46 protein-coding genes, 2 tRNA genes and 3 pseudogenes are annotated in these 54849 nt (G+C 62.5%); 45 read left to right on the top strand and 6 right to left on the bottom strand.

Translation table 11 applies throughout. The features are described 5' to 3' along the window. Window positions 1–265 precede the first annotated feature (265 nt). From accD to XAXN_RS07410, 7 genes are all read left to right on the top strand, one after another. The gene (gene accD / locus XAXN_RS07445; protein ID WP_054319072.1) at window positions 266–1153 is read left to right on the top strand and encodes an acetyl-CoA carboxylase, carboxyltransferase subunit beta; all 888 of its coding nucleotides are present in this window, start codon (window positions 266–268) and stop codon (window positions 1151–1153) included. Further along, window positions 1150–2499: a phosphoglucosamine mutase gene (gene glmM / locus XAXN_RS07440; protein ID WP_054319071.1), complete on the top strand. Its 1350-nt coding sequence runs from the start codon at window positions 1150–1152 to the stop codon at window positions 2497–2499. Before accD ends, glmM begins: the two co-directional genes overlap by 4 nt. A gap of 122 nt (window positions 2500–2621) precedes the next feature. Next, entirely contained in the window at window positions 2622–3560 is a 939-nt protein-coding gene (locus tag XAXN_RS07430) for an isopenicillin N synthase family dioxygenase (RefSeq protein WP_054319070.1), read from the top strand. A 210-nt stretch (window positions 3561–3770) separates the two neighbouring features. Further along, window positions 3771–4454 carry a methylamine utilization protein gene (locus XAXN_RS07425; RefSeq protein WP_054319069.1) on the top strand — a complete coding sequence of 228 codons (684 nt, stop codon included), beginning with the start codon at window positions 3771–3773 and terminating at the stop codon, window positions 4452–4454. Next, window positions 4451–6817, top strand: coding sequence for a putative bifunctional diguanylate cyclase/phosphodiesterase (locus XAXN_RS07420; protein WP_054319068.1), 2367 nt, complete (start codon window positions 4451–4453; stop codon window positions 6815–6817). The genes XAXN_RS07425 and XAXN_RS07420 overlap by 4 nt, the downstream gene beginning before the upstream one ends. Beyond that, entirely contained in the window at window positions 6814–7686 is an 873-nt protein-coding gene (locus tag XAXN_RS07415) for a DUF3034 family protein (protein WP_054319067.1), read from the top strand. The genes XAXN_RS07420 and XAXN_RS07415 overlap by 4 nt, the downstream gene beginning before the upstream one ends. Further along, a complete protein-coding gene (locus XAXN_RS07410) occupies window positions 7686–8114 on the top strand; it encodes a group I truncated hemoglobin (protein WP_054319066.1) in 429 nt (142 codons plus the stop codon). Before XAXN_RS07415 ends, XAXN_RS07410 begins: the two co-directional genes overlap by 1 nt. A 206-nt stretch (window positions 8115–8320) precedes the next feature. On the opposite strand, the gene XAXN_RS07405 is transcribed toward XAXN_RS07410, so the two are convergent. Further along, a complete protein-coding gene (locus XAXN_RS07405) occupies window positions 8321–9121 on the bottom strand; it encodes an SDR family NAD(P)-dependent oxidoreductase (RefSeq protein WP_054319065.1) in 801 nt (266 codons plus the stop codon). 112 nt (window positions 9122–9233) lie between these two features. On the opposite strand from XAXN_RS07405, the gene tpiA reads away from it, so the two are divergent. The 25 genes from tpiA to pnp all read left to right on the top strand — a co-directional run bounded on the left by tpiA (window position 9234) and on the right by pnp (window position 35193). Beyond that, a complete protein-coding gene (tpiA, locus tag XAXN_RS07400; protein WP_054319064.1) occupies window positions 9234–9989 on the top strand; it encodes a triose-phosphate isomerase in 756 nt (251 codons plus the stop codon). Window positions 9990–10022: 33 nt separating this feature from the next. Beyond that, window positions 10023–10496, top strand: coding sequence for a preprotein translocase subunit SecG (secG, locus tag XAXN_RS07395; protein ID WP_054319063.1), 474 nt, complete (start codon window positions 10023–10025; stop codon window positions 10494–10496). Window positions 10497–10545: 49 nt separating this feature from the next. Continuing rightward, a tRNA-Leu gene (locus XAXN_RS07390) sits at window positions 10546–10630 on the top strand. A gap of 102 nt (window positions 10631–10732) precedes the next feature. Then, window positions 10733–11089 carry an NADH-quinone oxidoreductase subunit A gene (locus tag XAXN_RS07385; RefSeq protein WP_003485539.1) on the top strand — a complete coding sequence of 119 codons (357 nt, stop codon included), beginning with the start codon at window positions 10733–10735 and terminating at the stop codon, window positions 11087–11089. Continuing rightward, window positions 11080–11634 (top strand): NuoB/complex I 20 kDa subunit family protein, encoded by a 555-nt coding sequence (locus XAXN_RS07380; RefSeq protein WP_054319062.1) that lies wholly within the window; start codon window positions 11080–11082, stop codon window positions 11632–11634. The genes XAXN_RS07385 and XAXN_RS07380 overlap by 10 nt, the downstream gene beginning before the upstream one ends. 37 nt (window positions 11635–11671) lie before the next feature. After that, window positions 11672–12424, top strand: a complete 753-nt coding sequence (locus XAXN_RS07375) for an NADH-quinone oxidoreductase subunit C (RefSeq protein WP_054319061.1) — start codon at window positions 11672–11674, stop codon at window positions 12422–12424. Beyond that, entirely contained in the window at window positions 12421–13728 is a 1308-nt protein-coding gene (locus tag XAXN_RS07370) for an NADH-quinone oxidoreductase subunit D (protein WP_054319060.1), read from the top strand. Before XAXN_RS07375 ends, XAXN_RS07370 begins: the two co-directional genes overlap by 4 nt. After that, a complete protein-coding gene (gene nuoE, locus XAXN_RS07365) occupies window positions 13725–14252 on the top strand; it encodes an NADH-quinone oxidoreductase subunit NuoE (protein ID WP_003485548.1) in 528 nt (175 codons plus the stop codon). The genes XAXN_RS07370 and nuoE overlap by 4 nt, the downstream gene beginning before the upstream one ends. A gap of 3 nt (window positions 14253–14255) precedes the next feature. Beyond that, entirely contained in the window at window positions 14256–15590 is a 1335-nt protein-coding gene (gene nuoF, locus XAXN_RS07360) for an NADH-quinone oxidoreductase subunit NuoF (RefSeq protein ID WP_054319059.1), read from the top strand. Next, the gene (gene nuoG, locus XAXN_RS07355; RefSeq protein WP_054319058.1) at window positions 15587–17821 is read left to right on the top strand and encodes an NADH-quinone oxidoreductase subunit NuoG; all 2235 of its coding nucleotides are present in this window, start codon (window positions 15587–15589) and stop codon (window positions 17819–17821) included. Before nuoF ends, nuoG begins: the two co-directional genes overlap by 4 nt. Then, window positions 17818–18909 carry an NADH-quinone oxidoreductase subunit NuoH gene (nuoH, locus tag XAXN_RS07350; RefSeq protein ID WP_054319057.1) on the top strand — a complete coding sequence of 364 codons (1092 nt, stop codon included), beginning with the start codon at window positions 17818–17820 and terminating at the stop codon, window positions 18907–18909. Before nuoG ends, nuoH begins: the two co-directional genes overlap by 4 nt. Window positions 18910–18912: 3 nt before the next feature. Further along, on the top strand, window positions 18913–19401 hold the full coding sequence (nuoI, locus tag XAXN_RS07345) for an NADH-quinone oxidoreductase subunit NuoI (RefSeq protein ID WP_003485557.1): 489 nt from the start codon (window positions 18913–18915) through the stop codon (window positions 19399–19401). Between the two features lie 4 nt (window positions 19402–19405). Continuing rightward, window positions 19406–20068 carry an NADH-quinone oxidoreductase subunit J gene (locus XAXN_RS07340; protein WP_174515552.1) on the top strand — a complete coding sequence of 221 codons (663 nt, stop codon included), beginning with the start codon at window positions 19406–19408 and terminating at the stop codon, window positions 20066–20068. Then, window positions 20065–20370, top strand: coding sequence for an NADH-quinone oxidoreductase subunit NuoK (nuoK, locus tag XAXN_RS07335; protein WP_005914274.1), 306 nt, complete (start codon window positions 20065–20067; stop codon window positions 20368–20370). Before XAXN_RS07340 ends, nuoK begins: the two co-directional genes overlap by 4 nt. 7 nt (window positions 20371–20377) lie before the next feature. Beyond that, entirely contained in the window at window positions 20378–22540 is a 2163-nt protein-coding gene (gene nuoL, locus XAXN_RS07330; RefSeq protein WP_054319056.1) for an NADH-quinone oxidoreductase subunit L, read from the top strand. A 20-nt stretch (window positions 22541–22560) separates the two neighbouring features. After that, window positions 22561–24063 (top strand): NADH-quinone oxidoreductase subunit M, encoded by a 1503-nt coding sequence (locus XAXN_RS07325; protein WP_054319055.1) that lies wholly within the window; start codon window positions 22561–22563, stop codon window positions 24061–24063. Window positions 24064–24099: 36 nt separating this feature from the next. Further along, window positions 24100–25560 (top strand): NADH-quinone oxidoreductase subunit NuoN, encoded by a 1461-nt coding sequence (gene nuoN / locus XAXN_RS07320; protein ID WP_054319073.1) that lies wholly within the window; start codon window positions 24100–24102, stop codon window positions 25558–25560. Between the two features lie 200 nt (window positions 25561–25760). After that, window positions 25761–25837: transfer RNA gene (locus tag XAXN_RS07315), tRNA-Met, on the top strand. A 198-nt stretch (window positions 25838–26035) separates the two neighbouring features. After that, window positions 26036–26626: a ribosome maturation factor RimP gene (gene rimP / locus XAXN_RS07310; RefSeq protein WP_042822918.1), complete on the top strand. Its 591-nt coding sequence runs from the start codon at window positions 26036–26038 to the stop codon at window positions 26624–26626. A gap of 4 nt (window positions 26627–26630) precedes the next feature. Continuing rightward, on the top strand, window positions 26631–28142 hold the full coding sequence (nusA, locus tag XAXN_RS07305; RefSeq protein WP_042822917.1) for a transcription termination factor NusA: 1512 nt from the start codon (window positions 26631–26633) through the stop codon (window positions 28140–28142). A 95-nt stretch (window positions 28143–28237) separates the two neighbouring features. Next, entirely contained in the window at window positions 28238–30952 is a 2715-nt protein-coding gene (gene infB, locus XAXN_RS07300) for a translation initiation factor IF-2 (RefSeq protein WP_054319054.1), read from the top strand. A gap of 143 nt (window positions 30953–31095) precedes the next feature. Next, window positions 31096–31488: a 30S ribosome-binding factor RbfA gene (rbfA, locus tag XAXN_RS07295; protein ID WP_054319053.1), complete on the top strand. Its 393-nt coding sequence runs from the start codon at window positions 31096–31098 to the stop codon at window positions 31486–31488. Window positions 31489–31567: 79 nt separating this feature from the next. Next, the gene (gene truB, locus XAXN_RS07290) at window positions 31568–32494 is read left to right on the top strand and encodes a tRNA pseudouridine(55) synthase TruB (protein ID WP_054319052.1); all 927 of its coding nucleotides are present in this window, start codon (window positions 31568–31570) and stop codon (window positions 32492–32494) included. Between the two features lie 156 nt (window positions 32495–32650). After that, the gene (rpsO, locus tag XAXN_RS07285; RefSeq protein WP_054319051.1) at window positions 32651–32911 is read left to right on the top strand and encodes a 30S ribosomal protein S15; all 261 of its coding nucleotides are present in this window, start codon (window positions 32651–32653) and stop codon (window positions 32909–32911) included. Between the two features lie 167 nt (window positions 32912–33078). Then, complete coding sequence (pnp, locus tag XAXN_RS07280; protein ID WP_054319050.1) at window positions 33079–35193, top strand: polyribonucleotide nucleotidyltransferase; 2115 nt, start codon at window positions 33079–33081, stop codon at window positions 35191–35193. A gap of 328 nt (window positions 35194–35521) precedes the next feature. On the opposite strand, the pseudogene XAXN_RS07275 reads toward pnp, so the two are convergent. From XAXN_RS07275 to XAXN_RS07265, 3 genes and pseudogenes are all read right to left on the bottom strand, one after another. Then, window positions 35522–36550 (bottom strand): annotated as a pseudogene (locus XAXN_RS07275) (DUF2272 domain-containing protein). A gap of 91 nt (window positions 36551–36641) precedes the next feature. Beyond that, a complete protein-coding gene (nadC, locus tag XAXN_RS07270; RefSeq protein WP_054319049.1) occupies window positions 36642–37529 on the bottom strand; it encodes a carboxylating nicotinate-nucleotide diphosphorylase in 888 nt (295 codons plus the stop codon). Further along, window positions 37526–37795, bottom strand: a complete 270-nt coding sequence (locus tag XAXN_RS07265) for a Trm112 family protein (protein WP_008570984.1) — start codon at window positions 37793–37795, stop codon at window positions 37526–37528. The genes nadC and XAXN_RS07265 overlap by 4 nt, the downstream gene beginning before the upstream one ends. A gap of 58 nt (window positions 37796–37853) precedes the next feature. On the opposite strand from XAXN_RS07265, the gene purE reads away from it, so the two are divergent. Together purE and XAXN_RS07255 are read left to right on the top strand one after the other, a co-directional pair. Continuing rightward, complete coding sequence (purE, locus tag XAXN_RS07260) at window positions 37854–38357, top strand: 5-(carboxyamino)imidazole ribonucleotide mutase (protein ID WP_054319048.1); 504 nt, start codon at window positions 37854–37856, stop codon at window positions 38355–38357. Further along, window positions 38354–39499: a 5-(carboxyamino)imidazole ribonucleotide synthase gene (locus tag XAXN_RS07255; RefSeq protein ID WP_054319047.1), complete on the top strand. Its 1146-nt coding sequence runs from the start codon at window positions 38354–38356 to the stop codon at window positions 39497–39499. Before purE ends, XAXN_RS07255 begins: the two co-directional genes overlap by 4 nt. Window positions 39500–39639: 140 nt before the next feature. Here XAXN_RS07255 and XAXN_RS07250 read toward each other — a convergent pair whose 3' ends face one another. Further along, entirely contained in the window at window positions 39640–40218 is a 579-nt protein-coding gene (locus tag XAXN_RS07250; protein ID WP_054319046.1) for a superoxide dismutase, read from the bottom strand. 121 nt (window positions 40219–40339) lie between these two features. Here XAXN_RS07250 and grxD point away from each other — a divergent pair, with 121 nt between their 5' ends. From grxD to XAXN_RS07195, 11 genes and pseudogenes are all read left to right on the top strand, one after another. Then, window positions 40340–40660, top strand: coding sequence for a Grx4 family monothiol glutaredoxin (grxD, locus tag XAXN_RS07245; protein ID WP_003485599.1), 321 nt, complete (start codon window positions 40340–40342; stop codon window positions 40658–40660). Further along, window positions 40657–41400, top strand: coding sequence for an SDR family NAD(P)-dependent oxidoreductase (locus tag XAXN_RS07240; RefSeq protein ID WP_054319045.1), 744 nt, complete (start codon window positions 40657–40659; stop codon window positions 41398–41400). Before grxD ends, XAXN_RS07240 begins: the two co-directional genes overlap by 4 nt. Further along, window positions 41397–41996, top strand: coding sequence for a YhgN family NAAT transporter (locus XAXN_RS07235; protein WP_003485603.1), 600 nt, complete (start codon window positions 41397–41399; stop codon window positions 41994–41996). The genes XAXN_RS07240 and XAXN_RS07235 overlap by 4 nt, the downstream gene beginning before the upstream one ends. Window positions 41997–42626: 630 nt before the next feature. After that, window positions 42627–45880: pseudogene (locus XAXN_RS07230) on the top strand (TonB-dependent receptor). A gap of 103 nt (window positions 45881–45983) precedes the next feature. Next, window positions 45984–47369: a nucleotide 5'-monophosphate nucleosidase PpnN gene (gene ppnN, locus XAXN_RS07225; protein WP_054319044.1), complete on the top strand. Its 1386-nt coding sequence runs from the start codon at window positions 45984–45986 to the stop codon at window positions 47367–47369. A 160-nt stretch (window positions 47370–47529) separates the two neighbouring features. Beyond that, window positions 47530–48045: a GspH/FimT family pseudopilin gene (locus XAXN_RS07220; protein WP_054319043.1), complete on the top strand. Its 516-nt coding sequence runs from the start codon at window positions 47530–47532 to the stop codon at window positions 48043–48045. Beyond that, window positions 48042–48518 (top strand): type IV pilus modification protein PilV, encoded by a 477-nt coding sequence (gene pilV, locus XAXN_RS07215; RefSeq protein ID WP_054319042.1) that lies wholly within the window; start codon window positions 48042–48044, stop codon window positions 48516–48518. The genes XAXN_RS07220 and pilV overlap by 4 nt, the downstream gene beginning before the upstream one ends. After that, window positions 48515–49681: a PilW family protein gene (locus XAXN_RS07210; RefSeq protein ID WP_054319041.1), complete on the top strand. Its 1167-nt coding sequence runs from the start codon at window positions 48515–48517 to the stop codon at window positions 49679–49681. The genes pilV and XAXN_RS07210 overlap by 4 nt, the downstream gene beginning before the upstream one ends. 3 nt (window positions 49682–49684) lie before the next feature. Beyond that, window positions 49685–50194 carry a pilus assembly PilX family protein gene (locus XAXN_RS07205; protein ID WP_054319040.1) on the top strand — a complete coding sequence of 170 codons (510 nt, stop codon included), beginning with the start codon at window positions 49685–49687 and terminating at the stop codon, window positions 50192–50194. A 10-nt stretch (window positions 50195–50204) separates the two neighbouring features. Beyond that, entirely contained in the window at window positions 50205–54083 is a 3879-nt protein-coding gene (locus tag XAXN_RS07200; RefSeq protein ID WP_054319039.1) for a pilus assembly protein, read from the top strand. Between the two features lie 12 nt (window positions 54084–54095). Then, on the top strand, window positions 54096–54545 hold the full coding sequence (locus tag XAXN_RS07195; protein WP_054319038.1) for a type IV pilin protein: 450 nt from the start codon (window positions 54096–54098) through the stop codon (window positions 54543–54545). Between the two features lie 126 nt (window positions 54546–54671). Here XAXN_RS07195 and XAXN_RS20860 read toward each other — a convergent pair. Beyond that, window positions 54672–54788 (bottom strand): annotated as a pseudogene (locus XAXN_RS20860) (IS5-like element IS1646 family transposase); the annotation flags it as partial. Between the last annotated feature and the right edge of the window lie 61 nt (window positions 54789–54849).

Genomic DNA, 54849 nt, shown 5'->3' with positions numbered 1-54849 from the left:
AGCATGGGATCAAACACCTAGAGGCAATGGGGCCGGGGGGCAGGCGCAGCCACATGCACCCAACCCACTGCGCCGCATCGCGCCACCGCAGCCGCCGCGATCCGTTCGCGGTCATCCTGCGCAGAGACTCCGGCCGCCCAAGCGCGGAAGTCTCTGCGCCAGATTCCGCATTCATGACCCTGGCTACCTTGGCATTCCCACGGCGCGTTAGACTGTCGCCCCTCTGCGGCCCGCCAGGCCGCCCTGCATGGATTGTCATACACGCATGAGCTGGCTCAGCAAATTGATGCCTTCCGGCATCCGCACCGAAAACACTCCGGCCAAGAAGCGCAGTGTCCCCGAGGGACTGTGGGAAAAGTGCAGCAATTGCGGCAGCGCGCTGTACGGCCCGGAACTCGAAGAAAACCTCGAGGTGTGCCCGAAATGCGATCACCACATGGCGATCCGCGCCCGCGCGCGCCTGAATTCGCTGTTCGACCCGGACACCGCGACCACTGAAATCGCCGCGCAGCTCGGGCCGGTCGACGCGCTCAAGTTCAAGGACCAGAAGCGCTACGGCGAACGTATCAAGGCCAGCCAGAAGGCCAGCGGCGAATACGACGCGCTGATCGCCATGCGCGGCACGCTGAAGGGCAATCCGCTGGTCGCCGCTGCTTTCGATTTCGCCTTCATGGGCGGCTCGATGGGGTCGGTGGTCGGCGAGCGCTTTGCGCGTGCGGCCGAAGTGGCGCTGGAAGTCGGCTGCCCGTTCGTGTGCTTTTCCGCCAGTGGCGGCGCACGCATGCAGGAAGGCCTGTTCTCGCTGATGCAGATGGCCAAGACCTCGGCCGCGCTCGGACGCCTGCGCGAAGCCGGCCTGCCGTATATCTCGGTGCTGACCCATCCCACCACCGGCGGCGTGTCGGCCTCGTTCGCGATGCTCGGCGATATCAACATCGCCGAGCCGCATGCGCTGATCGGCTTTGCCGGCCCGCGCGTGATCGAACAGACGGTGCGCGAAACGCTGCCCGAAGGTTTCCAGCGCTCGGAGTTCCTGCTGGACCACGGCGCCATCGACCAGATCTGCGACCGCCGCCAGATGCGCGACCGCATCGCCGAGCTCACCGCGATGATGATGCGGCAGCCGCGCCCGCAAGACGCCGACGCCGCATGAGCGCACGCAAGTATTTCGGCACCGACGGCATCCGCGGTCGGGTAGGGCAGGGCGTGATCTCGGCCGATTTCGTGCTGCGCTTGGGCAATGCACTTGGCCGGGTGCTGACCCGGGGCCACAGCAAGCGGCCGTTGGTGCTGATCGGCAAGGACACCCGCATTTCCGGCTACATGTTCGAAGCGGCGCTCGAAGCTGGCCTGGTTGCCGCCGGTGCCGATGTGCAACTGATCGGGCCGATGCCGACCCCGGCCATCGCCTTTTTGACCAGCACGCTGCGCGCCGATGCGGGGGTGGTGATCAGCGCCTCGCACAATCCGCATTACGACAACGGCATCAAGTTCTTCTCCGCCGAAGGCGAGAAGCTCGACGACGCCACCGAAGCGGCGATCGAAGCGGCGTTGGACGAGCCGTTCCACACGGTGGAATCGGAGCGGCTGGGCAAGGCCATCCGCACGCGTGACGCGATCGGCCGCTATATCGAATTCTGCAAGGCCAGCGTGGCGCGCGGTTTCACCCTGCACGGGTTGAAGATGGTGCTGGATTGCGCGCACGGCGCCACCTATCACATCGCACCCATGCTGTTTCGTGAGCTGGGCGCCGACGTGATGGTTATCGGCGCCGCGCCGGACGGGCTCAACATCAACGCCGGTGTGGGCTCGACCCATATCGAGAATCTCGCTGCGAAGGTGCGCGAGTGTGGTGCGCATCTGGGCATTGCCTTCGACGGCGACGGCGACCGCGTGCTGATGGCCGACGACCAGGGCAACCCGGTCGATGGCGACGATCTGCTGTACGTGCTCGCGCGCTCGTGGCAGGCCAGCGGCCGGCTGACGGGTACCGTGGTCGGCACCTTGATGACCAATTACGGTCTGGAACAGGCATTGGCAGCACTGAACATTCCGTTCCAGCGCGTCAAGGTCGGCGACCGCTATGTGCATCAAGCCCTGGTCGAAGGCGGCGGCACCTTGGGCGGCGAAACGTCCGGTCACCTGCTGTGCCTGGACCGTGCCAGCACCGGCGATGGCATCGTCAGCGCGCTGCAGGTGCTCGAGGCGCTGGGTCGCGACGGGCAGAGCCTGCGCGAGGCGCTCGGCAGCCTGAACAAGGTGCCGCAGAAGACCGTCAACGTGCGCCTGGATGGCGGCGCCGCCAAGGCCATCGTGGAAGCGGCCAACGTGCAACAGGCATTGCAGCAGGCGCAAGCCGCCGTTCAAGGTCGCGGCCGTGCGTTCCTGCGCCCGTCGGGCACCGAGCCGGTGGTGCGGGTGACCGTGGAAGCCGACGACGCCGGCCTGATGCAGGACACGCTCGACCGGCTCTCGGGTGCAGTGCGTGACGCGGCGTGAGTCGATCGTCATTGGCGTCTGCGTGGTCATCGCCAAGGCCGCGACGTTTTACCTGTTGTATCGCCTGCTGATCTGATCAGCAGGTTTTTTCGACCTTTTCGACCTTGACTGCAGACATCCGTATGAGCGCGCGCATCCCCACGCTGGATATCACCCGTTTCGATACCGACCGCGATGCCTTCGTGGCCGAGCTCGGAGCGGCTTATCGGCAGTGGGGCTTTGCCGGCATCCGCAATCACGGCATCGCCCAGGCCGACATCGACGCCGCCTACGAGGTGTTCAAGGCGTTCTTCGCGTTGCCGGAAGCGACCAAGCGCCGTTATCACATGGAAGGCAGCGGCGGCGCGCGTGGCTACACCGCGTTCGGTGTGGAAACCGCCAAGGATTCCAAGCACTTCGACCTCAAGGAGTTCTGGCACATCGGTCGCGAGATTCCGGACGATTCGCCGTACCGTGCAGTGATGCCGCCGAATCTGTGGCCCAGCGAAGTGCGTGGTTTCCGCGAGCGCGGCTACCAGCTGTACCAGCAACTGGATCAACTGGGTTCGCGCGTGCTGTCCGCGCTGGCGCTGCATATCGGCCTGCCGCAGGACTATTTCGTCGACAAGACCAACAACGGCAATTCGATCCTGCGGCCGATCCATTACCCGCCGATCACCAGCGACGACATCTCTAACGTGCGTGCCGGTGCGCATGGCGACATCAATTTCATCACCTTGCTGGTGGGTGCCAGTGCCGCCGGCCTGGAAGTGCGTTCCCACGATGGCGAATGGGTGCCGTTCACTGCCGACGCCGACACCATCGTGGTCAACATCGGCGACATGCTGCAGCGCCTGACCAACCATGTATATCCGTCCACCATCCACCGCGTGGTCAATCCGCCTGGAGAGCAGGCGCGCCAGCCGCGCTATTCGGTGCCGTTCTTCCTGCACCCCAATCCGGATTTCCTCATCGACGTGCTGCCCTCGTGCATCAGTGCCGATAATCCCAGCCCGTATCCGGAGGCGATCACGGCGCATGGTTTCCTGGAAGAGCGTCTGCGCGAGATCAAGCTGAAGTAATCCAGCGCGCGTCGGAATACGTTGCGCGCAGCCAATCGCTGTGTTCGCAATAGGGCTGGTGACGATTGCCACATATTTGCTCATGAATTTCCGCTCGCGTCCGGTTAAAGCTTGCGTTCACTCCCGCCGATAACCCAGTCTGATCGCTAGCGCGACGTCGGACTCGCCTGGCGCCCGCTACCGATTGCATAAGGTTGGGGACGCTTGCGCATGCGATGGTTCAAACGGGTGGGTGCGATGTGTGTGCTGGCGGCGTATGTCGCCTCAGGGGCGGTAGCGGCCACGTCGGTTGTCGTGACCGTGGCCGACGCCAATGGCGTGTTGGTCGATGCGGTCGTGAGTCTGGAGCCTGCGCGGCCGGTTGCGCCTGGCGCGGTCAAGACCGTGGAAATGGACCAGATCAACTCGCAGTTCGTGCCTGCCGTGCTGGCAGTGCGCACCGGGACCCTGGTGCGCTTTCCGAACAAAGACCAGATTCGCCATCAGGTCTATTCGTTCTCGCCGGCCAAGCGCTTCGAACTGCCATTGTTCCAGGGCACTACGGCTACGCCGGTGCGTTTCGATCAGGCTGGCCTGGTCACCATTGGCTGCAATATCCACGATTGGATGCTGGGGTACATCGTGGTGCTGGAGACGCCGTACTTCGGCAAGACCGGCAGCGATGGCCACGTCCAGCTTGACGCGCCTGCGGGCAATTACACGCTGCGCGTCTGGCACCCGCGCATCAAGGGCGCTGCCAGCAGCGAGCCGTTGGTGATCACGCGCGAGCCAGTGCAGCGCCGCGTGACCCTGCAGACCACCGGCACCGCGCCGGCCGTGGCGCCACCGGATGCGCGCGCGCGCGCGCTGCAGGACAAGTTCCGTAACGCCGACCCGAAGAAGCCACGCCCATGAGGTCGATGCGCCTGCATACCCGCATCGCGGCCGTGCTGGTGCTGGTCGTGCTTGCCACGCAGGCGCTGACATTCCTTGCCGTGCAGGTGGCCACCGAGCGCAGCGTCAAGGCGCAGCTTGGCGAAGAGCTGGAGATCGGGCAGCGGGTCTGGCAACGCATCAATATGCGCCGCGACGAACAGTTGCTGCAGTCGGCGTCGGTGCTGGCCGACGACTTCGGGTTTCGTGCGGCCGTCGCCAGCGGCGATGTGCCGACCATGCAATCGGCCCTGCGCAACCACGCCGCGCGCATGTCCGCGCAAACCGCGCTGTTGCTGTCGCCCGATGGGCAATTCTTGACCGGCCTGGCCGAGGTCCCGCAGGCCGAACAGCTGCGTGCGGTGCAGGCATTGCTGGAACAGGCACAGCGCGATGGACGCGCGGTCGGCGTGGTGGCGCTGAATCAACACATCGTGCGGTTGGCAGTGGTGCAGGTGCTGGCGCCGAACCGCGTCGGCTGGATCGGGATCGGCAACGAATCCGGCGATGGCCTGGCGCAGGATTTCCGCACCACTACCGGGCTGGATGCGACCTTCTTCACCGATGGTCCGCCGGTGCGCGTGCTGGCCTCCACCCTGGAGCCCTCGGCGCGCGCCCAATTTGCGCAGCAACTGCCCCTGGCCGAAAAGGAGCAGGCTGCATCGATCCCGCTGACGCTGGACCAGGCGCGTTATCTGGTCAGACTGCAATCGATCCAGGGCGACAGCCAGGTGCGGGTGGCGTTGCAGGCATCGCTGGATCGCGCCGTGGCGCCGTACCGCATCCTCAAGCTGCGTATTCTGCTGCTGGCAGGCTTGGCCACGGTCGCTGCATTGGGCGTGGCGATTTTTCTTGCGCGCAGCGTGAGCAAACCGGTTGCGCAATTGGTGCAGGCCGCACGGCGCATTCAGCGCGGCGATTACCGCACCGCCGTGCAGGTGCCGCCGGGCCGCGAACTCGCCGAATTGGCCGACAGTTTCGGGCGCATGCAACACCAGATCGCCAGCCGCGAACAGCACATCCTGCATCAGGCCCGCCATGACGCCTTGACCGGGTTGCCAAACCGGATTTGGTTGCTGGAGCGCTTGAAGGACGTGGTGGATCAGACCGTGGCATCCGGCGGCACCGCCGCGGTGCTGATCCTGGATCTGGAGCGCTTCAAGGAACTCAACGACAGCCTGGGCCACGACTTCGCAGACCAGGTGTTGGTCGAAGCCGGGCGCCGGCTCGTCGATGTGGTGCAAGCGCCCAATCTGGTGGGCCGGCTGGGGAGCGATGAATTCATGGTGGTGGTGGCGCAAGCGGATGCGGCCAGCGTGCAGCAGGATGCGCAGCATCTGCTGTTGCAATTGCGCCGCCCGCTGGTGTTGCCGCAGGCGCGCATCCAGCTCGAAGCCAGCATCGGCATCGCCTTGATTCCCGAGCACGGTGCCGACCCGGACACCTTGTTGCGCCGGGCCGACATCGCACGGCGGCAAGTCGGCACGACATCCACCTTCGGCGCCAGTGTCTACCGCATGGGCCAGGACGAACAGCATCTGCGGCGTCTGCGCCTCACTGGCGACTTGCGTCAGGCCATCGGCGCCAACGAACTCACCTTGCGCTTCCAGCCCAAGATTTGTCTGCGCACCGATCATGTCGAACAGGTCGAAGTGCTGGTGCGCTGGCATCATCCGGTGCTCGGGCCGATCGGCCCGGACGAATTCATTCCGCTCGCCGAACACTCCGGCGTGATCCATCCGCTCACCCGCTTCGTGCTGGACGAAGCGCTGCGCTGCCAGGCGCAATGGCGCGAGCACGGGCTGGTACTGGGCATGGCGATCAACCTGTCCGCACTGGATCTGTCCGACCCCGGCTTGCCCGACTTCGTGCGCAGCCGTTTGGAGCATCACGCCGTGCCCGCGCAGTCGGTCACGCTGGAATTGACCGAAAGCGCCCTGATGCGTGATGTCGAATTCGCGCTGCACATGCTGCATCAGTTGCGCGGTGTGGGTGTGCGCCTGTCCATCGACGACTTCGGCACCGGCTATTCCTCGTTGGCCCAACTCAAGCGCATGCCGGTGAACGAATTGAAGATCGACAAGAGTTTCGTCATGCAGTTGGCCGAAGGCACCGACGATGCCTTCATCGTCCGCAGCACGATCGATCTGGGGCATAACCTGGGGCTGAGCGTCATCGCCGAAGGCGTCGAAAACACCGCGGCCCTCGCCCTGCTGCGCGGCTACGGCTGCGACATGGTGCAGGGCTATCTGTATTCGCCACCGCTGGAAGAAGCGCCGCTGGTGGCCTGGTGCATGCGCCAACTCGGCATGACCGCGCCAGCGCATGCAGGTGTGCGGCGATGAGCGTGCATCTGCGTGTTGCGTTCCTTGCTGCTGCGGTGACCGGCGTGTTCGCGCCGCTGCATGCCCTGGCCGGCGACGGGCGCCTGCTCGCCACCGGCGTCGTATCGATGATCGAAGGCAGTAGCGGCGGCGGCATCGTGCCGTGGGCCACATTGTCGGGTTACGGGACGCGCGACGAACTCGGTACCGTCGTATTCGCAACGCACGTGGATAGCGGCGATTACCGTCTCGACGTGCAGGGCGCCGCGCTCACGGTCGGCAATCGGCTGGAGCTGTCGCTTGCCCGCCAGCGTCTGGATCTGGGCACCTTGCAGGACCGGCTCGGCTTGCCATGGAATGCGCTTGGCCAGGACGTGTTCGGTGCCAAGTGGCGCTTGGCCGGCGATCTTGTGTACGGACATGCGCCGCAAGTCAGCCTGGGCGTGCAATACAAGCGCTTGCGCAACGGCACCTTGCCGTTGGCGATCGGTGCGCGCGACGATCACGGCACCGATATCTACGTCAGCGCGAGCCGCCTGTTGCTGCAGGGCGCCGGCGGATATCAGCTGCTGCTCAACGGCACCTTGCGCGCTACCCGCGCCAACCAGACTGGCTTGCTCGGCTTCGGCGGCGATCGCCGCAATAGCTATCGTTTGGTGCCCGAGGTCAGTGCTGCGGTGGTGTTTTCGCCGTCTTGGGCTGTGGGCGCGGAATATCGCGACAAACCCAATAACCTCGGCTTCGCGCGCGAGCAAGCGTGGGCAGATGCGTTCGTCGCCTGGTTCCCCAGCAAGCATGTGTCGTTGACCGCCGCCTGGGCCGATCTTGGCGATATCGCCACGCTTGCCGATCAGCGCGGTCCTTATCTCTCTTTGCAGGTGGCGTTTTGATGAACCGATGGTTGCGCTGGTTGTTGCTATGCATGCTGGGCTTGACGAGTGCCTGCGCCAGCACGCAACCGCGGCAGACGCTGTACGACGAGCTCGACGGCCAGGCCGGCATCGAAGCGCTGGTGGAAACCATGCTCTCGCGCATCGCCGACGACCCACGCATCGTCGACAAATTCGCACGCGTCAATATCGTCATGCTCAACGATCGGCTGGTGCAGAAGTTCTGTCATGTCGCCGACGGCCCATGCCCGGACACCACCAAGTCGATGCAGCAGGCACATGCGCACCTGGCCATCCGCGAAGGCGACTTCAATGCCTTGGTCGAAGATCTGAACTGGGCCATGGATCAGCGCAAGATTCCGCGTCGCACGCAAAATCGCCTGCTGGCGCGCCTGGCGGCCATGCACGGCGAGATCGTCAACCACTGAGAACAGTGAGTGGTTCTTAGCGCTGGCGGCAAGGCGTGTGAGCTGACGCTGACTTGGACTTGCATGCGCGTGCATCCACATCATTTGACGCTCGAGACCTGCGCCTGCGTGGTCGTCGCAAATTCTCCGATCGCCCAGGTTGAAGTCAGGCCCGAAGTGCTGCCGAGCACAGGCGATCTCTTCTGCACACGCAGCCTGCCGGTGCGTCAAGCCAGCGGCCGCACCCGATGCGAACCGCGCGCCATCAGGCGTAGCGCAAACGCATGCGGCAACAGCCGCAGTGCTGCGTTGATCAGCCGATAGCGCCAGCCCGGCACCGCCAGCACCTGGCCGCGTTCCAGTGCGGCGATTCCATATTCGGCCACCGCGTCGGCCTGCAGCCAGGCCCAGGCGGGCAGGGTGGACATCGCCTCGCGGGTGCCGGTCACGTCGTGGAATTCGGACCAGGCAAAGCCCGGGCACAGTGCGCACACCTTGACCGCGCGATCGGCGTTTTCCAGTGCCAGCGATTCGCTGAAGCGCAGCATGAAGCTCTTGCTGGCCGCATACAGGGTCTGCCCATCGGCGCTGGGCGTCAGTGCGGCGAACGAGGCCACGTTGAGAATGCGGCCCTGGCCGCTGGCACGGATCATGGGCAGCAGTCTCCAGGTCAGCTCGCACACCGCGCCCACCATCACCTGCAGGAAGCGCGCATGCGTGGTCCAGTCGTTGTGCAGGTAGCGGCCCGGCACGCCGTAGCCGGCGTTGTTGACCAGTGTGCCCACGGTCCAGCCGTTGCGCTGGATCTGTGTTGCCAGCGCTTCGGCCGCGGTCGGGTCGGCCAGGTCGGCCGGCAGCACTTCCACCCGAACCGTGCTGCGCAATTCCTCGGCCAATGCCTGCAGCCGGTCTACCCGGCGTGCGGTCAGGATCAGCGGCATGCCACGCCTGGCATAGGCGCGCGCAATCTCGCGGCCAATGCCGCTAGATGCGCCGGTGATCAAGGCGAAGACAGGCGAAACGGACATGGCAGGTTCCTGGAAGGGGAGGAGAAAGACATCTGGCGGACAGAAGTGTGCCGGTTGCCGACAGGCCTTGGGCTATTCTGTTGCCTGTCTTCAACTCAGGAACCTGCGCCTGATGCGTCGAAAGATCGTTGCCGGAAATTGGAAGCTGCATGGCAGCCGCGCCTTCGCCACCGAACTGGTGGCCAAGGTGGCCGCGCACATGCCCCTGGAGGGTGTCGAAGTCGTCATCCTGCCGCCACTGCCTTACCTCGGCGATCTGATCGAGGATTTCGAGGCCTATCACCTGTCGTTCGGAGCCCAGGACGTCAGCAGCAACGAGAAGGGCGCCTACACCGGCGAGGTATCGGCCTCCATGCTGGTCGATGTCGGTGCCGGCTATGGGCTGGTCGGCCACTCCGAGCGCCGCCAATACCATCAGGAGAGTAGCGAACTGGTGGCGCGCAAGTTCGCCGCCGCCATCCATGCCGGGCTGATCCCGGTGCTGTGCGTGGGCGAATCGCTGGAACAGCGTGAAGCCGGTCAGACTGAGGCAATCCTACGTGCCCAGCTCGACCCGGTCCTGGCGCTGGTCGGCAGTGCCGGTTTCGCAGGCGCGGTGCTGGCCTATGAACCGATCTGGGCCATTGGCACCGGCCGCACTGCCACCCCGGAGCAGGCCCAGGCCGTGCACGCCTTCCTCCGTGGCGAAGTCGCGAAGGGGGATGCTAGAATAGCCGATTCGTTGCCCATCCTGTACGGGGGCAGTGTCAAGCCCGACAACGCCGGTGAGCTGTTCGCACAGCCTGACGTCGATGGCGGGCTGGTCGGCGGCGCATCACTGGTCGCCGAAGATTTCCTGGCCATCGCACGCGCGGCGGCCGCGTGCTAACCCATTAAGTTTTGTCCGGGGACGGATTTCGAAATGCTGATGTTGATCCTCAATGTGGTCTACGTGCTGGTCGCCCTGGCGATGATTGCGCTGATCCTGATGCAGCGTGGCGCAGGTGCGGCGGCCGGTTCCGGCTTCGGCGCCGGCGCGTCGGGCACCGTGTTCGGCTCGCAGGGTGCGTCGAACTTCCTGTCCAAGTCGACCAAGTGGCTGGCGGTGGTGTTTTTCAGCATCAGCCTGTTCATGGCCTGGTATGCCACGCACGGCGCACGTCCGACGGATCAGAACCTGGGCGTGATGTCGCAGTCGGCAACCCCGGCGCCGGCCGGCGCCGGCGAGCTCACCCCGCCGTTGCCGCAGGCTCCGGCCGCAGGTGCGGTGCCGACCGCTCCGTCGCAGCCTGCTCCGGCCGCCGCTCCGGCGGCAGCGCCTGTGCAGTCCGCACCGGCGCAGCCGGCGCCTGCAGCACGCGAAGAAAACGCTTCAGAACCAGCACAAAAACGCTGAAGCCGGTTACAATACGCTGCGCACTGGGATACCCAGCGGCGCAACGTATGCCCAGGTGGCGGAATTGGTAGACGCACTACCTTGAGGTGGTAGCGACTTAGGTCGTAGGGGTTCGAGTCCCCTCTTGGGCACCATTGTTTGGCTGCAGTTCCTGCGCATCGCTTGTCGCGCGCGGGGTCTGCCTATACCCCATGCCGGCACGCGGCGCGTGCGGGCAGAGGCAAGAGAGAATCGCTGTGCTGGCCGAATATTTGCCGAGTCTGCTGTTTCTGATCGTCGCCACCGGTATCGGCATCGTGCTGATGCTGGTCGGTCGATTCCTCGGTCCGCGTAGCCCGGACCCGCGCAAGCTCTCGCCTTACGAGTGCGGCTTCGAAGCCTTCGAAGACGCGCGCATGAAGTTCGATGTGCGCTACTACCTGATCGCGATCCAGTTCATCGTGTTCGATCTGGAAATCATCTTCATCGTGCCGTGGACGCAGGTGTTCATGGAGATCGGCGCACGTTCGCTGGTCACCATGGGCCTGTTCGTCGGCATGTTGTTCCTCGGCTTTATCTACGTGTGGAAGAAGGGAGCGCTGGAATGGGAGTGATTCAGACCCTGGATAGTCTGATGACCAACCCGATGCCGGAAGGCCGGGTGGAAGACATCCTGCGCCCGGAAGGCGAAAACCCGTTGCTCGAAAAGGGCTACGTGACCACCAGCGTCGACGCCCTGCTGAACTGGGCACGCACCGGTTCGATGTGGCCGATGACCTTCGGCCTGGCGTGCTGCGCCGTCGAAATGATGCATGCGGGCGCCTCGCGCCTGGATCTGGACCGCTACGGCGTGGTGTTCCGCCCGTCGCCGCGCCAGTCCGACGTGATGATCGTGGCCGGTACCCTGGTCAACAAGATGGCCCCGGCGTTGCGCAAGGTCTACGACCAGATGCCAGATCCGAAGTGGGTCATTTCGATGGGCAGCTGCGCCAATGGCGGCGGCTACTATCATTATTCGTATTCGGTGGTGCGCGGTTGCGACCGCATCGTGCCGGTGGACATCTACGTCCCGGGCTGCCCGCCGACCGCCGAGGCGCTGATCTACGGCATCCTGCAGCTGCAGAAGAAGATCTGGCGTACCCAGACGATCGCGCGCTGACACCCGTCTTCCTTCTACCGAGAGCAGCCAAGCCCCCATGGCAGAGCAAGCATCCTCCTTCACTGACCGACTTGCGACACGTTTTGCCGGTGCGCAGATTGCTTTGGCATTGCCGCGCGGCGAAGTGACGCTGGAAGTCGCTGCCGCCGATTGGCACGCCACCTGTCTGGCACTGCGTGACGAGCTCGGTTTCGAACAGCTCAGCGACCTGTGCGGCGTCGATTACCTCGGCTATGGCAGCGACGAGTGGGATACCGCCGACGTGTCGTCGCAAGGCTTCAGTCGCGGCGTGGAGGGCAAGGCGGTCGGTCGTTTCGCCTGGGGCGAATTCCCCAGCCAGGAAAGCTCCGCTGGCACGCAGCCGCAGCAGCTGCCCAAGCAGCGTTTTGCCGTGGTCGCGCAGCTCATTTCCTACCAGCACAACCAGCGCTTGCGCGTGCGTTGCTATGCACCGGACGAGCAGGTGCCGATGGTGGCGTCGGTGACCGATATCTGGCCCGGTGTGAACTGGTTCGAGCGCGAGGCGTTCGACCTGTTCGGCATTGTGTTCGATGGGCACCCGGATCTGCGCCGCATCCTGACCGACTACGGATTCGTTGGTCACCCGTTCCGCAAGGACTTCCCGCTGATCGGCAACGTCGAAGTGCGTTACGACGAGGGGCGCAAGCGCGTGGTGTACGAGCCGGTAACTTCGGTCGAGCCGCGCGTCGGCGTGCCGCGTGTCATTCGCGACGATGCCCGTTATGAGACTGCCGCTGGTGAAGTGGGCAAGTCGGAGACTGCCAAGTGAGTGAGTTCCGCCAGGCAACCGATGCCTTCGCGAGCAATCCTGTCGAAAACAAGCAGGAAATCCGCAATTACACGATGAACTTCGGCCCGCAGCATCCTGCGGCGCACGGCGTGTTGCGCCTGATCCTGGAAATGGACGGCGAGACCGTGGTGCGTGCCGATCCGCATATCGGCCTGCTGCACCGTGGCACCGAGAAGCTGGCCGAGTCCAAGCCGTTCAACCAGTCGGTTCCGTATATGGATCGTCTGGATTACGTGTCGATGATGTGTAACGAGCACGCCTACGTGCGCGCGATCGAATCCCTGATGGGGATCGAAGCGCCCGAGCGTGCGCAGTACATCCGCACCATGTTCGACGAAATCACCCGCATCAAGAACCACTTGATGTGGGTCGGTTCCAATGCGCTCGATCTGGGTGCGATGGCGGTGATGCTGTATGCATTCCGCGAGCGCGAAGAACTGATGGACGTCTACGAGGCGGTCAGTGGCGCGCGCATGCACGCTGCCTACTACCGTCCCGGCGGCGTCTACCGCGATCTGCCCGATCGCATGCCGCAGTACAAGGAGTCGCGTTGGCACAAGGGCGGTGCGCTGAAGAAGCGTAATGCGGGGCGCGAAGGCACCATGCTGGACTTCCTGGAGGAGTTCACCAACACCTTTCCGGCACGCGTGGACGAATACGAGACCCTGCTGACCGATAACCGCATCTGGAAGCAGCGCACTGTGGATGTGGGCATCATCAGCCCGGATCTGGCGCGCGCCTGGGGCATGACCGGTCCGATGCTGCGTGGTTCGGGTATCGAGTGGGATCTGCGCAAGAAGCAGCCCTATGCCAAGTACGACGCAGTGGATTTCGATATCCCGGTCGGCACCAACGGCGACTGCTATGACCGCTACCTGGTGCGCGTGGCTGAGATGCGCGAATCCAACCGCATCATCAAGCAGTGCGTGAAGTGGCTGAAGGCCAACCCCGGCCCGGTCATGGTCACCAATTTCAAGGTCGCTCCGCCCAGCCGCGAAGGCATGAAGGACGACATGGAAGCGCTGATCCATCACTTCAAGCTGTTCAGTGAAGGCTATTGCGTGCCGGCCGGCGAAACCTATAGCGCGGTCGAAGCGCCCAAGGGCGAGTTCGGTTGCTACCTGATGTCAGACGGCGCCAACAAGCCGTTCCGCGTGCATCTGCGCGCGCCGGGTTTTGCGCATCTGTCGTCGATGGACGCGGTGGTGCGTGGCTATTTGCTGGCCGACGTCGTGGCGATGATCGGTACTTACGATTTGGTTTTCGGTGAGGTTGACCGATGAAGGCGACGGGTAATTTCGAAGCGGCGCGCGATGTCGATCCGCAGGTGGTGCTGAGCGACAAGACGCGCGCGCACATCGATCACTGGCTGACCAAGTTCCCGCCGGACCGCAAGCGTTCGGCGGTGCTGCAGGGTCTGCATGCTGCGCAGGAACAGAACCAGGGCTGGCTGACCGACGAATTGATTGTGGGCGTGGCCAAGTATCTGGAACTGCCGCCGGTATGGGCCTACGAGGTCGCCAGCTTCTACTCGATGTTCGAGACCGAACGCGTCGGTCGCCATAACGTGGCGTTCTGCACCAATATCAGCTGCTGGCTCAATGGCGCCGAAGACCTGTTGGCCCATGCAGAAAAGAAGCTGGGGTGCAAGCTGGGTCAATCGACGGCCGATGGCCGCGTCTACCTCAAGCGCGAAGAAGAGTGCCTGGCGGCCTGCTCCGCGGCGCCGATGATGGTCATCAATGGCCACTATCACGAGCACCTGACGAAAGAAAAGGTCGACGCGCTGCTGGACGGGCTGGAGTAAGACATGGCACATCATCACGCACCCTCGGGCCCGATCGGTCCGGCGCCGCAGCCGCATCAGGTCGTCTACACGACCCTGCACTACGACACTCCGTGGTCGTATGAGAGCTATCTGAAAACCGGTGGCTACGCCGCGCTGCGCAAGATCCTCGAAGAGAAGATCCCGCCGGCCGATGTCATCGAAATGGTCAAGGCGTCGAACCTGCGCGGCCGTGGCGGCGCGGGCTTCCCGACCGGGCTGAAGTGGTCGTTCATGCCCAAGGGCACGATGCAGAAATACATCCTGTGCAACTCGGACGAATCCGAGCCGGGCACCTGCAAGGACCGCGACATCCTGCGCTACAACCCGCATTCGGTGGTGGAGGGCATGGCGATCGCCTGCTACGCCACCGGCTCGACGGTGGGCTACAACTACCTGCGTGGCGAGTTCCACCACGAGCCGTTCGAAAACTTCGAGCTGGCGCTGGCCGATGCCTATGCCAACGGCTGGCTGGGCAAGAACATCCTCGGCAGCGGCGTGGATATCGATATCTACGGTGCGCTGGGTGCCGGTGCCTACATCTGCGGCGAAGAAACCGCACTGATGGAATCGCTGGAAGGCAAGAAGGGCCAGCCGCGCTACAAGCCGCCGTTCCCGGCGAACTTCGGCCTGTATGGCAAGCCGACCACCATCAACAACACCGAGACCTATGCGTCGGTGCCGGCGATCATTCGCAACGGCCCGGAGTGGTTTCTCGGTTTGAGCAAGACCAAGAACGGCGGCCCGAAGATCTTCTCGGTATCCGGCTGCGTGCAGAAGGGTGGCAACTTCGAAGTGCCGCTCGGCACCACCTTCGACGAATTGCTGGAAATGGCCGGCGGGCTGCGCCCGGGTCGCAAGCTCAAGGGCGTGGTGCCTGGCGGCGTGTCGATGCCCGTGCTGACGGCCGACCAGGTCGCTGGCCTGCAGATGGATTACGACACCTTGCGTGCGCTGGGTACCGGTCTGGGTTCGGGTGCCATCGTGGTGCTGGACGACAGCGTCTGCTGCGTACGCTTTGCCTGCCGCATCTCGCAGTTCTTCCACAAGGAATCCTGCGGCCAGTGCACACCGTGCCGCGAGGGCACCGGCTGGATGCACCGCGTGCTGGAGCGCATCGTCGCCGGCAAGGCCACGATGGAAGACCTGCATCAGCTGCGCACTGTTGCCGGCCAGATCGAAGGCCACACCATCTGCGCGTTCGGCGAAGCGGCGGCCTGGCCGATTCAAGGCTTCCTGCGCCAGTTCTGGGACGAGTTCGAGTACTACATCGTCAACGGTCGTTCTATCGTCGATACGCAAGTCGGAGTGGCTGCATGAGCGCCCAATCAGTGAACCCGAACGTACCACCGGACCATGTCACCATCGAGATCGATGGGCAGTCCCTGGTGGTGCCGAAGGGCTCGATGATCATCCAGGCGGCCGACAAGGCCGGCATCCCGATTCCGCGCTTCTGCTACCACGAGAAGCTGCCGATCGCTGCCAACTGCCGTATGTGCCTGGTCGATGTCGAAAAGTCACCCAAGCCGTCGCCTGCCTGCGCCACGCCGGTGATGGATGGCATGAAGGTCACCACGCGCAGCGAGAAGGCGCTGAAGTACCAGCGCAGCGTGATGGAATTCCTGCTGATCAATCACCCGCTGGATTGCCCGATCTGCGATCAGGGCGGCGAGTGCGAGTTGCAGGACGTCTCGCTCGGCTACGGTCGTTCGGTGAGCCGCTTCAACGAGCGCAAGCGTGTGGTGCCGGACGAGGACATCGGTCCGCTGGTCGCCACCGAAATGACCCGCTGCATCCAGTGCACCCGCTGCGTGCGTTTCACCGCAGACATCGCCGGCACCTATGAGCTGGGTGGCATGTATCGCGGCGAAAACCTGCAGATCGGCACCTACGACGGCAAGCCGCTGACCACCGAAATTTCCGGCAACGTCATCGACGTCTGCCCGGTGGGCGCGCTGACCAACAAGGTGTTCCAGTTCCGCGCACGTCCGTGGGAACTGATGGCGCGCGAATCGCTGGGTTATCACGATGCGATGGGCTCGAACCTGTTCCTGCACGTGCGTCGTGGCGAAGTGCTGCGCACCGTGCCGCGCGAGAACGAAGCGGTCAACGAATGCTGGCTATCCGACCGCGACCGTTATTCGCATCAGGGCCTGTACGCCGAAGACCGTGCGGTGAAGCCGCTGAAGAAGGTCAACGGGCAGTGGACCGAGGTGAGCTGGGCCGAAGGTCTGGCCGCCGCCACGCAGATTCTACGCGAAAACGCCGGCGATTCGCTTGGCGTGCTCGTGCATCCGTCCACCTCCAACGAAGAGGGCGCATTGCTCGCGCGTCTGGCCGAAGGGCTGGGCAGCGGCAATCTGGATCACCGTCTGCTGAACCGCGACTTCTCCGACGCGGCAGTGGCCGAGCCGTTTGCCACGCCGCTGGCCGAGATCGAGCAGGCCGACGTGGTCGTACTGTTTGGCACCAATGTGCGGCATGAGCTCCCGTTGCTGCATGCACGTCTGCGCAAGGCGCACATCCAGAACCGTACGCAGATTCACTCGGTCAACCCGGTCGACTTCGATTTCGCCTTCACCCAGGCAAGCCGCACCTTGGTGGCGCCGTCGCAGTTGGCGGGTGCACTGAGCGATGCGACGCTGCGCGATACGGTCAAGGCCGCAAGTCGCGCCGTGATCGTGGTCGGCGCGTTGGCCGAAAATCATCCGCAGGCTGCCGCGCTGCGTGCCGCCGCACGCGATTTTGCTGCCGCAACCGGCGCCTCGCTGTGCCGCATCCCGCAGGGTGCCAACGCCGTGGGACTGGTGTCGCAGGGCGTGCTGCCCACCGCGCGCGATGTCGCCGGCATGCTGGCTCAGCCGCGTCAGGGGTACGTGTTGTACGGCATCGAGCCGGGCCTGGATTTTGCCGACGCCGCCGCTGCACGCAGCGCGCTGGCAGGTGCCAAGGTCGTCGCCTTCAGCCAGTTCGCCTGTGCGTCGACGCGCGATGTGGCGGACGTGATTCTGCCGATCGGCGCATTGCCGGAAATCGATGCCTCGCTGACCAATCTCGATGGTCGTGTGCAGACCGCGTGTGCTGCAGGCCGCTTGCCTGTCGAAGCGCGCGAGGGCTGGCGCGTGTTGCGTGCACTTGGCGGTGAACTGGGTCTGCCCGGTTTCGAATTCATCGACCTGGTCGGCCTGCGCGCCGGCATGCAGAACCGCAGCGTGACGCCGACGACCTCCGCACAGCCAGCGGCCGCAAGTAACGGTCTGGACGTTGCTGCAACGGCAGCGATCTATCGCACCGATGCGGTGGTGCGTCGCGCCGCTGCGCTGCAGTCGCATCCGCTCAACATCGCGCCGTGCGTGGCGATGCATCCGGAGCAGGCGACGCAGTTGCAGGTCCAGGTTGGTCAGATGGTCAAGGTCGGTACCGATGCCGGTAAGGCAACGTTGCCGGTGGTGCTGGACAAGCGCGTCGCAGCGGGCACGGTGTGGATCGAATCCGGCCATGTCGCAACCGCGCCGCTCGGTGCCGGTCGTGTAACGGTGGTGGCTGCATGAACGAATTGCTGTTGAACCTGGTCGACCCCTTGCACCAGTGGTTCCTGGGGTTGGGCGATGGCGGCGTGGTGCTGTGGTCGGTATTGAAGATCCTGCTGATTGCCTTGCCGGTGATCGTGACGGTGGCCTTCTACGTGGTCTGGGAGCGCAAGCTGATCGGCTGGATGCACGTGCGTCACGGGCCCATGTACGTGGGTATGGGCATCTTCCAGGCCTTCGCCGACGTGTTCAAACTCCTGTTCAAGGAGATCGTGCAGCCAACTAGCTCGCACAAGGCGATGTTCGTCATCGCACCGCTGCTGACACTGGCGCCGGCCTTCGCCGCTTGGTCGGTGGTGCCGTTCGACGCGAAGCTGGTGTTGTCCAATGCCAATGTCGGCCTGCTGTACCTGCTGGCGATGACCTCGCTGGGCGTGTACGGCATCATCCTGGCCGGCTGGGCGTCGAACTCGAAGTACGCTTTCCTGGGCGCGATGCGTTCGGCCGCGCAGGTGGTGAGCTACGAAATCGCGATGGGTTTTGCGCTGGTCGGTGTGATGATTGCCTCCGGCAGCGTCAACCTGAGCCAGATCGTGTTCGCGCAGGCCGGCAACTCCGGCTTCTTCGACTGGTTCCTGATTCCGCTTTTCCCGTTGTTCATCGTGTACTGGGTTTCTGGCGTCGCTGAGACCAACCGCGCACCGTTCGACGTGGTGGAAGGCGAGTCGGAAATCGTTGCCGGTCACATGGTGGAATATTCGGGCGGCGCGTTCGCACTGTTTTTCCTGGCCGAATACGCCAACATGATCCTGGTCAGCTTCCTGATCTCGATCTTCTTCCTCGGCGGTTGGTTGAGCCCGATCCAGGGCTGGGTCAATGCGGACATTTCGCCGTTGATCGACTGGTTGTGGAAGGGCGGCTGGCCGTGGCTGCTGATGAAGGTGTTCTTCTTCGCCAGTGCCTACATCTGGTTCCGCGCCAGCTTCCCGCGTTACCGCTACGACCAGATCATGCGTCTTGGCTGGAAGGTCTTCATTCCGCTCACGATCGTGTGGATCGCAGTGACGGCGTTGATGGTGTTTTACGGCGTGATCCAGAAGGGCGTGTAATCGATGAACAAGATCACCCATTACTTCAAGAGCCTGCTGCTGCTCGAATTGCTCGGCGGTTTGTGGCTGACGTTGAAATACACGTTCAAGCCCAAGTACACCGTGCTCTATCCGATGGAGAAGTTCCCGCAGTCGCCGCGTTTCCGTGGTTTGCACGCCCTGCGGCGCTACCCCAACGGTGAAGAGCGCTGCATCGCCTGCAAGCTGTGCGAAGCGGTGTGCCCGGCGCTGGCGATCACCATCGACTCGGCCAAGCGCGAAGACGGCACCCGCCGCACCACACGCTACGACATCGACCTGTTCAAGTGCATCTTCTGCGGCTTCTGCGAAGAAAGCTGCCCGGTGGACTCGATCGTCGAAACGCACATCCTCGAGTACCACTTCGAGAAGCGTGGCGAGAACATTGTCAACAAGCCGCAGTTGCTAGCGATCGGAGACCGGTTAGAAACCGAGATCGCCGAGCGTCGCGCTGCCGATGCCGCCTTCCGTTGAGGTCATGATGGACTGGGTCACTATTGCTTTCTACGCCTTCTCCGCCGTCGCGGTCGTGTCCGCCGGTGCGGTGATCAGCGTGCGCAACCCGGTATACGCCGTGTTGTGCCTGATCCTCACGTTCTTCTCGATGGCATGCATCTGGTTGCTGGTCGGGGCTGAATTCCTCGGCGTGACGCTGGTGCTGGTCTACGTCGGCGCGGTGATGGTGCTGTTCCTGTTCGTGGTGATGATGCTGGACATCGACACCAGCCGCCTGCGCGAGGGTTGGGTCAGGTACATGCCGCTTGGCGTCATCGTGGCGGTTGCCATGCTCGCGCAGATGGTCACGTTGATCGGTGTCAAGGCGCGCAGCGCCACGCCCTTCCCGGCATACAACGCGGCTGCGCAAGCTGCAGACAGCTCGAACCTGACCTGGTTGGCCAAGAGCCTGTACACCGAGTTTCTGCTGCCGTTCGAATTTGCGGCAGTGATCCTGACGGTGGCGGTGGTGGCCGCAGTGATGCTGACCCTGCGCAAGCGCACTGGCATCAAGTTGCAGAATGCCGGCGAGCAGTCGCGGGTGAAGGCGGGCGACCGTCTGCGCATGGTCAAAATGGCGGTTGAAAAGCCGGTACAGGTTGCGCCGAAGATCGACGCGGCCGACGGACAGGAGGCGAAGTCTTGATTACCTTGGGCCACCTGCTCGGACTGGGCGCGGTGCTGTTCTGCATCTCGCTGGCCGGCATCTTCCTCAACCGCAAGAACGTCATCGTGCTGCTGATGTCGATCGAGTTGATGCTGCTGTCGGTCAACGTCAACTTCATCGCCTTCTCGCGCGAGCTTGGCGATACCGCCGGTCAGTTGTTTGTGTTCTTCATTCTGACGGTTGCCGCTGCGGAGGCTGCAATCGGCCTTGCAATCCTGGTGACTCTGTTCCGCACGCGCCGCACGATCAATGTGGCCGAAGTCGATACGTTGAAGGGCTGACCTGTAGATGGAAATCACTCTCTCCAAGAGTCTGTTGATTGCAGTGGTGCTTGCACCGCTGGTCGGCAGCATCATCGCCGGCCTGTTAGGGCCCCAGGTGGGGCGCAAGGGCGCGCAGTACGTCACCATCCTCGGTGTTGCGGTCAGCTGCGTGTTGTCGTGCCTGACGCTGTATCAGCTGGTGGAGCAGGGTGCCAGCCCGTTCAACCAGAACCTTTACACGTTCTTTGATGTCGGCAATTACTCGGCACATGTCGGTTTCATGGTCGACCGCCTGACCGCAATGATGATGGTGGTGGTGACATTCGTGTCGCTGCTGGTGCACATCTACACCATCGGCTACATGGAAGAAGACCAGGGCTACCAGCGCTTCTTCAGCTACATTTCGTTGTTCACCTTCTCCATGCTCACGCTGGTGATGAGCAATAACTTCCTGCAGCTGTTCTTCGGCTGGGAAGCGGTGGGGCTGGTGTCGTACCTGCTGATCGGTTTCTGGTTCAAGCGCCCGACCGCCGTGTTCGCCAACATGAAGGCGTTCCTGGTCAATCGCGTCGGCGACTTCGGTTTCATCCTCGGTATTGCCGGCGTGCTGTTGTGGTTCGGCTCGTTGGATTACTCCACCGTGTTCGCCAATGCGACCACCATGGCCGGTGCCAAGGTGCAGCTGTTTGCCGGCCACGAATGGAGCGTCATGACGCTGATCTGCATCTGCCTGTTCATCGGTGCGATGGGCAAGTCGGCCCAGGTGCCGTTGCACGTGTGGCTGCCGGACTCGATGGAAGGCCCGACCCCGATCTCGGCGCTGATCCATGCCGCAACCATGGTGACCGCCGGCATCTTCATGGTGGCGCGCATGTCGCCGCTGTTCGAGCTGTCGGAAACCGCGTTGAACTTCATTCTGTTCATCGGTGCGACCACTGCCTTCTTCACCGGCCTGATCGGCATCGTGCAGAACGACATCAAGCGAGTGGTGGCGTATTCCACGCTGTCGCAGCTGGGTTACATGACCGTGGCATTGGGCGTATCGGCCTATTCGGCAGCCGTGTTCCACCTGATGACGCATGCCTTCTTCAAGGCGCTGCTGTTCCTGGCGGCTGGCTCGGTGATCATCGGCATGCACCACGAGCAGGACATGCGCAAGATGGGCGGCTTGCGCAAGTACATGAAGGTGACCTACTGGACCAGCGTGATCGGTACCCTGGCGCTGGTCGGTACGCCGTTCTTCTCCGGGTTCTACGCGAAAGACACCATCATCGAAGCGGCCGCGCATCATGCGCATGAGTCGCATAACTGGGTCGCGACCTATGGCTATTGGGCTGTGCTAGGCGGCGTATTGGTGACCAGCTTCTACAGCTTCCGTCTGCTGTTCCTGACCTTCCATGGCAAGGAACGTTTTCGCGACGCCCATGCGCACGATGCACATTCGCATCACGACAGCGCGCACACCGATGCAGAAGCACAGGTTCACTCGCACGATGCGCATGACGTGCACGCGCACGATAGCCACGACGATCACGGACATGGCCACCACGGTGCGCACGAGCCGCACGAGTCCAAGTGGGTGGTCACGCTGCCGTTGATCCTGCTGGCGATCCCGTCGGTGGCGATCGGTTTCTTCACCATCGGCCCGATGTTGTTCGGTACCGACTGGCAGGGCCACCATGCAGCGCACGCCATGCAGGGCCAGGCAGTTTCGTTCTTCACCGGCATCGTCGATTTCTACGATCCGGCACGCGATACCGTTGGTGCATTGGCCGAAGAGTTCCATGGTCCGGTTGCATTCGCACTGCATGGCATGCTGGCCGCTCCGTTCTTCCTGACGGTTGCGGGCCTGTTGCTGGCGGCGCTTTTCTACCTCTGGAAGCCGGAGCTGGCCACCAAGTCGCGCAAGGCGTTCGCGCCGATCGTGTGGCTGCTGGAAAACAAGTACGGCTTCGACAAGCTGTGGATCAATGGCTTCGCCGGTGGCGGTGTTGTCCTTGGCAAGGCGTCACGTGCCGCCGATACCCATGTGGTCGACGGTGTGGTCGTCAATGGTTCTGCCCGACTGATCGACCTGGCTGCAAATCTGCTGCGTCGCACGCAATCCGGTTTCCTCTATCACTACGCCTTCGCAATGATCATCGGTTTGATCGCCTTGTTGGCGGTACTGATGCATTTCTGGCGTTGACCTGTACGGAATAAGAAAACGTGTCGAACTGGCCTTTACTGTCTATCTTGATCTGGCTGCCGATTATCGGTGGCGCCCTGATCCTTGCGTTGCGCAACGCCGAGACTGCCCGCTGGGCATCCTTGGCGGTGGCGGTGGCGACCTTTGTGCTGAGTCTGCCGCTGCTGGGCTACGACACCGCCAATGACGCGATGCAGTTCATCGAACTGCATGCCTGGATTCCGGCCTACAACATCGGCTACAACCTGGGCGTGGACGGCATCGCGGTTGCGTTGATCGTGCTGACCACGCTGGTGACGGTGCTGGCCTTGATCGGCGCCTGGCGCTCGATCGACAAGCGTGTCAATCAGTACGTGGCTGCCTTCCTGATTCTGGAAGGCGTCACCGTCGGTATCTTCGCCGCGACCGACGCGATGTTGTTCTACGTATTCTTCGAAGCCATGCTGATCCCGATGTTCCTGATCATCGGTGTCTGGGGCGGTCCGCGGCGCATCTACGCGGCGATGAAGTTCTTCCTCTACACATTCCTCGGCTCGGTGCTGATGCTGGTGGGCCTGGTGTATCTGTATCTGAAGGGCGGCAGCTTCCAGTTGGCCGATCTCTACGCGCTGCAGCTGACCGCCAAGGAACAGACCTGGATCTTCTTCGCGTTCCTGATCGCCTTTGCGGTCAAGGTGCCGATGTTCCCGGTGCACACCTGGTTGCCGGATGCGCACGTCGAGGCGCCGACGGCCGGTTCGGTGATCCTGGCCGCCATCGCGCTGAAGATCGGTGGCTACGGCTTCCTGCGCTTCAACCTGCCGATCGTGCCCGATGCGAGTCACGAGTTCGCCTGGCTGGTCATCACGCTTTCGCTGATTGCGGTGATCTATGTCGGCCTGGTGGCGCTGGTACAGGACGACATGAAGAAGCTGGTGGCGTATTCGTCCATCGCGCACATGGGTTTCGTTACGCTCGGCACCTTTATCGCCTTCACCCTGGTACGCGAGTACGGCAGCACCGATGCTGCCCGTCTGGGCCTGCAGGGCGCGATGGTGCAGATGATTTCGCACGGTTTCGTGTCCGGTGCGATGTTCTCGTGCATCGGCGTGCTCTACGACCGCATGCATACCCGCCGCATCGCCGATTACGGCGGCGTGGTCAATGTGATGCCGTGGTTCGCCACCTTCTCCATGTTGTTCTTCATGGCCAATGCCGGCCTGCCGGGAACGAGTGGTTTTGTCGGCGAGTTCATGATCATCCTGGCCAGCTTCCAGAAGCACCCGCTGGTTGCTTTCGCTGCTGCCACCACGCTGGTGATCACCGCCGCGTACACGCTGTGGCTCTACAAGCGCGTGTTCTTCGGCGAAGTGGCCAATGCACACGTGGCCGAGCTGAAGGACATCAATGGCCGCGAAGCATTGGTGCTGGGGGTGTTCGCTGCTGGCGTGCTGGCCCTGGGCCTATACCCGAAGCCGCTGACCGATCTGATGGAACCATCGATCGCCAAGCTGGCAACCCAGATTGCCGCGACCAAGCTCTGACCGCTTGCCGTACGTTTTGATTTCCAGGATTTAATGATGACCACGCCGACGCTCGCGCCGTTGACCACCGCTGACCTAGGTCCGCTCGTTCCGGAGCTGGTGCTGATCGGCGGCGCCTTTGCACTGCTGATGCTCGACCTGTTCGTGAGCCAGCGGAACAAGGTCTTGACCCACCTGTTCTCCGTTGCCGTGCTTGCCGTGGTGCTCGTGTTGCTTGCGATCGGCACGGGCGGGCAGGGCGGTATCTTCAACGGGATGTTCGTCCGTGACACGGCGGCCGATGTCATGAAGACCGTGATCGTGCTGGTCAGCGGGTTGAGCCTGGTCTATGGCTGGACCTACCTGCGCGAGCGCAATCTCTACCAGGGCGAAATTCCGGTGTTGGTGCTGTTTGCCACTGCCGGCATGATGCTGCTGGCGTCGGCCGGTAGCCTGCTGATGGTCTATCTGGGCCTGGAGCTGCTGGCGCTATGTTCCTACGCACTGGTCGCCTCCAACCGCGACAATGGCCTAGCCACGGAAGCGGCGATGAAGTACTTCGTGCTCGGGTCGCTGGCGTCGGGTCTGCTGCTGTACGGCATGTCGCTGGTCTATGGCGCCACCGGTACGCTCAGCCTGGCCGGCATCCACGATGCGATCGAAGGCTCGAACGAGCGCACGTTGCTGCTGACCGGCACCATCTTCATGATCGCCGGCGTCGCCTTCAAGCTGGGCGCTGCGCCCTTCCATATGTGGCTGCCCGATGTGTATCAGGGTGCGCCTGCGCCGATCGCATTGTTCATTAGCTCGGCGCCCAAGCTTGCGGCGTTCGGTATGGCGTATCGCCTGCTGGAAGTCGGTATGGGCCCGCTGTCGCCGCAGTGGCATCTGCTGATCGGCGGCTTGTCGGCGGTGTCGCTGGTGGTCGGTAACCTGATGGCCATTGCGCAGAGCAATCTCAAGCGCATGCTCGCGTACTCGACGGTCTCGCACATCGGCTTCCTGCTGATGGGTGTGGTTGGCGGCGGTGAAGAGGGCTATGCGGCTGCCATGTTCTACGCGGTCAGCTACACCATCATGTCGACCGCGTCCTTCGGCGCCATCATCGCGCTGTCGCGCAATGGGTTCGAAGCGGAAAACATCGACGACTTCAAGGGACTCAACGCGCGTAATCCGTGGATGGCTGGCCTGGTGCTGTGCATCATGGCGTCGCTTGCAGGTATTCCGCCGTTCCTCGGCTTCTGGACCAAGCTGGCGGTGCTGGGCGCAGCAGTCAAGGGTGACATGCTATGGCTGGGATTGGTCGGTGTGATCTGCGCCGTGATCGGTGCCTACTACTACCTGCGTGTCATCAAGGTCATGTACTTCGACGAGCCGGTAGGCGAGCCGTTGCCGGCCAATAATGATCGTGTGCTGGGCACAGTGCTCGTCGTCAACGCGCTGGCCCTGCTTGCCCTTGGCCTGGCCTGGAGCCCGATCATGGTTTGGTGCCAGCACGCGTTCGCCGGTCTCGTGTAAGACCTGCGCGTCAACGCTCGGCTTTGCGCTGCCACATCGTGTGGATGGCATCACACTGAAATAAAACTGTATTTACAGTTTCGTTCTTGTTGCATTGCGGGTACTATTCGCCGCGACGTTGAACAGCCGTCACGCTGTTCAATAGATGAAAAACTAGGGCTTGCAATTGCCGCTCAAGTTCTTCATAATCCCGCTTCTGCTGCGGGGTGGAGCAGTCTGGCAGCTCGTCGGGCTCATAACCCGAAGGTCGCAGGTTCAAATCCTGCCCCCGCTACCAAGTTTCGAATTGTTGCTTCATCGCAGTAATTCATCTTCTTGGATCGTAAGGACGCATGTTCCCGTCCTTACGCCGACCCTGAGAGGTCGGGGTTTTTTTCACGCAAGGGGCCCATCGGGCCCCTTGCTTTTTCCGGAACCGGAAAGTTTGCTGCTGGTTGCCGGGGTTCTACTGGCAATCATCTGATCAGGGCAGTCTGTGAGCGAAAAGGCGACCGAAATCGCGAATCTGCTGAGTCCAACGGTTGAGTCCCTGGGCTTGGAACTGCTGGGCGTGGAATATCTTCCCGCTCCAGGCGGCGCCACATTGCGCCTCTATATCGATGTGCCGCTGGCCGAACAGCCCGAGCGTGTCATCAATGTCGACGACTGCGAGCGCGTGAGTCGTGAAGTCTCTGCCCAGCTCGACGTGGAAGACCCGATCAGCGGCAACTACACGCTGGAAGTGTCATCGCCGGGCGTGGATCGTCCGCTGTTTACGCTGGAACAGTTCGCGCGCCATACCGGTGAGTCGGCAAAGATCGTCTTGAAGCTGGCGCAGGATGGTCGGCGCCGCTTCCAGGGCGAGATCCTGCGCATCGATGCCGAGGCAGATGCGGTGGTGTTCGCCGTGGATGGCAAGGACGTGCAGATCGGCTACGACAATATCGACAAAGCGCGCATCGTGCCGGACTGGGTTGAGCTGGGTCTGGCACCGCAGAAACCGAACAAGCCCGGCCCGAAAAAACCCGGGCACGAAAAGAAGAAACCATCCAACGAGTCGGCGGCTGGCAAGCCGCGCGCGGAGTGACGAAATGAGCAAGGAACTTTTGCTGGTAGTGGATGCGGTCGCCAACGAAAAGGGCGTGCCGCGCGAAGTGATCTTCGAAGCGATCGAGGCCGCGCTGGCTTCCGCAGCGAAGAAGCGCTTTCCCGACCAGGACGTGCTGGCCCGCGTCACCATCGATCACAAGGACGGTACTTACGAAACCTACCGTCGCTGGGAAGTGGTTGCCGATGACGTGGTGATGGAATCCCCTGACCGCCAGGTGCGTCTGATGGATGCCATCGACGAAGCCGATGGCGTTGAAGTGGGCGATTACATCGAAGAGCAGATCGACAATCCCGACTTTGGCCGTATCGCCGCGCAGGCCGCCAAGCAGGTGATCGTGCAGCGTGTGCGCGAGGCCGAGCGGCAGCAGGTGGTCGATGCCTGGAAGGACCGTGTGGGTGAGTTGATCACTGGCGTGGTCAAGCGCGCAGAGCGCGGCAATATTTTTGTCGATCTTGGTGGCAACGCCGAAGCCTTCATTCCGAAGGACAAGGGCATTCCGCGCGACGTGCTGCGTCCCGGCGACCGCGTGCGCGGTTACCTGGCCGAAGTGCGCTCCGAGCCACGTGGCCCGCAGCTGTTCATCAGCCGTGCCGCACCGGAATTCATGATCGAACTGTTCAAGCTCGAAGTGCCGGAAGTCGGTCAGGGCCTGGTCGAGATCAAGGCTTGCGCACGCGATCCGGGCGACCGTGCCAAGATTGCCGTGATCGCGCACGACGCCCGCACCGATCCCATCGGCGCGTGCATCGGCATGCGTGGTTCGCGCGTACAGGCGGTGTCCAACGAGCTCAATGGCGAGCGCGTGGATATCGTGTTGTGGAACGAGAACCCGGCCAACTTCGTCATCAACGCAATGGCGCCTGCCGAAGTGCAGTCGATCATCGTCGATGAAGACAAGCACTCGATGGACCTGGCGGTGGCGGAAGACCGCCTGGCGCAGGCGATCGGCAAGGGTGGCCAGAACGTGCGTCTGGCCAGCCGCCTGACCGGTTGGCAGCTCAACGTGATGACCGCCGACCAGGTGGCCGCCAAGTCCGAGGCCGAGCAGGCCGCGGCACGCCAGCTGTTCATGGACCGCCTGGAAGTGGACGAGGAAATTTCCGCGATCCTGGTCTCCGAAGGTTTCAACACGGTCGAAGAAATCGCCTACGTGCCGGTCGGCGAGTTGCTGGCGGTGGAGGGCTTTGACGAAGACATCGTTGAAGAGCTGCGCGCCCGTGCCCGCGATGCGCTGCTCAACGCCGCGCTGGCCGAGGAGGAAGGCCTGGAAGGAACTCGGCCCACCGAGGACCTGCTGGCGCTGGAGGGGATGGACGAGGAGACAGCGTTTGCGCTGGCCGAGCACGGCGTGCGTACCAGCGAGGACTTGTCCGACCTGGCCGCGGACGAGATCGTCGACTTCGGCATCGAGGGCATGACCCAGGAGCGCGCGGCGGCGCTGATCCTGGCGGCCCGTGCCGAGGAGATCGCCCGTTTGGAGCGCGGCGAATGAGCCGGCAATGAACCGCGCCCTGACCCCATCAGGGCTTAGAACCAGCGTATCCCTTGCTCTGGGCGAGGGGGCGCCAACCAGATCATAGGATCCGAATGTCGCAGCAAACCACCATCCGCAAGCTTGCCGAATTGGTCAACACGCCGGTCGATAAACTGCTGGTTCAACTGGCCGAGGCCGGAATGAAGTTCAGCGGTCCCGACCAGGTCGTGACCAGCACCGAGAAGATGAAACTGCTTGGCTTCCTGCGTCGCACGCATGGCAAGGCGGAAACGTCGGCCGAAGCGGCGAGCGAAGCAGCCAAGAAAATCACGCTCAATCGGCGCAAGCTGCAGGAAGTCACTGTCAACGCCGGCCGCACCAAGACCACGGTCAACGTGGAAGTGCGGCAGAAGCGCACCTACGTGAAGTCCGAGAACGAAGGCCGCGGCCGCGCCGCACCAATGACGCCGGACGAAGAACGCGCCGATATCCTGCGCAAGCTCGAGGAGTCGCGTCAGCGCAACCTCGAAGAGCAGCAGCGCCTGGCCGAAAGCGACCGCGTACGCGACGAGGCAATTCAGCGCAAGCGCGAGGAAGAGCAGGCCGCCAAGGACCGTGTAGAAGCCGAGCGCAAGGTTGCCGAGGAAGCCGCTGCGGCTGCCAGTGCGCCGGCCCCGGTTGCTGATGCGCCGACGCCGTCTGCCGCCGCGCCGGCTGCGCGTTCGCCTTCTTCGCCGTCGTCCGCTCCGCGTGCGGCGCGCCCAGCCGGTGCATCTCCGGCCTCGCGTCCGGCAGCGCCGGCACGTGCGGACGACCGCAGCAATGCCGCCAAGCACAAGACGCGCGGTTCGCACGTCATGGTGGCCGGTGTCGAAGACGACGATGCGACCAAGCGCTTTGCCGGGCAGTTGCATCTGTCCGCGGCCGATCGCGCGCGGCGCTCTAATGTGCGCGGCAAGCCGACTGGCCGTCCGGGTTCGTCGTCCTCGCGCCGTGGTAACGACAACGGACGTGGCGGCAGCCAGGCCAACAGCGGCCCGCACGGGTTCGAGCGTCCCACCGCACCGGTGGTGCGTGAAGTGGCGATCGGCGAGACCATCACCGTTGCAGATCTGGCGCAGAAGCTCGCGCTCAAGGGCGGCGACGTGGTCAAGGCGTTGTTCAAGATGGGCGTCATGGCGACCATCACCCAGAGCATCGATCACGACACCGCCGCACTGGTGACCGAAGAACTCGGCCATAAAGCCGTGCGTGCCGACAATGCCGACTTCGAGGACGCGCTGCTGGCGCATGCCGAAGATGCGCAGGGCGAGGCCACGTCGCGTCCGCCGGTGGTCACCATCATGGGTCACGTCGATCACGGCAAGACCTCGCTGCTGGATTACATCCGCCGTACCAAGATCGCCTCCGGCGAAGCCGGCGGCATTACCCAGCACATCGGTGCGTACCACGTCGAAACCGGTCGTGGCGTCATCAGCTTCCTGGATACGCCCGGCCATGCCGCGTTTACCTCGATGCGGGCCCGCGGCGCCAAGATCACCGACATCGTGGTGCTGGTCGTTGCCGCCGACGATGGCGTGATGCCGCAGACCAAGGAAGCCGTTGCGCATGCCAAGGCGGCAGGCGTGCCGCTGATCGTGGCCGTCAACAAGATCGACAAGACCGGCGCGGATCCGCTGCGGGTCAAGAACGAGCTGCTGGCCGAAAACGTGGTGGCCGAAGAGTTCGGTGGTGATACCCAGTTCATCGAGGTGTCGGCCAAGCTCGGTACCGGCGTGGACACGCTGCTGGATGCGATTTCGCTGCAGGCGGAAGTGCTGGAACTCAAGGCAGTGGCCGAGGGTCGCGCCAGCGGTACCGTCATCGAATCCTCGCTGGACAAGGGCCGTGGCCCGGTCGCGACGGTGCTGGTGCAGCAGGGCGCGCTGAAGCGTGGCGACTATCTGGTGTGCGGCATCCAGTACGGTCGCGTCCGTGCGTTGTTCGACGAAACCGGACATCAGCCGGCCTCGGCCGGCCCGTCGATTCCGGTGCAGGTGCTCGGCCTGTCGGGCGTGCCCGAAGCTGGCGACGACTTCGTGGTCGTCGACGACGAGCGCCTGGCCAAGGACGTGGCGCAACAGCGCGAAACCAAGCGCCGCGAATCGCGTCTGGTTGCCTCGGCGACCAACCGCATGGAAGACATCCTGGCCCAGATGGGCAAGGGCGAGGGTCAGCAGGTGTTGAACCTGGTGATCAAGGCCGACGTGCAGGGTTCGGTGGAAGCGCTCAAGCAGTCGCTGGTGGCGTTGTCCAACGAGGACATCCGCATCAATGTGATCCACTCCGGCGTGGGCGGCATCACCGAATCGGATGCGAATTCGGCCGCCGCTTCCAAGGCCACGATCATCGGCTTCAACGTGCGTGCGGATGCCTCGGCGCGCAAGATCGTCGAGTCCAACGGCATCGATCTGCGTTACTTCTCGATCATCTATGACGTGATCGATCAGGTGAAGCAGGTGGCATCCGGTCTGCTCGGCGTGGAAATCCGCGAAGAGATCATCGGTATCGCACAGGTCCGCGATGTGTTCCGCAGCTCGAAGTTCGGTGCGGTTGCAGGCTGCATGGTCATCGAAGGCGTGGTCAAGCGCAGCAAGCCGATCCGCGTGCTCCGCGACAGCGTCGTGGTGTTCGAGGGCGAGTTGGAGTCGCTGCGTCGCTTCAAGGAAAACGTCGACGAGGTGCGCAACGGTACCGAATGCGGTATCGGCGTGAAGGCTTACAACGACGTCAAGGCCGGCGACCAGATCGAGTGCTTCGAGCGTATCGAAGTGGCGCGTACGCTGTAACGTCTGCCGGGGCCTGCGCGCCCCGGACTCCGCCCGGCGGAGTTTCCAATGCAGGTTCTGCAAGGCGAGGGCGGCATGGCCGCCCGCGTTCGTTTTTTGGTTTCGGTGCCAACTGGCCCTCCGAATCAACAAGGTCCACGACCATGCCAACCAAATCATTCCATCGTACCGACCGCGTATCTGCGCAGGTGCGTCGCGACCTCGGCACGATCGTGCACGCGGCCGTGCGCGACCACGGCCTGCCGTCGGTCAGCGTGTCCGACGTCGAAATCAGTCGCGACCTGGCGCACGCCAAGGTGTTCGTCACCGCGCTGCAACAGGAGCGTTCGGCCGAAGCGGTCAAGGGGCTTAAGGAAATTGCCGGCCAGCTGCGGGCGCAGTTGGCGCGCGCGATGAAGCTGCGCCACGTGCCCGAGCTGCACTTCCATTACGACGATTCGGTCGATCGCGGCGAACGCATCGACAATCTGCTGCGTGACCTGGACGACGTTGGCCCCGAGGCCGCGTCCGGGGATGAAGATGCCGAACAGCACTGAGCGCTGTCACGGCCTGCCGCGTCTGCCGCGGCCCTGATTCCTGCGGGCGCGCACTGCGCCTGATTCGAGCACCGGTCTTTTGAAACCCCGTATCGTCTACCGCCCGTTGCACGGCATCCTGCTGCTGGACAAGCCGGCCGGGCTGAGTTCCAACAATGCATTGCAGGCCGCACGCCGGTTATTGCGCGCAGAAAAGGGCGGCCATACCGGCAGCCTGGATCCGCTGGCCACCGGCCTGCTGCCGCTCTGTTTTGGCGAAGCCACCAAGATCGCCGGACTGCTGCTTGGTTCGGCAAAGGCGTACGACGCCGAGATCGTGTTGGGCGTCACCACCGATACCGACGATGCCGACGGCGAGCCGCTGCGCGAGGGTGCGGTGCCGGATCTGAGCGAGGCCGATCTACGGGCGGCGCTGGCGCCTTTCATCGGCCGTATCCAGCAACAAGCGCCGATTTACTCCGCGCTCAAGCAGGGGGGCGAGCCGCTGTACGCCAAGGCGCGACGCGGCGAACCTATCGAAGCACCGGTGCGCGAGGTGGATGTGCAGGCGATCGAGGTGCTGGGCTACAGCGCCCCACGTCTGCGCCTGCGCGTGACCTGCGGCTCGGGCACGTATATCCGTAGCCTGGCGCGTAACCTGGGCGAGGTGCTGGGATGTGGAGCGCACATCGCCTCGTTGCGTCGGCTGTGGTTGGAGCCGTTTCGCGCTCCACAGATGACCACGCTGGAGGCGTTGTCGGCAGCGCTGGAGGCGGGCGCCGAGGCGCAGACACTCTTGCTGCCGATTGAGGCCGGCCTGACCGATTTTGCGCGAGTCGTGCTCGATCAAACCCACGCAGCGCGTTTTCGCATGGGCCAGCGCTTGCGTGATGCCGCATTTCCAACGGGGCAGGTGGCCGTATTCGGACCTGACGGAACGCCCTCGGGGCTGGGTCTGGTCGACGCCGACCGGCGCTTGTCCCCACAGCGCTTGTTCAATGGACTGAACGAAATTCCCGCCTGTTAAGATTTTGTCAACTTGTTCCCTGGGCCGGGCGACGTTACAATTTCGCGGCCCTGATCGGGGCACCTCAGCGCCAAGCGCGCTCATCCTAAGCAAACGGCGAGTCCGACGGTGCGTCACGCACGTTCCTGTCGACTACGCATCTATCGAGAAAACATCATGTCCGTCGACACCCAGAAAGTTATTGAAGACAACAAGCGCAGCGCCCAGGACACCGGTTCGCCGGAAGTGCAGGTCGCTTTGCTGACCGCGCGCATCGAGCTGCTGACCGGTCACTTCAAGACCCATAAGAAAGATCATCACAGCCGTCGTGGCCTGCTGCAGATGGTCAACCGTCGCCGCGGCCTGCTCGACTACCTGAAGAAGAAGGACAACGAGCGTTACAAGTCCTTGATCGAGAAGCTCGGCCTGCGCCGCTAATCGAGTCCTACCGCCGCGGCGCAGCGATGCGCCGCGGTTTTGTTTTGGTCAATCGCACTACGTTTTAAGCAAGGCGCACTTTGGGCCGGAGCCTCCCGGCCGCCCGTTCTCGGCATGGGTCGACGACGGTCCAACGCAGACAGCAATACCTAAGGGAAAAAACCTCCGTGGCAAAAATCACCAAAACCTTCCAGTACGGCAAGCACACCGTCACTCTTGAGACGGGCGAAATCGCTCGCCAGGCAGGCGGTGCCGTGATCGTCAAGTTCGACGACACCGTACTGTTGGTCACCGCCGTCGCCGCCAAGAGCGCGCGCGAAGGGCAGGACTTCTTTCCTTTGACGGTCGATTATCAGGAGAAGTTCTACGCTGGCGGCCGCATCCCGGGCGGCTTCTTCAAGCGCGAAGGACGCGCGACCGAGAAGGAAACGTTGATCTCGCGCCTGATCGATCGTCCGATCCGTCCGCTGTTCCCGGAGGACTACAAGAACGAAGTGCAGATCATCGCCACGGTGATGTCGATGAACCCGGACATCGACGGCGACATCGCCGCGTTGATCGGCGCCTCGGCTGCACTGTCGCTGGCCGGTACCCCCTTCAAGGGCCCGATCGGCGCGGCCAAGGTCGGCTACAAGAACGGCGAATACATGCTCAATCCGACCGTGACCGAGCTGAAGGATTCGCAGCTGGAGCTGGTCGTGGCCGGTACCGCCAACGCGGTGCTGATGGTCGAGTCCGAAGCCGAGCTGCTGTCGGAAGAAGTGATGCTGGGCGCTGTGACGTTCGGCCATCGCGAGATGCAGAAGGTCATCAACGTCATCAACGAGCTGACCGTCGAAGCCGGCACCAAGCCGTCCGATTGGGCGGCCCCGGCCAAGAACGACGGCATGATCGCCGCCCTGAAGGAAGCGGTGGGCGCCCAGCTTGCGTTGGCATTCCAGGTGCGCGACAAGCTGCAGCGCCGCGATGCGATTTCGGCGATCAAGAAGAACGTGCTGGGTGCGCTGGCGCCGCGCGCCACGATCGAAGGCTGGGCTGCCGGTGATCTGGCCAAGGAATTCGGCGAGCTGGAATACCAGACCATGCGTGGTTCGGTGCTGAGCAGCAAGGTGCGTATCGACGGCCGTGCACTGGATACCGTGCGTCCGATCAGTGCCAAGGCCGGCGTGCTGCCGCGTACCCATGGCTCGGCGCTGTTCACCCGCGGCGAGACGCAGGCGATCGTGATCACCACGCTGGGCACCGCGCGCGACGGTCAGGTCATCGACGCGGTGTCGGGCGAGTACAAGGAAAACTTCCTGTTCCATTACAACTTTCCTCCGTATTCGGTGGGCGAGTGCGGTCGTTTCGGTGCGCCGAAGCGTCGCGAAATCGGCCACGGCCGTCTGGCCAAGCGCGGCGTGCTGGCCGTGATGCCGACCCTGGAAGAGTTCCCGTACACCATTCGCGTGGTCTCGGAAATCACCGAGTCCAACGGTTCGTCCTCGATGGCATCGGTCTGCGGCAGCTCGCTGGCGCTGATGGATGCCGGCGTGCCGATCAAGGCGCCGGTTGCGGGCATCGCAATGGGTCTGGTCAAGGAAGGCAACGACTTCGTCGTGCTCTCCGACATCCTGGGTGACGAAGATCACCTCGGCGACATGGACTTCAAGGTGGCTGGTACTGCCGGAGGCGTTTCCGCGCTGCAGATGGACATCAAGATCGAAGGCATCACCGAAGAGATCATGAAGCAGGCATTGCAGCAGGCCAAGGCTGGCCGTCTGCACATCCTGGGCGAGATGGCGCATGCGCTGACCACCCCGCGTCAGGAGCTAAGCGACTACGCGCCGCGCCTGCTCACCATCAAGATCCACCCGGACAAGATCCGCGAAGTGATCGGCAAGGGTGGCTCGACCATCCAGGCCATCACCAAGGAAACCGGTACGCAGATCGACATCCAGGACGATGGCACGATCATCATTGCTTCGGTCAACGCGATTGCCGCACAGGCTGCGAAGTCGCGCATCGAGCAGATCACCTCGGACGTGGAGCCGGGCCGCATCTACGAAGGCAAGGTCGCCAAGATCATGGACTTCGGTGCGTTCGTCACCATCCTGCCGGGCAAGGACGGCTTGGTGCACGTGTCGCAGATTTCCAGCGAGCGCGTGGAGAAGGTCGGCGACAAGTTGAAGGAAGGCGATCTGGTCCGCGTCAAGGTGCTGGAAGTGGACAAGCAGGGCCGCATCCGTCTGTCGATCAAGGCAGTGGAAGAAGGCGAAGGCGTGCAGGCGTCGGCGGAGTAATCGCCACTGGCTGACGCGTCACAAAAGAGCGGGCTTCGGCCCGCTTTTTTGTTGTAGGTCGCAGGGCTGTTTGACTCCGTCTCGCACCAAGAGGAAATGCATGGCGTCGGACAGGGGGCGCTGCCTCGTGTAGTTGATGCGGCGCTTCGGCGTTGTGGTCTCGCCCTATCCATACCCGTCGCCGGCAGGCTTTGTTCCTCCTCCCACCGGGAGAAGGTGGCGCGCAGCGCCGGATGAGGGTGCGTGCAAAGCCGCATGGGGGAGAGCGAACAAGGGCTTCGCACCGTACCCTCACCCCAACCCCTCTCCCGCAGAAGAGGGGGCTTTGTTACTCAGGTTGCTGTTGTTGCGTCTGCGCAGGCTGGGCTTCCGGGCGTGGTGGCACGACACGTGGGAAGCTCGGCGGCATCGCTTGTTCTGCGGGCGCGGTGTTGGGTGTCGGCAGCGGCGCCGTCGGCGGCGGCGCAACCATTGCCGCATCAGGACGCAGTTTCAGTAGTGCGGCCCAGTCGCGGCGATTGAAGTCGCAAACTTCTTCGTGCGCCGGCGTGCATTCGCTGGCGATGCCTAAGCTGTCTTCGTTCTGATCCTGGTTGCTGTCCGATTGCGGTGTTGGCAATACCACGCGGCCGGCGCGATCCAGCGGCATCTTGCGCATCATCACTGTGTTGAACACATTGCCGCCGATCAGATACAACGTGCGATCGCCGCCGACATTGGCGGCCACCACCACATCGCAATGCGACTGCCACGGCATTGGCGCACTGCCGCCCAGCGCGGCCTTCAGGCCGGCATAGCCCAACGCGGTAGTGCGGCCGCGCAGCAGACACAACAGATCGCCGGGCGCCGGCTTCTCGACCGCCGGATCGGCGAACCGGTACGGGCCGGTCGCGCCGTCGTTGTAGGCGCTGCGGATGTAATCCAGATGGCGCGCCGAGCGATGAAAACCGCTCAGCCCCGACTGCGTCATCACCCAGGAGATGAAAGCGGCCGACCATGGGGTGTCGATCAGAAACGCGCGGCAGTCGCTGGTGGTGTAGCGCGTGCCATCCAGTGCCGTGCAGCTCGATGCGCCGGGGCGTCCGCCCATCGACGCAAGCGTGCCGCTGTCGCGCCATTAGCCTGCAACGCGTTGCCAGGCGACCACGCCGTGATCGGCGAGATAGCCCGATTCTGCCTCGGTGACGCCCAGGCTGGCCAGGCGGCCCTTGGCATCGATAAACGGGCGTTGCCACAACCGGCGCTCATTGCAGGTGTTGCGCACGATGGCGATCGCGACGGGACTGGTTCCGAACCGTGGTGGGATATCGCACGCCTCCGCAGCCGCAGCGCTACTTCCGATACCTGCCAGCAACAAGATCCACGGCCAAGGGTTTGAAGGTCATTGCAGGTCCTGCACGGAAACAATCGCAGCAGGCTGCCAGAGCTGGCTGCGCGCACGCTTGAAATCAGCGCGCTGGCGGCGGGCCGAGTTTGAGCGATAGATCCACTGCCTGCACATGCTTGGTGAGCCCGCCAATCGAAATGCAGTCCACCCCATCTTCGGCAATCACGCGAATGCCGGCCAAATCCACGCTGCCGGAGACTTCCAGCGGAATGCGCTGTTCGGGTGGCAATGCAGCAACGATACGCACCGCTTCTCGGCGCATGGCCTGGTCGAAGTCGTCGATCAGGATGCGCGTGCAGCCAACCTGCAGTGCTTCATGCAGTTGCTCCAGCGTTTCCACTTCGACCACCAGCGGCAGCTGCGGTTGCTGCGCGCGTGCGGCATGCACGGCCGCGCTCAACGAACCGGCGGCGCGGATGTGGTTCTCCTTGAGCATCACCGTGTCGAACAGGCCGATGCGGTGATTGTCGCCACCGCCGCAGCGCACGGCGTATTTCTGCACGGCGCGCAGGCCAGGCAGCGTCTTGCGGGTGTCCAGGATGCGCGCGCGCGTCCCGGCCACCGCAGCCACGTACGCCGCGGTGGTGGTCGCCGTGGCAGACAGCGTCTGCATGAAATTGAGCGAGGTGCGTTCGGCACTGACCAGGCTACGGCTGCGCCCCTGCAACAGCGCGAGCACCGTGCCGGCGCCGACGTGCTGGCCGTCGTACACCTGCCAGTCGATGCGTACCTGCGGGTCGAGCGCGCGATGGGTGGCATCGAACCAGGGGCGGCCGGCAATCACCGCGTCCTGCTTGCACAGCAGGTAGGCGCTGTCGGCCTGGTCGGGCAATAGCGCAGCGGTCACATCGCCGCTGCCGATATCTTCGGCCAGGGCGCGCGCTACGTCGGCGTCGATCGATTCGGCCGGCGGCGCGTCCGGCACGTTGGTGTGCACGGGCAGGCTCACTTCTCGGGGAAGTCGGCGATTTGTGCGGTGGCGATGGCTTCTTCGGCCAGCAGCACCGGAATGCCGTCGTCGACGCGGAAGATCTGCTTGCGGTCGCGGGTGATCAGCGCTTCGCGCAGTGGCTGGGTTTGTGCGGCGCCGTCGGCGCGCTGCAGGGTTCCGCCGGCGATGGCGGCATTGAGTGCTTCCAGGCCCTTGCCGTCGAGCAGCGAAAGCGGCTGGCGGGTGTCGGGCGAGCACAGCAGGTCGAGCAATTTGCGATCCATCGAAGTCTTGTCTTGCGTGGAGATTGGCTAGAATACGTCTTTACCGCAGGGCAGGGCCATGACCTCAAACCACTCCGCGCCGCTGGTCGGCATCGTGATGGGTTCCCGTTCGGATTGGGAGACCATGCAACACGCAGCTCAGAAGCTCGATGCACTGGGCGTGCCGTACGAAGTCAAGGTGGTCTCGGCGCACCGCACGCCGGACGTCTTGTTCGCCTACGCCGAACAGGCGGGCGCACGCGGACTGCGCGCGATCATTGCCGGCGCCGGCGGCGCGGCGCACCTGCCGGGCATGCTGGCTGCCAAGACCGCAGTCCCGGTGCTTGGCGTGCCGGTGCAGTCCAAGGCGCTGAACGGCATGGATTCGCTGCTGTCGATCGTGCAGATGCCGGCCGGCATTCCGGTGGCCACCTTTGCCATCGGCAATGCGGGTGCGGCCAATGCGGCGTTGTTTGCGGCGGCCATGCTGGCGCCCGAGCAGGCGCAGATCGGTCAGGCACTGGCGCAGTTCCGCGCCAAGCAGACCGACGATGTCATCGCCAGCGACGACCCGCGCCAATGAGCACGGTCGGCATTCTCGGTGGCGGCCAGCTGGCGCGCATGCTGGTACTTGCCAGTGCGCCGCTGGGCATACGCTTTGCGGTCTTCGACCCGGCAGCCGATGCCTGCGCAGGCCAGGTGGCGCCGCTGCAGGTTGGCGCGTTCGACGACGCGGCGACCCTGGCCGCATTCGCCGAGCAGGTGGATGTGATCACCTTCGATTTCGAAAACGTGCCAGCCACCAGCGCGCAGCAACTTGCCGCGCAAGTGCCGGTGTTTCCCAGTCCGGCTGCGCTTGCGGTTGCGCAGGACCGGCTCAGCGAAAAAACCTTGTTCCGCGAGCTCGGCATTCCGGTGCCCGAGTTTGCCGCGATCGACGACCGCGCTGGCCTGGATGCAGCGCTCGCGCGGATCGGTACGCCCTGCGTGCTGAAGACGCGCCGCTTCGGCTATGACGGCAAGGGCCAATTCCGTATCAAGTCGCTCGCCGATGCCGATGCAGCGTGGGACGCGCTTGGCGCCCAGGCGGCGCACGTCGGATTGATCGTGGAAGCGTTCGTGCCGTTCCAGCGCGAGGTCAGCGTGGTTGTAGTGCGCGGGCGCGATGGCGAATTCCGCGCGTGGCCACTGACCGAAAACTGGCACGTAGACGGTGTGCTGTCGGCCAGCCTGGCGCCGGCGAGCGTGGAGGCGGCACTCCAAGCTTCGGCTGAGGCGCACGCGCGTGCCGTGGCGGAAAAGCTCGGCTATGTCGGCGTATTTGCGCTGGAACTGTTTGTGCGCGACGGTGAGTTGCTTGCCAACGAAATGGCGCCGCGCGTGCATAACTCGGGGCATTGGACCATCGAGGGCGCCGAGACCTCGCAATTCGAAAATCATGTGCGGGCCGTCCTTGGCTTGCCACTGGGCAGTACTGCGATGCGCGGCCACGCCTGCATGCTGAACTGGCTGGGCGCGATGCCAGACGCCAGAGCGTTTCTGGCGGTGCCCGGCGGGCATTGGCACGACTACGGCAAGCAAGCGCGCGATGGACGCAAGGTAGGGCACGCAACGCTGCGCGCGGAGACAGCGCAGGCGCTCGCTCTGGCAGTGAGCGATGCCGGCGCTGCGCTGCAGCGCGATGCGCAAGCTCGGCCAGTGGTTGCGCGTTTGAACGAAGGGTGATGCGCGTAGCGTTTCGGTGGCGAGCGCGTGCGACGTCGCGCGCCGTCTGTGAAGGTACGTTGGTGTCGGATGCGACCCGTTCTGCGATGTTTCAGCAGATGAGCCAGTCCGCATCTGCGACTAAGAGCTGAGCTGCCAGGTCAGCCCAGCCGGCTTGCGACAAAATCCCAGTTCACCAGCTTCCAGAAAGCCTCCAGGTAGCGCGCACGATCCTGCTGGTAGTCCAGGTAGTACGCGTGCTCCCAGATGTCGCAGGCGAGCAGCGGGATGTCCGGCCCGGTGAGCGGGGTGGAGGCATTGGGTGTGGTGACCATCGCCAGTGCGCCGTCCGGGCGCTGCACCAGCCACACCCAGCCCGAGCCGAAGCTGGTCAACGCCACACGAGTGAACTCTTGCTTGAAATGCACGAAGTCGCCGAACGAGTTGGCGATGCCGTCGCCCAGCCGCCCGAGCGGCTCTCCGCCAGCGCGCGGGCGCAGGCATTGCCAATAGAAATTGTGGTTCCACACCTGCGCGGCCAGATGAAACAACGTGCCCTGCGCCTGCGCGATGATCTCTTCCAGCATCAACTCGGCAAATTCGCTGCCTTCGATGCGCGCGTTGAGTTGTTCGACCTCGCTGCGGTGACAGACGCCGTGATGTGCCGCCAGTGTTGCGGCGGACAGATGCGGCTCCAGGGCAGCGCGGGAGTAGGGCAGTGCAACGTGTTCGATCGGCATGATGGCAGTGGCAGCGAAGGGAGTGCGGCGATAGGTCGTGCTGAAGGCTTACAATGCGCGCCTTTGCGGAAGTCTATCCGACCCGGCGGTCGGGCCTGCCGCTCCCAGTCAGGAGAGTCCAATGCCGGTAATGGAACGGATCCAGGCCGAAGTCGAACAACACCCGATCGTGCTGTTCATGAAAGGCACCCCGCAATTTCCGATGTGCGAGTTTTCCAGTCGCGCCGTGCAGGCCCTGGTGGCCGCCGGTGCCGACCAACTGCGCACGGTCAATGTGTTGGAAGAGCCCGAAGTGCGCGCCAATCTGCCGCGCTATTCCAACTGGCCCACGTTTCCGCAGCTGTTCATCCATGGCGAGCTGATCGGCGGCTGTGACATTACGCTGGAATTGTTCGAAGCCGGCGAGCTCAAGCGCATCGTCAGCGAGGCATACCAGCCGTGAGTTTGCTGCAGGCCCAGCCGCAGTCGGCTGCCTTGTCGGGACGCGTCGTGCTGGTCACCGGTGCCGCCGGTGGCCTCGGCGGTGCCGCGGCGCAGGCATGCGCCGCGGCAGGCGCCACGGTGGTCTTGCTCGGTCGCAAGGTGCGTCCGCTGGAGCGCATCTACGACGTGGTGGCAGCGCTAGGTGCCGAGCCGCTGCTGCATCCGCTGGATCTGGCCGGCGCCACGCCGGACGACTACGCCACCCTTGCGCAGCGGTTGCAGACCGAGCTTGGTGGCCTGCATGGCCTGCTGCAGTGCGCCGCCGCCTTTTCCGGCCTGACGCCAACCGAACTGGCCTCACCTGCAGATTTCGCACGCACCTTGCACGTCAACCTGACCGCGCGCGCCTGGCTGACCCAGGCATGCCTGCCGCTGTTGCGGCAGCAGGACGATGCGGCAGTCGTCTTCGTGGTGGACGACCCTGCGCGCGTGGGACAGGCCTATTGGGGGGCGTATGGCGCCGCCCAGCATGCGCAGCGCGGCTTGATCGCCACCTTGCATCATGAAACGGCTGCCGGCCCGGTGCGCGTCAGCGGCCTGCAGCCCGGCCCGATGCGCACCGCATTGCGCGCGCGCGCGTTCACCCATCACGAAGACAACGACGCGGTCGATGCCGCACGTTACGCCCCTGCGTGCGTCAGCGTGCTGTCGGCCGCAGGGGCGGCGCATCGCGGTGCGATCTGGAGTCCGCCGGTATGACCATTCTTTCTGCGGCGCTGCTGCTGTTCCTGATTCTCGACCCGCTGGGCAACATTCCGGTATTTCTCAGCGTGCTCAAGCCGTTGCCGCCCAAGCGCCAGCGCTTCGTGCTTGCGCGTGAACTGCTGATCGCCCTGTGCGTGTTGATGGCGTTTTTGTGGGGCGGCAAGTACGCCCTGGAGCTGATGCACCTGCGGCAGGAGTCGGTGGCCATTGCCGGCGGCATCGTGCTGTTCGTGATCGGCATCCGCATGATCTTCCCGCGGCCCGAAGGCCTGATGGGCGAAATCCCCGACGGCGAGCCCTTCATCGTGCCGCTGGCCATCCCGCTGGTGGCCGGCCCGTCCGGCATGGCCGCGGTGATGCTCATGGGCAGCAACGAGCCCACGCGGCTGTGGGACTGGAGCCTTGCCCTGATGATCGCCTGGATCGGCGCCTCGTCGATCCTGGCCGCTGCGCCACTGTTGTACAAACTGCTCGGCCACCGCGCCCTGACGGCCATCGAGCGCCTGATGGGCATGCTGCTGGTCGCCATCTCGGTACAGATGTTCCTGGACGGCCTGGGCACGTACTTCAAGCTGCCGGTGTCGATCTAGCCCAGCTCGCTCCGGCGGCTTGCTGATCGCTCCCAGGCGTGGGCGCAGACTGGCGCCGATGGCCTGGGTTTCAACCCGCATTGTCCCGTGGTTACGTGCTCGCGACGCATGGTTCCGGCGACTGACCAGCGCAACCTGGCGCCCGGACAAGTTGCGATGCGACGTGATGGTCGCCGGGCGGCTGGGATGGGGCAGTCATTGGCCGCTGGCGACTGTCTTGGGGCTGATCCGTCAGTGACGCAAGACAGCAGGTGGAATGTCATATTCGGCAAGGTGCATCGACAAGCAGCAACCCCATGTGCAGCCCGCATGCGGTGGCCGAACGCAGCGATTGGGCGTTTTGATCCCATTTGCCGACCCGGCGGCTCCAAAGTCGCGACACGCGTCTCGCTACGGTTGCGACCTCGCACGATCTGGCGATTGCGCCTCTACCTTCGTATTTCATGTAGCAGTGCGCGAAGTTTGTCACGCCGGCGTCACAATCAGACCTTAGTGTGTTAATATTTTGTTAAAAGTTGCAGTAGCAACCAGTCGCGCGGCGAGGGAATCCAGATCAACGGCAGCCCACCTCCGGGAACGGTTGGGCTGACTGCGCTTTTGCCACTGCCCACCTGTATCGAGGCTACCGAAATGACCCACCCCCGTTGTCTTCGCATGTCCAAGCTGACGCTTGGCCTTGTCGCCGCGCTCGCCGCCGCTCCTGTGTTTGCGCAAAACACCTCAGCTGGCGTTGCTGGCGTGGTCACAAGCAGCGGCGGTCAGCCGGTGCCGAATGCCGAAGTCACCATCACGCACGTGGAGTCCGGAACGGTCAGCCGCGCCACCACCGATGCCAGCGGACGCTACAACGCGCGCGGCTTGCGTGTGGGTGGGCCGTACACCATCACCAAGTCAGGTGAAGGTACAAAGACCGAAGAGGGCGTTTACCTGAACCTCAATCAGGTCAATACGGTCAATGCGGATCTCAAGGGCGATATCGCCGCCACCAACCTTGAAGCTGTCCAAGTGATGGCTGTGGCCGGCGGCTCGGACCTGTTCAGTGCCTACAAGATGGGCACCGGTACCAACGTTTCGCGCGAGACCATCGAATCGCTGCCGTCGGTCAATCGGAATATTCAGGACTATATCCGCCTGGATCCGCGCATTTCCCAGGTCAGCAAGGCGGATGGTGCGATTTCTGTCGGCGGCCAGAATACGCGCTACAACGCCATGCGTATCGACGGCATCGGCGCAGGCGATCCGTTCGGTCTGGAATCCAACAATCTGCCGACCGAGCGTCAGCCGGTGTCCATGGACGCCATCCAGGAAATCAACATCGATGTCGCCAATTACGACACGACGATTTCAGGCGGTACCGGCGCAGTGATCAATGCGGTCACCAAATCGGGGACCAACAAATTCGGCGGCACGGTCTATTACGCGTATCGCGATAAGGACATGGTGCGCAAGGAACTGGAAGGTGTTCGTTTCAACGGCTTCGACGACGAAAAGACCTACGGCATGACGCTGGGCGGTCCGATCGTCAAGGACAAGCTGTTCTTCTTCGCCAATTACGAAAAGATGGAGCGTTCGGCGCCGGGCGTCAGCCTGGCCGATTCGCCTTACGGCAAGGGCACCATCACCGACGCCGACATCGCGCGTGCGCAGCAGATTGCCACCGGCTACGGTTTCAACGCCGGTTCGCTGGCTCAGCCGGTCAACAGCACCGAAGTCGAAGAATATGCGCTGAAGATCGACTGGAACATCAACGAAAATCATCGTGCTGCCGTGCGTTACAACAAGCTCGAGCAAAACGTCGTGCGCTTCCCGCAAATCAGCAATAGCGCCGTGTCGTTGAGTACTTTCTGGTACCAGCAGCCGAAGACCTACGAATCCTGGATGGGAGAGCTGTTCAGCGATTGGTCCGATAACTTCTCGACCGAATTCAAGCTATCGCGCAAGCAATACTCGGCGATCCGCGAGCCGTTTTCGACCCTGCCGCAGATCCAGATACGTGGCTTCGGTGGCACCACCGTTAACAATTCGCTGTACTTCGGTACCGAGCAGAACTCGCACGTCAACGCGGTCGAGAGCAAGAAACTGAGCGCCTTCGGTGCTGCCAACTGGTACGTGGGCGACCACACCATCAAGTTCGGTTTCGACTATTCCGACAACGACCTGCTGAACTATTACGGCCGTAACCTCAACGGTGTGTACGTGTTCAATAACCTCAACGATTTCGCTGCGGGCCGTGTCAACCAGTACATCGTGCGTGCGCCGCGTCCGGGTGGTAGCTATGACGATATCCCCGCCGAGTACACTTTGAAGAATACTGGCCTGTTCCTGCAGGATAGCTGGGCGGTCAACAGTAACCTGACCGTGCAGGGTGGCGTACGCGTCGATATGCCGGACTTCAGCGATCAGCGCTTGTACAACCCGCGCATCATGTCCTTGTACGGTTACGACAATACCCAGTTGCCGGATGACAAGCTGGTGCAGCCGCGCTTCGGCTTCAACTACACCTTCGATAGCGACCGTCCGACGCAGCTGCGTGGTGGACTTGGTCTGTTTGGCGGCGCGGCGCCTAACGTCTGGCTTGCAGGTGTCTACCAAAATACCGGTCTGAATTACACCGAGTACACAGTCAACAACCCGGTTGGTATTTTTACTCCCAATACTAACCCCCCGTATATCCCGAGCAGTGGCGCGGGTGCGCGTCAGAACGTGGACATTGCCGCGCCCGATCTGAAGCTGCCGTCGGTGTGGAAGACCAACCTTGCGTTCGATCACGAGTTGCCTTGGTATGGCATCGTTGCGTCCGCGGAAGTGGTTTATACGAAGGTCAATAACGCCATTTACCTCGAGCGCCTGGATCTCTATAACCAGGCAGGCGTCGGCGCGACGCGCATCGGCCAGGATGGCCGTGAGCTGTACTGGAATGCAGCGGGTTATCTGCCGTCCACAGGCAATAACACCTCTGTCCAGAATGGCCAGACCACCAGCCTTGGTTCCGTCAACGGCAAGGCGAATCGCCCAGCCGACATGGGCGATGTAATGCTCATGCGCAATACTGACAAGGGCGATGGCAAGCAGTTCACTTTCGGTCTGAACAAGCCGCTGATCAATAACTGGGGTTGGTCGCTGGCGTATACCTATACTGCTGCGACGGAAGTCAGCCCTCTGACCAGTTCGCAGAACACCTCTAACTGGGGTGGCACGCTGATCGGCACGGCCAACGAGAACGTGGCTTACGACTCGCGCTACGCGCTCAAGGACCGCATCACCGGCTCGCTCAACTGGAAGAAGGCGTTTTTCGGGAAGTACAACACCAGCGTCGGCTTGTTTTATGAAGGCCGTTCTGGTCGTCCCTTCAGCTACATCTACTACAACGACATGAATGGCGATGCCGCTGCGACCTCCGGTAACGGCTACTTCAACGACCTGTTCTACGTGCCAAATGGACCTGGCGATGTGAAGTAGTGGGTGGGTGGTGCTGCGATGGAGCAGCGGTTCTTCGACTGGCTGGCGAAGAACCCCGAATTGGCTGCGTACAAGGGCAGATCGCCCCGGCTAACGAGTTCCGTACCAAGTGGGTGAACAGCTTCGATGTGCACATCAGTCAGGAATTGCTGGGACTGTTCGAAGGCCATAAGACCGAGCTTGCGCTGGACATCATGAACGTGGGTAACCTGCTCAACAAGAAGTGGGGGCGCATTGAAGACTATGGCTTCAACTCCACTGCCCGCGTCGCCAGTTATGCGGGTATCTATCCTGCGACTGGGAAGTACATCTACAACTTCACCGGTACGACCGACGAACCTACCGTGCAGGAAAACAACAACGACAAGGGCAACACCGGCGTTTCCCGCTGGTCAATGCAATTGACCTTGAAGTACAAGTTCTAAAGAAACCTGAGAAGTAACCAGCAAAAACGGCCGGGGTCTCCCGGCCGTTTTCTTTTGTGCGGGTGAGTACGCTAAAGTTCCGTGCATACGACAGGAGCATGCTATGGAACTCAGCAGTACGGCAGCACGGGCGCTGCCGGTGGTGGATGCGCGGATCTACCCGCGTGGTGGTCTGGATGTATTGTCCAAGGCAGAAGTAGCCCGGTTGCGTGATGCATCCAGCGGTGGCATGCATGAGCTGTTGCGCCGCTGTGCGCTGGCCGTGCTGACCAGCGGCAGCGCATCGGACGACCCGCGCGCCGCACGCGATCTCTACCCGGATTTCGACATCCAGGTGAACCAGCAAGACCGTGGCATCCGCATCGATCTGACCAACGCGCCGGCAATGGCGTTCGTCGATGGCGAGATCATCCGCGGCGTGGCGGAACTGTTGTTTGCCGTCGTTCGCGACCTCGCTTACATGGCCATCGAGCTCGAAGCGCAACGCGCCGACCTGGACACCAGTGAAGGCATCACCAATGCCGTATTTGGTCAGCTGCGTAATGCGCGCATCCTGCAACCGCTGGATCCGAACCTGGTTGTATGCTGGGGCGGCCATTCCATCTCGCGCGATGAATACCTTTACACCAAACAGGTCGGCTACGAGCTTGGCTTGCGCGGGCTGGATATCTGCACCGGCTGCGGCCCGGGCGCCATGAAGGGCCCGATGAAGGGCGCCACCATCGCGCATGCCAAGCAGCGCAAGCACAATACCCGCTATATCGGCGTCACCGAACCCGGCATCATCGCCGCCGAATCGCCGAACCCGATCGTCAACCATCTGGTGATCATGCCGGACATCGAGAAGCGCCTTGAGGCCTTCGTCCGCATCGGACACGGCATTTTGGTCTTCCCAGGCGGCGTCGGCACCGCGGAGGAAATTCTCTACCTGCTCGGCATCCTGCTGCGCGAAGAAAACGCGGACGTGCCGTTCCCGCTGATCCTCACCGGCCCGACCATCGCCGCGCCGTACTTCGAGCAGATCGACCGCTTCATTCGCCTCACCCTGGGAGACGCTTCCGCCTCGCGCTACGAAATCATCCTCGGCGATCCGGTCGCCGTGGCCCGCCGCATGGTCGAAGGGGTCCACGGAGTGCGCGCGCACCGCAAAGACCAGAAGGACTCGTATTACTTCAACTGGTCCGTGCACATCCCGCTCGAGTACCAGCAGCCTTTCGAGCCTAGCCACGAAGCGATGGCCGCGCTGGACCTGCACCACGGCCGCCCGGCGCCGGCCCTGGCCGCCGACTTGCGCCGCGCCTTCTCCGGCATCGTCGCCGGCAACGTCAAGGAAGACGGCATGCGCCGCATTGAGGAATTCGGCCCCTTCGAAATCCACGGCGACCCAGAAATCATGCAAGCCCTGGATGAGTTGCTGCGTGGCTTCGTCGAGCAGCGGCGGATGAAGATCGCGGGGGACTACCGGCCTTGTTATCGGGTGGTGACCTAGGGCTCAAGAATATTCAAGCTCTAGCCAAAAAGCGGTGTGGGGGCTGGAAAGATTGTCTGACGCATACGTCGGTGACCCTGAAACAACCGTTCGTCCCCCTTATGCTTGTTGCTAGGGGGCGGGCGTAGCATCTTACACACGTCACGCTGGGGAGCGTTCAATGTCTTTTCGCCGATCTGCCGGCTTTACACTCGTGGAACTCATGATCACGATCGTCGTGCTGGCGATCCTTCTCACCATTGCGTTTCCCAGCTTTCGCGGAACGCTTCGCTCTAATCGAGTCGCGAGCAGCGCCAACGAGACCCTCGGTTTGCTATCGGTAGCACGCAGCGAGGCCATTCGCAACCGCCGTGGAGGCGGTGTTTGCGGCAGCGCTTCCGGGACCGCGTGCGACAACAACTGGGGTGCAGGAATGCTGGCCTGGGCCGATACCGATGGCGATGGGGCGTTCAAGACTGGCGATACCGTCCTGCGCTTCGTCGCGATCGACGCATCGCTGACCAGTACCGGCCCCTCCGGCGCCGTAATTGCTTTCGATGGGCGGGGGCGCAGGGTCGCGTCGACAAATCAACAGATCACGTTGCAACCGATGACGTGCGATGGGCAGGCGCTGCGGCGCACCTTGTTCGTCAATGTCGCCGGCCAGATCACGTCTCAGAAGAGCTCCTGCCAATGATGCGTCTCCGTCCCTTCGTTTCGCCCTCTCGCACCAAGGGATTCAGTCTGCTTGAGGTGCTGATCGCCATCGTCGTACTCGCATTTGGCTTGCTTGGCTTTGCGCTGTTGCAGACAGCCAATGTGCGGTTCGTGCAGAGTTCCAACTACCGCACCCAGGCAACCAACCTAGCGTATGACCTGATGGACCAGATGCGAAGTAATCGCTTCCAGTCTGTCTGGTATACCGATGCCACCTTTGCCGCAAACAGCGTGACCTCGGCCAGTTGCAGCCGACCTCTCGGAAGCGTGGCCATCGCTGACAATATCGCGCGTTGGAAATGCCAGGTCGTGCGCGCATTGGGCGAAGGTGCCAGCGCAACCGTTCTCAATAACAACGGCCAGGTCACCGTTGGCATTAGTTGGGGAGACCAGCGCTGGGACGCCAATAATCCCAACGCCCAGACCACCTTTACCCTGGTATCGCAGCTATGACGCGGCCGCCTTCTTCCAAGCGCGTCGCTGCGGGCATCAGCCTGATAGAGATGATGATCGCCATGGTGATCGGTCTTGTGCTGATGCTGGGAGTCATCCAGGTCTTTTCTGCCTCGCGTACTGCATCAATGCTGGCCGAAGGCAGTGCGCGCGCACAGGAAAACGGACGTTTCGCCATGGATTTCCTCCAGCGCGACATTCGCATGGCCGGGCATTTCGGTTGCGTCAACGACCAGGCTCATTTTGTGCGCGGGGAGGGCGACCCGGTGGTCACTACCGGCGCGGCCAGCGGCTCGGGTCATCCGCTGGATTTCAGCATCAGCGTGCAAGGCTACGAAGCGCCTAATACGACGCCTCCTGGCAGCCTGAAGCTTGGAGATAACTGGGCAGTACCAGCGAATCTGCCAGCATCGATCACCAAGCTCAATCCGCGCGGCGGCAGCGATATCCTGGTTCTGCGTTTCCTTGCTCCGGAAGGCGTGCCAATCACAACGTTGACCACAGGCAGCAACAGCGTCGTGGGCTTCAATGCCTCTGCCGGATTACGTTTGACAGAGGGAGGGCAGGCGGCTCCAAACCTGTTCGGGGTTGCGGACTGCGCCCATGCCACGGTGTTCAAGGGCACCTATGCCAGCGGCCAAGTCACTGCCACAGGAACCAATCTGTCCAATTACTCCACCCGTCCCAGCGGCCAGGCAATGCTCTATCGCGCCGAATCGCTGGTTTACTACGTCGGTACATCGACAACCTCGGGCGAGCCTGCGCTGATGCGTGCACGGTCCAATGGTGTTGACGACTATGGCACGCCGGAAGAGTTGGTCGAAGGGATCGAGAACATGCAGCTGCTGTTCGGTCTCGATCAGACCGTGAACATGTCCAATACCTCGCCCCCGTTGGGAAACATCAGCACCCAGGCGATCGCGAGCGACGTATCCACTGCGGTCGATGCCACAGCTGCTGGCCAGTGGAGACGGGTCGGGCAAGTTCAAGTTGGCATCCTAGCGCGCAGTCCTGCACCTTCCACAGCCGAGCGCCCGGCAACTGCGTTGAGTTATCCCAGTGCATTGGGCGTCTCGTTTGCGCCGCCCACCCAGACGGATGGCCGCTACCGAATGACCTACGAATCCACGATCGCCTTGCGCAATCGGCTGTTTGGGAATTGATCAATGAATGCAGTCGCTCGCCGCCGCCCAATGCCATCCCGTCCTCGTGGTGTAGTGCTCTATGTTGCCTTGATCATGTTGATCCTGCTGGCGCTGATCGGGATCGCCGGCATGCAAGTGGCAGGCATGCAGGAAAAAATGGCGTCCAATTATCTGGTGACCAATATCGCCTTTCAGAATGCTGAGGGCGTGACGCGCAGGAGCGAGCGGGCGATTGAAGCCATCGCTAATCGCAAGAGTGCTCCCAGCGACGCAACGGTTGCGGACACTGATATCCAGCAAAACTGCGATATAGCATTCGATCCGATGGCTTGGGCACGTAATAAGGCCGTGTCGGTCAACCAGGCGGTTAATGTGCGGCGCATCGACTCGTGCATCATCGGGGGAGGCTCGCTCGCGATGGGCGATCCGGTCGACCCGGTGACTCCGGTCTATCAAATTACCACCTTCGCCAACGATGCGACGACGGATGCATCTTCGTCGGCGGCGATCGATTCCATTTTTAAGCTCTGAGGCCGTGAGCATGTCTCGTCGCACCGTTCGAACCGCTATCGTCTCCGTCATCCTGCTTGTCGCTATGGGGGGGTACTTCGTCTACAGCTTAATTGCAGCCCAGGGGCAGGGCACTTTGGCGCAGGCTCCACTCAATAACGCAACCTCGATCCCGCCGGCATTCATCATTTCGGTGGATGATTCGAACTCGATGACGTTCGAGCGCATCTTCACCGGTGGTGATGGACGTCTGCAATGGACCGGCAGCAGTTTCTTCAGCTCAGCTGGTGTCTTCTATAATTCCAGCGAGGGATGCGCGAATAACTCGGCCGATTGCTATGTTTACTTGTATCCAAGCGACGGCTATAACGCCTCTTACTCGCCAGGCGACGCAGTGCCTCCGCTGGACGCGTTCGGGTTTGCCAGATCGCCCACCTATAATAAGAGCTACTACAATCCCATCGTGCTCTATCAGCCGTGGACGCCGCCGACGCAGGCTGCGGCGACGCTCAATCTCTGGCCAGCGGCAGTATTTGGTCAGGCGCGCCTGGATCCACGTAACCCTGCTGTCTATGGCACTGATTTCACCAAGGGGTATAACACCACCTACAATCTTTCGTATCGCGAGGGTAATGATGAGTTATTTCAGTTTTTGACTGGAATGACGATACCGTCCGGTACGCGTTATCGGTCAAGTAGTCGGTCGTGCAATACGACCAATAGTAATGGATTGCCTAGCAGTGGCGGAGTTTGGACGACGTTGAACAATGCTGTTTCAATCATGGCTAATTGCCAGGTTCAAATTGGCTACGTCCCAGCAACGTTTTATCTGCCTGTGGACGCCCCTGCGCCGACAGGCTATCTCACTAGCGATGTCAATCGGCCGATTATCACTAATGCCTGTGGCCCAGGTTGCAATATGCGGCGCTATCAGATATTGGCGGCAAATTACGGGGCCAATACCGCTGCCTATACTGCTGCGCAACAAAATTTTGCCAATTGGTTCCAATACAGCCGTAATCGTATCCTGTCGATCATCGGGTCCGCATCGCGCACATTGGCGGATGTCGACAAGATGCGGGTTGGTTATTTCACTATTAACAACCGCACTGACGTGACCATGTACGACATGAACGACGACGCCTCGCGGACGTCGCTCTTCGGGTCGATCTACCGACTCAAGCCGAACGGCGGCACGCCGAACCGTGTGGCCATCGATTTCCTGGGTAAGCAGTTCAAGCGAACCGGAGATGGTGCGCCGGTGGTGCGTGCGTGTCAGAAAAATGGCGGCATGCTGTTCACCGATGGTTATACGAATAGCAATAATGTTGCTACAGGGTATGGCAACGCAGATTCAACCGGCACGGTGGATTTTCCTGCTTCGCCCTTTGCCGACAACTACAACAATACGATTGCCGATATCACTGCCAGCTATTATTCCGGCGCATCTACGCCACTGGTCACTGGCCCGAGTTTTTCGGCAGGCCTCGTGCCCGTCGACGATAAGTGTGCGACGCTCGCCAAGACTTCTGCGGATTGGAAACGGCTCGATTGCCAGAAAGATCTGCATATGAATTTTTATGCGATTACGTTGGGCGCGCAGGGAAATATCTACGAGGTCAACCAGGCGGCCACCAATGATCCTTACGCCAATGCTCCGGACTGGAACAGCAATGGCGACCCGATCGCAGATGACGATGGCCGCGTCATCGACGAGCTCTGGCACGCGACGATCAATAGCCGCGGTCAGTTCATCAATGCCAAGAGCCCTGATGAAGTGACCGGCGCTATGCGTCGGGTGCTGTCGGCTGCCAGTGCTGCCAATTCACCGTCAGGAACGCTGGCCCTGACGGGCGCGCGTATCGGCGCGGGTTCCTTGACAGTAACTCCCGAGTACCAGATCAGGAGCAACGGTACCGATTGGTCGAGCAAGTTGAAGGCCAATCAGGCTACGGTCGATCCGGATACGCGGGAGGCGCGCTTTACGCCACTCTGGGAGGCATCCGCGCAGATGCCCGCTGCCAGTGCGCGCAATGTGTACTTCAACGATGGCAGCAATGTACAGAAGTTCGATGGCACTACTATCAATTTGAGTAGCTTGTGCGGTTTGTCCAAGACCTTGTATCCTGGTCAAACGCTCTGCTCGCAAACTGACCTGACCAACCTCGGGGCAACAGCCGTAACTGCAGCCAATTATCTGCTGGGCGATCGGAGCGGGGAGATTCAGCAGGGTGGCAAGTTGCGCGACCGAACCACGGTGCTGGGCGACATCATCAACTCCGCACCGGTGATCAGTGCGCCGATCGACGACTACGGCTATCGCTCGCTAGGTGGTACGCTCGGAACCAGCTATACAAACTACCTGAACAGCAAGCGTAGCAGTCAGGGCTATATGGTGTATGCGGGCGCTAATGACGGCATGTTGCATGCGTTCGATGGCGGCATGGACAGCGCCGGCGCCATCAGCGGCAGCGGCGGACGTGAACGCTTTGCGTACGTGCCCGCTACGTCTTATGGCCATATGGGAAATCTGCTGCTGCCTTATCAAGCAAACAAGGGGAATGCCCAGCCGTTTGATCATCGCTACTTCGTCGATGGTCCGATTGCGGTGGGAGATAGTTATTACAGCAACGCCTGGAAAACAACCCTGGTGGGCACGACCGGGGCAGGTGGTCGCGGCGTCTTCGCATTGGATGTCAGCAATCCGGCGGCCTTCGGTGTGGGTAGCCGCCTATGGGAGATCAACGATCTCAGCGGCGATGCCACCGTGCGCGCGAATATCGGTCATGTGCTCGGCAAGCCAGTCATCGTCCCGGTGCGAGCGGCCAATGGCACGGTCGGCTGGAAGGCGATCTTCGGCAATGGCTACGATAGTGTCAGCGGCAAGGCGGTACTGTTCGTGGTCGATATCGGAACCAACGCCACGCCGACCGTCCGTATGATCGAGGCAACGGAGCCGGGAAACACAATCAGCGGTCGCAACGGGCTCGGCAACATCGTTGTGCTGGACCGCATCGATAATGTGACTATCGACCCGGCGACCAATAAGCCGGCTCGCACCCGCGATGGGTACGCCGATACGGTCTATGCGGCCGACCTTCGTGGAGCGATCTGGAAGTTTGATCTCACCTCGACTGCAACGTCGGTCACCGTACCGACGTTCACGACGGGTACCTATGTCGAAGGTGGTCTGACTTACCGGCAGCCGATTACTGGCGGCCTGCAGGCTGCTTCTGGTGAGAACGGTGGTGTACTGGTGCTATTTGGTACCGGTAGTTTCTCGTTCAACGACGACATCCTACCGAGTTCGGCGCTCCAGACTCAGAGCTTGTACGGGTTCACTGATCAGGTCGATGGTGTGATTAGCACAACGCTGACCAGAGCAAATCTGACGCCATATTCGGTCAGTACGGCTGCCGCCGGTAGCACCCGCTCACTGCAAATTGGCACCGCGCCGTCAGGTTCGCTTGGCTGGTACGTGGATCTGCCCGCCGGTGAGCGATTTGTGGGTTATCCGGAACTCGTGTCGGGAATCTTGTTCATGCCTACTTATTCGCCGCTCGCGATCAGCAGCGGGTGCAGCACTGATGGTGTGAACTGGTTGTTCGGACTGAATCCACGGACGGGTGTGGGTGCCCTATCTGGTGTGCGAATGGGAGGCATAGGTGGCTCCACGCTTGCCGCCGGTTCGGCTGGAATCTCGCTCAATACCGGCGGCAATGCGCCGGTCAAAGACGTGGGTGTATCGGTCGTGCCCAGGCTCGAGCCGAAGGTCAATCCCAAGGATGGTTCTGCGGCACCCACCGTGCCTGCAGGATCGGGCTGCTGGATGATCGTCAGCGTGGCTGGCGCCCCGCCCATGTATGTCCCTTATCCTTGCGGCCGCCAGTCCTGGCGCCAGCTTCAGTAACGGAGATTGTCAATGCCCTTAGACCTGTCGCGGTCCCTGTCCAGCCAACTTCGCCAGCGTGATGGTGCCGGTGGCTTCACCTTGATCGAGTTGATGATCGTCGTCGCGATCGTCGGCATCCTGGCTGCTGTCGCCTATCCGTCCTATGCCGATCATGTTCGGAAGTCTCGCCGAGCGCAGGCCAAGGCCGATCTGGTCGAATACTCGCAGTTGCTGGAACGCTCGCATACGACCAACAACACCTATGCCAGTTTCAAGTTCGGGAACGGCTCGACGACCATCCAGTCGCCGCGCGAAGGTGGTACGGCGCAATACAACATTACGCTCGCGACCACGCAGTCGACCTTTACCTTGACCGCTGCGCCTCAGGGCAATCAGGCTAAGGACAAGTGCGGCACTCTGACGTTGAACCAAGCAGGGGTGAAGACGCCGAGTGAAACTATCACTCCAGGCTGTTGGTAGCTTTGTGTTAGGGAAGGTCTGAACAACGAGACCTAACAGGGCGGAATGTGGCATCGTTCCGGAGAGTCGCGTTTGGAGCTTTGGACTTCTCGCCATTTCTGGCGCTTTCCTTGGGAATTTCCCGGGTTACAGGCGCACGTTCCCCATCGCAGGCAGTAATTGCTTTCGCTTCATCCACAGGTTTGACAGCGCAAACAAGGTCAGCACTTGTGCCGTGTTCTTGGCCAGACCGCGATAGCGGACTGATACGCCCAGGGTTCCGTAGACACTCAAGACCCTCGTTGCGCGTAGCGCCGTTCAAGCT

Source organism: Xanthomonas axonopodis (assembly GCF_001304695.1).
GTDB lineage: Bacteria > Pseudomonadota > Gammaproteobacteria > Xanthomonadales > Xanthomonadaceae > Xanthomonas > Xanthomonas axonopodis.
This window is presented reverse-complemented; position numbering and strand designations above follow the sequence as displayed.

What these genes read in the sequence shown, in the direction of transcription:
- accD (WP_054319072.1), top strand. Translation starts at nt 266, where the DNA reads ATGAGCTGGCTCAGCAAATTGATGCCTTCCGGCATCCGCACCGAAAAC.
- glmM (WP_054319071.1), top strand. Translation starts at nt 1,150, where the DNA reads ATGAGCGCACGCAAGTATTTCGGCACCGACGGCATCCGCGGTCGGGTA.
- XAXN_RS07430 (WP_054319070.1), top strand. Translation starts at nt 2,622, where the DNA reads ATGAGCGCGCGCATCCCCACGCTGGATATCACCCGTTTCGATACCGAC.
- XAXN_RS07425 (WP_054319069.1), top strand. Translation starts at nt 3,771, where the DNA reads ATGCGATGGTTCAAACGGGTGGGTGCGATGTGTGTGCTGGCGGCGTAT.
- XAXN_RS07420 (WP_054319068.1), top strand. Translation starts at nt 4,451, where the DNA reads ATGAGGTCGATGCGCCTGCATACCCGCATCGCGGCCGTGCTGGTGCTG.
- XAXN_RS07415 (WP_054319067.1), top strand. Translation starts at nt 6,814, where the DNA reads ATGAGCGTGCATCTGCGTGTTGCGTTCCTTGCTGCTGCGGTGACCGGC.
- XAXN_RS07410 (WP_054319066.1), top strand. Translation starts at nt 7,686, where the DNA reads ATGAACCGATGGTTGCGCTGGTTGTTGCTATGCATGCTGGGCTTGACG.
- XAXN_RS07405 (WP_054319065.1), bottom strand. Translation starts at nt 9,121, where the DNA reads ATGTCCGTTTCGCCTGTCTTCGCCTTGATCACCGGCGCATCTAGCGGC.
- tpiA (WP_054319064.1), top strand. Translation starts at nt 9,234, where the DNA reads ATGCGTCGAAAGATCGTTGCCGGAAATTGGAAGCTGCATGGCAGCCGC.
- secG (WP_054319063.1), top strand. Translation starts at nt 10,023, where the DNA reads ATGCTGATGTTGATCCTCAATGTGGTCTACGTGCTGGTCGCCCTGGCG.
- XAXN_RS07380 (WP_054319062.1), top strand. Translation starts at nt 11,080, where the DNA reads ATGGGAGTGATTCAGACCCTGGATAGTCTGATGACCAACCCGATGCCG.
- XAXN_RS07375 (WP_054319061.1), top strand. Translation starts at nt 11,672, where the DNA reads ATGGCAGAGCAAGCATCCTCCTTCACTGACCGACTTGCGACACGTTTT.
- nuoE (WP_003485548.1), top strand. Translation starts at nt 13,725, where the DNA reads ATGAAGGCGACGGGTAATTTCGAAGCGGCGCGCGATGTCGATCCGCAG.
- nuoF (WP_054319059.1), top strand. Translation starts at nt 14,256, where the DNA reads ATGGCACATCATCACGCACCCTCGGGCCCGATCGGTCCGGCGCCGCAG.
- nuoG (WP_054319058.1), top strand. Translation starts at nt 15,587, where the DNA reads ATGAGCGCCCAATCAGTGAACCCGAACGTACCACCGGACCATGTCACC.
- nuoH (WP_054319057.1), top strand. Translation starts at nt 17,818, where the DNA reads ATGAACGAATTGCTGTTGAACCTGGTCGACCCCTTGCACCAGTGGTTC.
- nuoI (WP_003485557.1), top strand. Translation starts at nt 18,913, where the DNA reads ATGAACAAGATCACCCATTACTTCAAGAGCCTGCTGCTGCTCGAATTG.
- XAXN_RS07340 (WP_174515552.1), top strand. Translation starts at nt 19,406, where the DNA reads ATGATGGACTGGGTCACTATTGCTTTCTACGCCTTCTCCGCCGTCGCG.
- nuoL (WP_054319056.1), top strand. Translation starts at nt 20,378, where the DNA reads ATGGAAATCACTCTCTCCAAGAGTCTGTTGATTGCAGTGGTGCTTGCA.
- nuoN (WP_054319073.1), top strand. Translation starts at nt 24,100, where the DNA reads ATGACCACGCCGACGCTCGCGCCGTTGACCACCGCTGACCTAGGTCCG.
- nusA (WP_042822917.1), top strand. Translation starts at nt 26,631, where the DNA reads ATGAGCAAGGAACTTTTGCTGGTAGTGGATGCGGTCGCCAACGAAAAG.
- infB (WP_054319054.1), top strand. Translation starts at nt 28,238, where the DNA reads ATGTCGCAGCAAACCACCATCCGCAAGCTTGCCGAATTGGTCAACACG.
- rbfA (WP_054319053.1), top strand. Translation starts at nt 31,096, where the DNA reads ATGCCAACCAAATCATTCCATCGTACCGACCGCGTATCTGCGCAGGTG.
- rpsO (WP_054319051.1), top strand. Translation starts at nt 32,651, where the DNA reads ATGTCCGTCGACACCCAGAAAGTTATTGAAGACAACAAGCGCAGCGCC.
- XAXN_RS07265 (WP_008570984.1), bottom strand. Translation starts at nt 37,795, where the DNA reads ATGGATCGCAAATTGCTCGACCTGCTGTGCTCGCCCGACACCCGCCAG.
- purE (WP_054319048.1), top strand. Translation starts at nt 37,854, where the DNA reads ATGACCTCAAACCACTCCGCGCCGCTGGTCGGCATCGTGATGGGTTCC.
- XAXN_RS07255 (WP_054319047.1), top strand. Translation starts at nt 38,354, where the DNA reads ATGAGCACGGTCGGCATTCTCGGTGGCGGCCAGCTGGCGCGCATGCTG.
- XAXN_RS07250 (WP_054319046.1), bottom strand. Translation starts at nt 40,218, where the DNA reads ATGCCGATCGAACACGTTGCACTGCCCTACTCCCGCGCTGCCCTGGAG.
- grxD (WP_003485599.1), top strand. Translation starts at nt 40,340, where the DNA reads ATGCCGGTAATGGAACGGATCCAGGCCGAAGTCGAACAACACCCGATC.
- XAXN_RS07235 (WP_003485603.1), top strand. Translation starts at nt 41,397, where the DNA reads ATGACCATTCTTTCTGCGGCGCTGCTGCTGTTCCTGATTCTCGACCCG.
- ppnN (WP_054319044.1), top strand. Translation starts at nt 45,984, where the DNA reads ATGGAACTCAGCAGTACGGCAGCACGGGCGCTGCCGGTGGTGGATGCG.
- XAXN_RS07220 (WP_054319043.1), top strand. Translation starts at nt 47,530, where the DNA reads ATGTCTTTTCGCCGATCTGCCGGCTTTACACTCGTGGAACTCATGATC.
- pilV (WP_054319042.1), top strand. Translation starts at nt 48,042, where the DNA reads ATGATGCGTCTCCGTCCCTTCGTTTCGCCCTCTCGCACCAAGGGATTC.
- XAXN_RS07210 (WP_054319041.1), top strand. Translation starts at nt 48,515, where the DNA reads ATGACGCGGCCGCCTTCTTCCAAGCGCGTCGCTGCGGGCATCAGCCTG.
- XAXN_RS07205 (WP_054319040.1), top strand. Translation starts at nt 49,685, where the DNA reads ATGAATGCAGTCGCTCGCCGCCGCCCAATGCCATCCCGTCCTCGTGGT.
- XAXN_RS07200 (WP_054319039.1), top strand. Translation starts at nt 50,205, where the DNA reads ATGTCTCGTCGCACCGTTCGAACCGCTATCGTCTCCGTCATCCTGCTT.
- XAXN_RS07195 (WP_054319038.1), top strand. Translation starts at nt 54,096, where the DNA reads ATGCCCTTAGACCTGTCGCGGTCCCTGTCCAGCCAACTTCGCCAGCGT.